This is a genomic window from Vibrio sp. 10N.286.49.E11 (assembly GCF_041469505.1).
Taxonomy (GTDB): Bacteria; Pseudomonadota; Gammaproteobacteria; order Enterobacterales; family Vibrionaceae; genus Vibrio; species Vibrio crassostreae_C.
Genome location: NZ_JBFRKQ010000025.1, coordinates 21,593 through 73,943, shown reverse-complemented (window position 1 = coordinate 73,943; position 52,351 = coordinate 21,593). Strand labels below are relative to the sequence as shown.

The 52,351-nt window shown below is 44.7% G+C and carries 49 protein-coding genes and 1 pseudogene; 23 read left to right on the top strand and 27 right to left on the bottom strand.

Annotated features, from left to right (window positions below; all coding sequences use genetic code 11):
• From AB4167_RS04325 to AB4167_RS04315, 3 genes and pseudogenes are all read right to left on the bottom strand, one after another.
• Positions 1-600 (bottom strand): patatin family protein (locus tag AB4167_RS04325; protein ID WP_372136184.1); only part of this gene is annotated, 600 nt, incomplete at its 3' end.
• Positions 601-817: 217 nt separating this feature from the next.
• Positions 818-2,269: a catalase gene (locus tag AB4167_RS04320; protein ID WP_102398420.1), complete on the bottom strand. Its 1,452-nt coding sequence runs from the start codon at positions 2,267-2,269 to the stop codon at positions 818-820.
• 286 nt (positions 2,270-2,555) lie between these two features.
• Positions 2,556-3,758: pseudogene (locus AB4167_RS04315) on the bottom strand (glycerate kinase).
• 293 nt (positions 3,759-4,051) lie between these two features.
• Here AB4167_RS04315 and AB4167_RS04310 point away from each other — a divergent pair.
• Positions 4,052-4,261, top strand: coding sequence for a hypothetical protein (locus AB4167_RS04310; protein WP_009845895.1), 210 nt, complete (start codon positions 4,052-4,054; stop codon positions 4,259-4,261).
• Between the two features lie 163 nt (positions 4,262-4,424).
• Here the strand turns inward: AB4167_RS04310 and AB4167_RS04305 are convergent, their stop codons facing one another.
• The 6 genes from AB4167_RS04305 to AB4167_RS04280 form a co-directional block, all read right to left on the bottom strand.
• Positions 4,425-5,306 carry an L-ribulose-5-phosphate 3-epimerase gene (locus tag AB4167_RS04305; RefSeq protein ID WP_017065671.1) on the bottom strand — a complete coding sequence of 294 codons (882 nt, stop codon included), beginning with the start codon at positions 5,304-5,306 and terminating at the stop codon, positions 4,425-4,427.
• Positions 5,307-5,314: 8 nt separating this feature from the next.
• Positions 5,315-5,962, bottom strand: coding sequence for a 3-keto-L-gulonate-6-phosphate decarboxylase UlaD (locus AB4167_RS04300; protein WP_017064001.1), 648 nt, complete (start codon positions 5,960-5,962; stop codon positions 5,315-5,317).
• A gap of 4 nt (positions 5,963-5,966) precedes the next feature.
• Positions 5,967-6,788 (bottom strand): pyridoxal phosphatase, encoded by an 822-nt coding sequence (locus tag AB4167_RS04295; protein WP_017065672.1) that lies wholly within the window; start codon positions 6,786-6,788, stop codon positions 5,967-5,969.
• Positions 6,789-6,896: 108 nt separating this feature from the next.
• Positions 6,897-7,595 carry an L-ribulose-5-phosphate 4-epimerase gene (locus AB4167_RS04290; RefSeq protein WP_372136183.1) on the bottom strand — a complete coding sequence of 233 codons (699 nt, stop codon included), beginning with the start codon at positions 7,593-7,595 and terminating at the stop codon, positions 6,897-6,899.
• Positions 7,596-7,605: 10 nt separating this feature from the next.
• A complete protein-coding gene (locus tag AB4167_RS04285) occupies positions 7,606-8,073 on the bottom strand; it encodes a PTS sugar transporter subunit IIA (RefSeq protein ID WP_017064004.1) in 468 nt (155 codons plus the stop codon).
• A gap of 66 nt (positions 8,074-8,139) precedes the next feature.
• Positions 8,140-9,978, bottom strand: a complete 1,839-nt coding sequence (locus AB4167_RS04280) for a PTS ascorbate-specific subunit IIBC (RefSeq protein WP_372136182.1) — start codon at positions 9,976-9,978, stop codon at positions 8,140-8,142.
• Between the two features lie 339 nt (positions 9,979-10,317).
• On the opposite strand from AB4167_RS04280, the gene ulaR reads away from it, so the two are divergent.
• From ulaR to AB4167_RS04260, 4 genes are all read left to right on the top strand, one after another.
• On the top strand, positions 10,318-11,073 hold the full coding sequence (ulaR, locus tag AB4167_RS04275) for an HTH-type transcriptional regulator UlaR (RefSeq protein ID WP_017064005.1): 756 nt from the start codon (positions 10,318-10,320) through the stop codon (positions 11,071-11,073).
• Positions 11,074-11,193: 120 nt separating this feature from the next.
• Complete coding sequence (gene ulaG, locus AB4167_RS04270) at positions 11,194-12,261, top strand: L-ascorbate 6-phosphate lactonase (RefSeq protein WP_017060922.1); 1,068 nt, start codon at positions 11,194-11,196, stop codon at positions 12,259-12,261.
• A 68-nt stretch (positions 12,262-12,329) separates the two neighbouring features.
• On the top strand, positions 12,330-12,572 hold the full coding sequence (locus tag AB4167_RS04265) for a hypothetical protein (protein ID WP_017064006.1): 243 nt from the start codon (positions 12,330-12,332) through the stop codon (positions 12,570-12,572).
• Positions 12,573-12,776: 204 nt separating this feature from the next.
• Positions 12,777-13,238 carry a hypothetical protein gene (locus tag AB4167_RS04260; protein WP_017069722.1) on the top strand — a complete coding sequence of 154 codons (462 nt, stop codon included), beginning with the start codon at positions 12,777-12,779 and terminating at the stop codon, positions 13,236-13,238.
• Positions 13,239-13,281: 43 nt separating this feature from the next.
• On the opposite strand, the gene AB4167_RS04255 is transcribed toward AB4167_RS04260, so the two are convergent.
• From AB4167_RS04255 to AB4167_RS04235, 5 genes are all read right to left on the bottom strand, one after another.
• Positions 13,282-15,513 (bottom strand): hypothetical protein, encoded by a 2,232-nt coding sequence (locus AB4167_RS04255; protein ID WP_372136181.1) that lies wholly within the window; start codon positions 15,511-15,513, stop codon positions 13,282-13,284.
• A gap of 431 nt (positions 15,514-15,944) precedes the next feature.
• The gene (locus AB4167_RS04250) at positions 15,945-16,283 is read right to left on the bottom strand and encodes a hypothetical protein (RefSeq protein WP_017060926.1); all 339 of its coding nucleotides are present in this window, start codon (positions 16,281-16,283) and stop codon (positions 15,945-15,947) included.
• 240 nt (positions 16,284-16,523) lie between these two features.
• On the bottom strand, positions 16,524-17,744 hold the full coding sequence (locus AB4167_RS04245; RefSeq protein WP_372136180.1) for a winged helix-turn-helix domain-containing protein: 1,221 nt from the start codon (positions 17,742-17,744) through the stop codon (positions 16,524-16,526).
• Between the two features lie 34 nt (positions 17,745-17,778).
• Entirely contained in the window at positions 17,779-18,426 is a 648-nt protein-coding gene (locus AB4167_RS04240) for a DsbA family oxidoreductase (protein WP_017060931.1), read from the bottom strand.
• Positions 18,427-18,606: 180 nt separating this feature from the next.
• Positions 18,607-19,404, bottom strand: a complete 798-nt coding sequence (locus AB4167_RS04235; RefSeq protein ID WP_017069716.1) for a Cof-type HAD-IIB family hydrolase — start codon at positions 19,402-19,404, stop codon at positions 18,607-18,609.
• Between the two features lie 262 nt (positions 19,405-19,666).
• Here AB4167_RS04235 and AB4167_RS04230 point away from each other — a divergent pair, with 262 nt between their 5' ends.
• The 5 genes from AB4167_RS04230 (at position 19,667) to arsB (ending at position 23,627) form a co-directional block, all read left to right on the top strand.
• Positions 19,667-20,830 carry a glycosyltransferase family 2 protein gene (locus tag AB4167_RS04230; RefSeq protein ID WP_372136179.1) on the top strand — a complete coding sequence of 388 codons (1,164 nt, stop codon included), beginning with the start codon at positions 19,667-19,669 and terminating at the stop codon, positions 20,828-20,830.
• Positions 20,827-21,489: an START domain-containing protein gene (locus AB4167_RS04225; RefSeq protein WP_065583761.1), complete on the top strand. Its 663-nt coding sequence runs from the start codon at positions 20,827-20,829 to the stop codon at positions 21,487-21,489. Before AB4167_RS04230 ends, AB4167_RS04225 begins: the two co-directional genes overlap by 4 nt.
• Before the next feature lie 31 nt (positions 21,490-21,520).
• Positions 21,521-21,928, top strand: a complete 408-nt coding sequence (locus AB4167_RS04220; RefSeq protein ID WP_029235181.1) for a glycine zipper family protein — start codon at positions 21,521-21,523, stop codon at positions 21,926-21,928.
• Between the two features lie 192 nt (positions 21,929-22,120).
• Positions 22,121-22,462: a helix-turn-helix transcriptional regulator gene (locus AB4167_RS04215; RefSeq protein ID WP_017064015.1), complete on the top strand. Its 342-nt coding sequence runs from the start codon at positions 22,121-22,123 to the stop codon at positions 22,460-22,462.
• Between the two features lie 109 nt (positions 22,463-22,571).
• Positions 22,572-23,627 (top strand): ACR3 family arsenite efflux transporter, encoded by a 1,056-nt coding sequence (gene arsB / locus AB4167_RS04210; protein WP_372136178.1) that lies wholly within the window; start codon positions 22,572-22,574, stop codon positions 23,625-23,627.
• An 89-nt stretch (positions 23,628-23,716) separates the two neighbouring features.
• Here arsB and AB4167_RS04205 read toward each other — a convergent pair whose 3' ends face one another.
• The gene (locus AB4167_RS04205) at positions 23,717-24,607 is read right to left on the bottom strand and encodes a LysR family transcriptional regulator (RefSeq protein WP_136982432.1); all 891 of its coding nucleotides are present in this window, start codon (positions 24,605-24,607) and stop codon (positions 23,717-23,719) included.
• 130 nt (positions 24,608-24,737) lie between these two features.
• On the opposite strand from AB4167_RS04205, the gene AB4167_RS04200 reads away from it, so the two are divergent.
• The 6 genes from AB4167_RS04200 (at position 24,738) to AB4167_RS04175 (ending at position 32,065) form a co-directional block, all read left to right on the top strand.
• A complete protein-coding gene (locus AB4167_RS04200; RefSeq protein WP_136982433.1) occupies positions 24,738-25,169 on the top strand; it encodes a PACE efflux transporter in 432 nt (143 codons plus the stop codon).
• 448 nt (positions 25,170-25,617) lie between these two features.
• Positions 25,618-26,472, top strand: a complete 855-nt coding sequence (locus AB4167_RS04195; protein WP_017069711.1) for an MIP/aquaporin family protein — start codon at positions 25,618-25,620, stop codon at positions 26,470-26,472.
• Between the two features lie 58 nt (positions 26,473-26,530).
• Positions 26,531-28,051, top strand: a complete 1,521-nt coding sequence (glpK, locus tag AB4167_RS04190; protein WP_008215951.1) for a glycerol kinase GlpK — start codon at positions 26,531-26,533, stop codon at positions 28,049-28,051.
• Positions 28,052-28,311: 260 nt separating this feature from the next.
• Positions 28,312-29,106, top strand: coding sequence for a DeoR/GlpR family transcriptional regulator (locus tag AB4167_RS04185; RefSeq protein ID WP_372136177.1), 795 nt, complete (start codon positions 28,312-28,314; stop codon positions 29,104-29,106).
• Between the two features lie 287 nt (positions 29,107-29,393).
• The gene (glpD, locus tag AB4167_RS04180; RefSeq protein ID WP_372136176.1) at positions 29,394-30,953 is read left to right on the top strand and encodes a glycerol-3-phosphate dehydrogenase; all 1,560 of its coding nucleotides are present in this window, start codon (positions 29,394-29,396) and stop codon (positions 30,951-30,953) included.
• Between the two features lie 302 nt (positions 30,954-31,255).
• A complete protein-coding gene (locus AB4167_RS04175; protein ID WP_372136175.1) occupies positions 31,256-32,065 on the top strand; it encodes an SDR family NAD(P)-dependent oxidoreductase in 810 nt (269 codons plus the stop codon).
• 101 nt (positions 32,066-32,166) lie between these two features.
• Here the strand turns inward: AB4167_RS04175 and AB4167_RS04170 are convergent, their stop codons facing one another.
• The 8 genes from AB4167_RS04170 to AB4167_RS04135 form a co-directional block, all read right to left on the bottom strand.
• Entirely contained in the window at positions 32,167-33,063 is an 897-nt protein-coding gene (locus AB4167_RS04170; RefSeq protein ID WP_372136174.1) for a LysR family transcriptional regulator, read from the bottom strand.
• A gap of 192 nt (positions 33,064-33,255) precedes the next feature.
• Positions 33,256-33,492, bottom strand: a complete 237-nt coding sequence (locus tag AB4167_RS04165) for a YdcH family protein (RefSeq protein WP_017067743.1) — start codon at positions 33,490-33,492, stop codon at positions 33,256-33,258.
• A 611-nt stretch (positions 33,493-34,103) separates the two neighbouring features.
• Positions 34,104-34,799, bottom strand: a complete 696-nt coding sequence (locus AB4167_RS04160; protein WP_372136173.1) for an aspartate/glutamate racemase family protein — start codon at positions 34,797-34,799, stop codon at positions 34,104-34,106.
• A 178-nt stretch (positions 34,800-34,977) separates the two neighbouring features.
• Positions 34,978-35,961 carry an HAD family hydrolase gene (locus AB4167_RS04155; RefSeq protein WP_372136172.1) on the bottom strand — a complete coding sequence of 328 codons (984 nt, stop codon included), beginning with the start codon at positions 35,959-35,961 and terminating at the stop codon, positions 34,978-34,980.
• Positions 35,962-36,139: 178 nt separating this feature from the next.
• Positions 36,140-37,405, bottom strand: coding sequence for a RidA family protein (locus tag AB4167_RS04150; RefSeq protein ID WP_372136171.1), 1,266 nt, complete (start codon positions 37,403-37,405; stop codon positions 36,140-36,142).
• A 175-nt stretch (positions 37,406-37,580) separates the two neighbouring features.
• The gene (argF, locus tag AB4167_RS04145; RefSeq protein ID WP_004732254.1) at positions 37,581-38,627 is read right to left on the bottom strand and encodes an ornithine carbamoyltransferase; all 1,047 of its coding nucleotides are present in this window, start codon (positions 38,625-38,627) and stop codon (positions 37,581-37,583) included.
• Between the two features lie 131 nt (positions 38,628-38,758).
• A complete protein-coding gene (gene aguA / locus AB4167_RS04140; protein WP_017078524.1) occupies positions 38,759-39,850 on the bottom strand; it encodes an agmatine deiminase in 1,092 nt (363 codons plus the stop codon).
• A gap of 16 nt (positions 39,851-39,866) precedes the next feature.
• Entirely contained in the window at positions 39,867-41,303 is a 1,437-nt protein-coding gene (locus AB4167_RS04135; protein WP_017078523.1) for an APC family permease, read from the bottom strand.
• Between the two features lie 396 nt (positions 41,304-41,699).
• Between AB4167_RS04135 and arcC the strand changes: the two genes are divergently transcribed.
• A complete protein-coding gene (gene arcC / locus AB4167_RS04130; protein WP_004732260.1) occupies positions 41,700-42,608 on the top strand; it encodes a carbamate kinase in 909 nt (302 codons plus the stop codon).
• A 124-nt stretch (positions 42,609-42,732) separates the two neighbouring features.
• Complete coding sequence (locus AB4167_RS04125; RefSeq protein WP_004732262.1) at positions 42,733-43,359, top strand: TetR/AcrR family transcriptional regulator; 627 nt, start codon at positions 42,733-42,735, stop codon at positions 43,357-43,359.
• Between the two features lie 127 nt (positions 43,360-43,486).
• On the opposite strand, the gene AB4167_RS04120 is transcribed toward AB4167_RS04125, so the two are convergent.
• Positions 43,487-44,731: an NADH:flavin oxidoreductase/NADH oxidase family protein gene (locus tag AB4167_RS04120; protein WP_372136170.1), complete on the bottom strand. Its 1,245-nt coding sequence runs from the start codon at positions 44,729-44,731 to the stop codon at positions 43,487-43,489.
• Positions 44,732-45,010: 279 nt separating this feature from the next.
• Between AB4167_RS04120 and nfsA the strand changes: the two genes are divergently transcribed.
• Positions 45,011-45,733, top strand: coding sequence for an oxygen-insensitive NADPH nitroreductase (nfsA, locus tag AB4167_RS04115; RefSeq protein ID WP_017060948.1), 723 nt, complete (start codon positions 45,011-45,013; stop codon positions 45,731-45,733).
• Between the two features lie 120 nt (positions 45,734-45,853).
• On the opposite strand, the gene AB4167_RS04110 is transcribed toward nfsA, so the two are convergent.
• Both AB4167_RS04110 and AB4167_RS04105 read right to left on the bottom strand, forming a co-directional pair.
• A complete protein-coding gene (locus tag AB4167_RS04110; protein WP_372136169.1) occupies positions 45,854-47,386 on the bottom strand; it encodes a phospholipase D family protein in 1,533 nt (510 codons plus the stop codon).
• Between the two features lie 161 nt (positions 47,387-47,547).
• Positions 47,548-48,111: a TetR/AcrR family transcriptional regulator gene (locus AB4167_RS04105; RefSeq protein WP_372125792.1), complete on the bottom strand. Its 564-nt coding sequence runs from the start codon at positions 48,109-48,111 to the stop codon at positions 47,548-47,550.
• 93 nt (positions 48,112-48,204) lie between these two features.
• Between AB4167_RS04105 and AB4167_RS04100 the strand changes: the two genes are divergently transcribed.
• The 3 genes from AB4167_RS04100 to AB4167_RS04090 all read left to right on the top strand — a co-directional run bounded on the left by AB4167_RS04100 (position 48,205) and on the right by AB4167_RS04090 (position 49,873).
• Positions 48,205-48,738: a dihydrofolate reductase family protein gene (locus tag AB4167_RS04100; RefSeq protein ID WP_198594800.1), complete on the top strand. Its 534-nt coding sequence runs from the start codon at positions 48,205-48,207 to the stop codon at positions 48,736-48,738.
• Between the two features lie 139 nt (positions 48,739-48,877).
• A complete protein-coding gene (locus AB4167_RS04095) occupies positions 48,878-49,375 on the top strand; it encodes a hypothetical protein (RefSeq protein ID WP_102398569.1) in 498 nt (165 codons plus the stop codon).
• Positions 49,376-49,582: 207 nt separating this feature from the next.
• Positions 49,583-49,873, top strand: coding sequence for a putative quinol monooxygenase (locus AB4167_RS04090; protein WP_104216430.1), 291 nt, complete (start codon positions 49,583-49,585; stop codon positions 49,871-49,873).
• 121 nt (positions 49,874-49,994) lie between these two features.
• On the opposite strand, the gene AB4167_RS04085 is transcribed toward AB4167_RS04090, so the two are convergent.
• On the bottom strand, positions 49,995-50,876 hold the full coding sequence (locus AB4167_RS04085) for a LysR family transcriptional regulator (protein ID WP_104216431.1): 882 nt from the start codon (positions 50,874-50,876) through the stop codon (positions 49,995-49,997).
• Between the two features lie 281 nt (positions 50,877-51,157).
• Here AB4167_RS04085 and AB4167_RS04080 point away from each other — a divergent pair, with 281 nt between their 5' ends.
• Positions 51,158-52,345 (top strand): MFS transporter, encoded by a 1,188-nt coding sequence (locus AB4167_RS04080; protein ID WP_017067575.1) that lies wholly within the window; start codon positions 51,158-51,160, stop codon positions 52,343-52,345.
• Positions 52,346-52,351: the final 6 nt, after the last annotated feature.

The window sequence follows — 52,351 nt, the reverse complement described above, 5'->3', positions numbered from 1 at the left end:
GAAATCAAGCATTATGTTGTCATTTGTTGTAACCTTTCTATAGGGAATATACGACAGAATCACGGTAATATCGCGTGCGCCACGGCGATATGCTTCACGAACCGGAATCGAATCGGCTACACCGCCATCGGTATAACAGCCACCAGAGAAACACGGAGTTTCACGGTAAGCGATAGGTAAAGCCGTTGTTGCTTCAACAACATTAGAAAGGTTTTCTGGCTTAATATGGTAGTAGTCTGCACTGCCCGTATCGACATTTGTGACAGCAGCAATGAGTGGGATACTTGAAAACAACTCACCACAATCGAGCGGATAACGTTGATTGGATTCGTTCCATAACCATTTAACATCTACCAAGTTACCGCCTTTGGCAAAGCGAGCAGGATTAAAGAAAGTTTTATCCGTCGCCATCGTGGTGATCACATCATAACTGCGTTTTGGTGCATGAGATAAGTAGCCAACCAGATTCGACACACCTGCAGATACGCCGAAGGCAAAATCATAAGGACGGAAATCGTCTTGCATGAAGGCGTCTAAAACTCCAGCAGCAAAAATACCTCTCATTGCTCCACCTTCAACGATTAATGCGCTCTTATTCATCTCAAACTCTTCTACTTTATAAACTGATAGTCGTAGAATAATCCCATCACTCTTACAAAGATAATGGGATAGATTTATCAATTCGATAGGTAAAAACTATCAATGTGGATTATTAAATTTTTCAATGATTTAGGGTTGCTTAATAAACAGCGAGATCAAAAAAGGCCGTTGAGTGATTCACTCAACGGCCTTTCAATTAACGAATCAAGATGATTGATTACGACTTAAATTCGCTCACGTCGATTTCAAGCAGTTTACCAATGCCTTCACCGTATGCAGGGTCAGCTTTGTAACAGTGTCTTAGGTGACGCAATTGAATCTCTTTTGGCACGCCGCCTAGGTTGCGAGCAGTGTTATCAAAAAGAATCGCTTGCTTCTCTGGTGTCATTAGGCGGAACAAGTCACCCGGTTGCGAGAAGTAATCTTCATCTTCGCGGTGATCCCAGTGTGCTGCTGCGCCATCTAGGTTCAGTGCTGGTTCAGCGAAATCTGGTTGCTCAGCCCATTGACCTTCGTTGTTTGGCTCATAACCTAATGTGCCACCGAAGTTACCATCGACACGCATCGCGCCATCACGGTGGTAGCTGTGTACTGGGCAACGAGGCGCATTCACTGGAATGTGCTGATGGTTTACACCCAAACGGTAACGTTGTGCATCACCGTAAGCAAACAGACGACCTTGCAGCATCTTGTCTGGCGAGAAGCTGATACCTGGAACTACGTTCGCTGGGTTGAATGCTGATTGCTCTACTTCTGCGAAGAAGTTTTGCGGGTTACGATTTAGCTCAAATTCGCCCACTTCGATCAACGGGTAATCTGCATGAGGCCAGATCTTAGTCAAATCGAACGGGTTGTATGGAACCTTCGCTGCATCCGCTTCTGGCATCACTTGTACTTTCAACGTCCATTTCGGGAAATCTTGGTTATCGATGCTGTCTAGCAAATCACGTTGGTGGCTTTCGCGATCATCACCGATCACTTGTGCCGCTTCTGCGTCAGACAAGTTCTTAATACCTTGCTGAGATTTGAAGTGGAATTTAACCCAGAAACGTTCGTTGTCAGCATTGATGAAGCTGAACGTGTGACTGCCGAAACCATGCATGTGGCGGTAAGTCGCAGGGATACCGCGATCACTCATCACGATAGTAATTTGGTGAAGTGCTTCAGGTAAAGAAGTCCAGAAATCCCAGTTGTTCTTCGCGCTGCGCATGTTAGTGCGAGGGTCACGTTTAACGGCGTGGTTTAAGTCTGGGAACTTAAGAGGATCACGAAGGAAGAATACTGGCGTGTTGTTACCCACCATATCCCAGTTGCCTTCTTCAGTATAAAACTTCAACGCGAAACCGCGAATATCACGCTCCGCGTCCGCTGCGCCACGTTCGCCAGCTACCGTTGTAAATCGTGCAAACAGATCCGTCTTTTTACCGATTTCAGAGAATAGTTTAGCTTTGGTGTATTGAGTAATATCGTGAGTCACAGTGAAAGTGCCGTAAGCCCCTGAACCTTTCGCGTGCATACGACGCTCTGGAATCACCTCACGATCAAAATGCGCCATTTTTTCTAAAAACCAAACATCTTGAAGAAGTTGAGGACCGCGTTTACCCGCAGTTTGAACATTCTGGTTATGAGCAACAGGACAACCCGCAGCTGTAGTTAATTTTTTACTCATCATCTATTCCTTATTACCTTTTAGATGCACCATCTTTGTTGCATCTTTACTTCTGAATGGTGGCTATTCATCACACAAAACCACGCAGTAATTAAGGATATAGAATACGCCTGGGCTAAAGTAAAATATAATCGTTTGTATTTATCGTTATCATGGATAAAACCTATCAAATTAATGATCTAAATCATAATCATTCAATATTGACAATAATATTTACAATATAATAATCATGAACTTACAACACGCAGAAAACCAAAGCTAGGCGCAGCCTACCTCGTAGAAGCCACTATTTTTGAGATATTTTGTGACCTAACCGTAAAGTCGCTGCGATATTTCTTGCCGTTCTTGTTAAGTTAAGCTCCGCCTCTTGTAATACTTTTTCTAAAGTTTGTGGCGATCTTACAGTTCCAAACAAGCTGCTCATTTCGCCGTAAAGCGCTTCTACTTCGGTGCCTAAAGATCCGGCAATTCCTATGGTTGGAATGCCCTGTAAGCTCGCACGTTTGGCAATGCCATAAGGTGTTTTTCCTTGCAGAGTTTGATTGTCCATCTGCCCTTCACCGGTAATCACAAGGTCGGCACCTTTCAACACATCATCGGCTTGCAAAACGTCCAGTACCATCTCGATACCGGGTTTAATTTGCATGTTGAATAGCAAACCAAGTCCCATCGGCGAGCCACCAGCCGCACCATAACCCATACGCTTTTGAACGGATTCACCGCCGTCTACACAACCTTGCGTTTCTGCGACTTGAGCAAAATTCGCAAGCGCCTTATCAAGCATTAAGACTTGTTCAGGTGTCGCTCCTTTTTGCGGACCAAATACATGGCTGGCACCGTTATCGCCACACAATGGATTATCAACATCGCATGCCACAATCAACTCGACATCTGCATAGCGCGAATCCAAACCTGTAAGATCTATTGATGCTAATTCTGCAAGTGCAGCACCACCTCGGCCAAGCTATTGTCCAGTACTATCTTGCCCTTTGCCATCTTGCCCTTTACTAACTAACAAGCGTCCACCTAACGCTTGAACAATACCTGCACCACCATCGTTGGTCGCACTGCCACCCAATCCTAAAATAATGCTCTCAGCACCTTGTTCAATGGCTTCTAAGATCAATTGCCCTGTACCAAATGAAGAAGCTATTAACGGGTTACGCTGTTCTGATTTAAGTAAATCCAAACCAGAGGCAGCGGCGATCTCAATTAAAGCCGTTTTCTTAGGATTCTGATCCGACGGTTCTAGCATTGCCCATTCTGCATTGACTGGTTGCCCTAACGGCCCTTCGACTTGGCTATGTCGCTTTTCACCAAAAAGCCCTTGGAGCAATACATCCACAGTCCCTTCACCGCCATCGGCCAAAGGCAAGGTCACATAGTCAGCGTCAGGGAAGATTTCACGAAAGCCCTTTTCGATACACGCTGCCACCGATAAGGCAGATAAAGACTCTTTAAACGAGTCTGGTGCAATAACAATTTTCATACTGAGAGATCCAAAAGATTAGTAATTTTGATGAGTGCCCGATCCAAAAATGCCCCTATTGAAGATCAGCAAGCTAATCACTTAATAGGGGCAGTATATAAAGTAAATACTAAGCACATAACGTCACCCTCACATTGAGGTTATTGATACCCGCAATTTGTGAGTTAGATCTACTACTTACATATTGGAATCATAGATTGAGAGCATCGACCGAAATTTTAGGATAGGCAGAGTAGAGTTGCATAAATTGAAGATGGTATAGTCCACGAAAATCAAACATCTTGGACATCATCATGCATTCTAGCGACATCATCAAATTGGCAAATTTAGGCGTTAATATCGAAATTTCAAAAGACTCTTCCTTGCATCCCTCTGATGCGTTAGAAGTGGTAAAGATTGTTGCTGAAATCGGTAGCCAAATCGTCATCAAAAAGAAGTACCACACAGACTACCTGATTCAGATGGCTGAAGTGGGCCGTGATCATGTGACTATTGCTGTTTAAGAACAGCCACTATTTCGAAATTGACATAACCTCAGCTTCAACAGTTTAGAGCGACATGTTGATATAAAAATGCAGCATATTGGGGGGCAATATGCTGCATTTTCTCTTTTCGTTAGGAGCACCGAGAACGCAAAGAGAAACTAGTTAATAATTCTAAGTAGAGTTAGTGGTCAAACAACATCGGAACACCCGTTTGCACACAAACATCATTCAGTCGTTTTTGTGCCGTAAGTATATTCTCTTTCCAACGTTCATCTTGAGCCCACATCTCAATCACGAGTGGTACGACGCACTCAGTCTCTTTCAACGTTTCAAAAATGGCATTAAAGTCGACTTCACCATCACCAATCACTAAGTCTCGAAATTGACCTTTGTATTCGTCAGTCACTTTATAAGTGTCTTTGAGGTGGATCTGAGTGATATGAGGCTTGCTCAACTTTAGTTCCGTCACTATGTCGTAATTCCAACCGGAGATATTACCCACATCTGGATACGCCGTGAAATACGGTGAATTGACTTCACGACTCAGCACTTCAAACTTGCTCAAAGAGTTCAAGTAGTCGGTATCCATGATCTCCACAGCGAGCATAACGCCCGACCTTTCCGCCAACTGCGCAGAAAGCTTCATGCCTTCAATGAACCTCTGGTGAGTCACCTTATCCGCAGGCTCGTAGTAAACGTCATACCCAGCCAATTGGATGGTACGAATACCCAATTTGTAAGCGAGTGAGATCGCTTTTTCCATATGGATAGCCGCTTGTTCACGAATCACCGGATCTGCAGATCCAAATGGGAACTTGCGATGCGCGCTTAAACACATGGATTGCAGCGGTACACCATGCTTTTCACACAGGCGACGTAAGACATACACTTCATCGTCATTCCAATCCAAACGGCTACGGCGCTCGTCTGATTCATCTACCGATATCTCAAGAAAATCAAAGCCGAGCTCTTTGGTTGTTGCCAGTTTGTCTTCCCAGCTGAGTTCGTTAGGTAGGGCCTTCTCATAAAGCCCTACTCGGTGGCGTAATAAGTTTTGGTACATAACGCCTCCTAATTCCAGTAACGGTCGATCTGAGCTTTTAGTGCTTCTGCTGTTTCTTTACCTTTTTCACCCGCAAGTGCGCGACCTGCAATAAAGGTTTTCGCTTTAATGCCTTCAAATAGGTAAAGGTCTTCAGGCACGATGCCACCTGTGATAGAAAGCTCGATGCCCATTTCAGACAATGCACGCATCTTCACAAGATCTTCTTCTGTCCAGCCCACACCAGCTAATTCAGCGTCACGAGAACGGTGATAGATAGCTTGAGAGATACCTAGGTCGACCCAAGATTGAGCATCGTCCATTGTCCAATTGCCGTAAATTTCGATTTGGATTTCACCGTTAAATTCGTCAGCGACTTTCTTACACGCACCAATGGTTGCGATGTGTGCAGCCGCAGAAACGGTTATCCAATCAGCACCCGCTTCGAATGCCATTCGAGCCAAAATTGCGCCGCCATCGGTGGTTTTCATATCGCACACAAGGATATGGTCTGGGTGGTTTTTACGAAGGGTAGAAACCGCTGTCATACCTTCAGCAAAAGCCAAAATAGTGCCCACTTCAATCACATCAACAAAGCTTTCAACGTTGTTTGCCACTTCAATTGCGGCAGGAAGATTTGTTTGGTCTAGGGCGATCTGAATCATTGGTTTAGTCATGTTGTTATCCTTTAATTTGTTCACGTATTAGACGGGCTAAGCCATCATGGTTGTTATCTGTTGAGCACACGCGTTGAACGTGTGATTTGACGATGTCATCAGCATTGAGCATCGCTACACCGAATCCGGCGTACTTAATCATGGATATGTCGTTGTGGTTATCACCGACGGCAATGACGTCATCGGCGTGATAACCGAGTTCTGCGATGTATTCAGCAAGGCGTAGGCCCTTACTGTTACCTTTTGCAGCAAAGTCGATTCGGTTTGACCAAGAACGCTCACCGTTGAAGTTCTCTCCTATCCATGGGTGTTGCATTAAACGGTCGACGGAATCTTGGCTCCCCTCTACCACAAACTTCCAAACGTGTTCAGCTTGTTGAGCTGTTTCTATGAATGATTCCACTTGGTAAATTTGTGGGCGATGTTGCTCTGGTGCCGTTTCAGCCCAGCTTTCCAATGTCAACATGTAGGCAAATGGGTTGTACTGTGAGTACGTCATGGCATGAGTTATATACATCACCATCTTGAGCTGAAACTCGTCAGCCATGTTAATGAAAGTAAGTGCCTTATCTTTCTCTATGGCGTTTTGAGTCAATACCGTTTCAGTTTGATAGTCATAAACATAAGTGCCGTTACAGCAGATGATTGGAGTATCTAGCCCCAATTCGTAATAGTAAGGTCGTGCTGCTGTGTGGTGTCGGCCAGTAACAATCATGACGTGACAACTTTGTTTGGCTTCTTGAATCGCCTTTTTTACTTCTGGATGAATCGTGTGATCATCCTTTAACACGGTTCCATCGAGATCTAACGCCAGCACTTTATACATAGAGTCCTCTACTTATTCCCTGAAGTCGGGCCTAATCAATATTGAAACTACTTAGAGTCGAAGCTCGTAACGGCTTACTTAAACGGCTTATTTAAACAAAAAGCCGATTTACTGTTGGCCGTAATAAGCATTTTCACCGTGCTTACGTAAGTAGTGTTTGTCGGATAGTTCTGGCTGAATTTTGATGCCGCTATTCAAGGTGCGCGTTGCCAACGCCATTGCCGACACTTCTTCTAATACCACCGCGTTATGAACGGCGTCGTTGGCATCTTTGCCCCAAGAGAACGGCGCATGTCCTGCAACAATCACACTTGGAACGGCCATTGGATCGATTCGACGTTGCTTGAACTCTTCGATAATCACCAAACCAGTATTTTTCTCGTACTCTTCAGAAATTTCAGAGTGAGACAATCGACGTGTACATGGGATGTCACCGTAGAAATAATCAGCGTGAGTGGTGCCTAAGGCTGGGATGTCGATACCCGCTTGTGCCCAAATGGTGGCACTGCGTGAATGCGTGTGAACAATGCCACTCACTTCAGGGAAAGCTTTATAGAGCTCTAAGTGCGTTGCGGTATCGCTTGAAGGATTGAGTTTCCCTTCAACAACCTTGCCTTCGAGATCGACGACCACCATGTCTTCAGCCGTCATATCACTGTATTCGACACCTGATGGTTTAATCGCTATCACTCCGTTAACACGGTCAAACTCAGAGACATTACCCCAAGTAAATGTCACCAAACCGTATTTCGGAAGTTGCAAATTGGCTTCTGAAACACGTTGTTTCAATTGGCTATATTTAGACATCGTTGCCTCCTTACGCCGCTTCCGCTTGAAGCAATGCAGCATCAATTAAACGCGCCACTTCTTCTGGGCTTTTGCACGCGCGAAGTTTTGAGAAGTCTTCATCGAATTCAATCAAGTTCGCCACTTGCATGGTGCCTTCGATGTGCTCTTCTGAGTCCTTACCCGCTAGTGTTATCAGCACATCTACAGGCTCATCAACACCTTCAAACGTAATTGGCGTTTCAAGCACGGTTAGCGCAAACCCAGTACGAATAACACCGTCTTCAGGGCGGCAATGTGGCAGTGCGAACGCATCGTGAATACAGATATAAGGGCCTTCTTCACCAATCGCTTTGGTAATCGCGTCGTAGTAACGCTCTTCTGCAATACCCGCTTTCACCAATGCATCAGTCCCAAGCTTGATCGCCGCTTTCCAGTCAGCTGCTTTTGCGTTCAGTAGGATAGAGTTATTCTTGATAAGAGATTCTTTTAAGTTCATGTTATTGCTCACTTATATAATTGTTTTTATTGGCTCAGCAGTGCGACACCACTGAGCCGTTTTTAATTATTTATGGAAGTTGTTCTCGATGATGGAAACAAGTTCGTCGCCGAAAGTTTTCACCATAATCATGTTCTTAACCGCTAACTGTTGCTTACCTTCCGGCAGACCCGTGATCTTCGCTGCAAGAGCAACCGAAGTAACGATGATGTCGAATGAACCAAGGTGTGATTTGTAATCAGTGATGGCGCTGTTAAAGGTCGAGCTTGGGATGCCTTTCTTGTCCAAATACTCTTTGATTTTCTTAGAGCACATCATTGAAGAACCTTGTCCTGAGCCACAGCACACTAAGACACGAACCGGTTTCTGGTCAGCGGCTGGTGAGATTCGAGTTTCTGATGTTGTAGAAGCTGCCGTTGTTGAAACAGATGGTGCTTCAGCGGTTGCTGTCGATTGTTGTGGAACCGCGACTTCAACCTCAATACCTTCAGGCGTTACTGCGGTCATTGTTTCAGCAGCAGCTTCTGCGTCTTCTTCAGCTCGTAGTTGCTTAGAAGCGAAGTACATGTAGATGCCAGCCAAAGCCAAAATCACAAAGAAGAACATGCTAGAGCTTGAGATACCTTGCATGATTGGTGGGAATACCAGAGCCCAGTCAGCCATGCCCATCCAGCCATTAAACTCAGTACCTGATTGAGCGAAGATATGGATTGCCCACGCAGAGCCAACCACTTCGATGATGCCCATCACGAAACAGATCTTCATCACCGCTTTCCAGCCACCAAAGTGGTTAGCAAACACACCGATAGTGGCGTTCGAGAAGAACATTGGGATAAAGCCAGGAATGATCATGATTGGTGCGTCAAACGCTAGCATTGCAAGAACAGCGGTGAATTGACCCACTGCGCCCCACATGAAACCAAATACCATTGCGTTAGGAGAGTAGGCGTAAATAGCAGCACAATCGATTGCTAAAACAGCGTTAGGAATAAGGCGTTGAGAAATACCGTTAAATGCCTCGGACAGTTCCGCAACGAACATGCGAACACCAGTAACGATGACTTGAATGGCAACAGCGAATTTCAAACCAGTTTCAAAAATGTAGATAAACCAGTGCGTTTTACCTGCCATGTCCTGAAGGTTATCAAGACCGAACGAAAGAAGAATAATGCCGAAGAAACCAGTCATTACTAACGTTGTTGCAGCGATACTGTCGTGGAAAATGTGTAACCACTTAGGCAGTTTGATGTGGTCAACACTGTCGTTCTTGTCGCCAAGCTTCGGTGCAACCTTGGTGGCTACCCATGAAGCAAACTGTTGTTGGTGACCAATCGAGAAACCCGCACCACCAGTGACTTCTTGAGTCGGCTTGAACATGATGTTTGAGGAGATACCCCAGTACAACGCCATCAATATTGCTGAATAAATAATGGCTTCCCACATACCTGCACCAAGCACGAAGTAGAAAACAGCAATGAGGCCAGCTTGCTGGAACATGATATGCCCAGTCAGCATGATGGTTCTGATACCCGTAATACGTCGGAAGGCAACAAGTAGAATGTTTAGCCCAAGAGCCAGTAATACTGCATACCCAACCCAAGAGTAGTTGTCGCCCATGGTTTCCATGGTGGACATCATGGAGGTGTACGGGTCAATTACCGATCCCGTTAATCCATGTATTTCACTCATTTTTTCAATAACCGGTTTAAAACCCGCTACCAATGTTCCTGCACCTACCTGCACTATCATGAAACCAACGATGGTTTTAATAGAGCCGGAGATAACAGTTGTTGCGTCACGTTTTAGAAGGATGTAGCCGAGACAAGTAACAAGACCGAGTAGCAACGGTGCTTTGGTCATTACCTGACTGTAAAAAATATAGAAAATATCGTATAAGAATTCCATATCTTTACCCCTGATTGATTTTTAATTTTAATGATTTGTAGGATGTGATGATTCTAGTTTTGCTCACGAACTAGACTTTACCAATCAAAAGTAATCATTCAATGCTCACTTGTGATTACTTTGATTTATATCAATTAACCACACCCAGAATGTGCTTAATTGAGCTTTAGATCACACGTAAAAATTATAAATACAATAAAATCAACCACTTATAAAACATTGTGATTAATGTCTGGTTTTTATAGCGATGTGGTTTGACAATCATGATGGTGATTATTAGAATCAAAACAAATCAAAAGTAATCATTAAATTGTCACAACGACAAAAAGAGTGATAAATATGAATGAAGTACAAAGACATAACGGCATCTTGTCGCTGTTAGAAGATATGCAGACAATCAACGTCTCTCATATTATTGATAAATTTAGCGTTTCTCCTGCTACTGCTAGGCGCGATATCGCTAAGTTAGATGAAGTTGGCCGACTTAGAAAAATTCGAAATGGTGCGGAACGAGTAGAAACTCAGAAGAGAAAGTGGTCACCACTGAATATCAACAGCACTGAGTTCTATGAAGAGAAATCAGAGATTGCTCAAGCAGCTGCAGGGCTTTGTCAGGCTGGCGATACAGTCGTGATCAACTGTGGTTCGACGGCTTTCCTACTCGGTCAGCAACTATGTGGCGATGACGTTCAAATCGTAACGAACTACTTTCCACTCGCAAGCTACTTGATCAACGAAGATCATGACGATGTCATCATCATTGGTGGTCAATACAACAAAGCGCAGAACATCTTTCTAAACCCTGCCCCTAATTCATTAGGCGGCTATGCGGGAAACTGGATGTTCACCTCAGGTAAAGGCTTAACCGATGCCGGGCTGTACAAAGCCGACATGTTAACGGCCGTAGCCGAACAACAAATGCTCGAACAGGTCGATAAGCTTGTCGTCGTGGTCGATAGCTCAAAAGTTGGACAACGTACCGGAATGCTCTTTTGCAGCACCAAGCAAATAGACATTGTCATCACCGGTAAAGACGCCAATCCCGAAGTCGTAAAACTGATTGAAGCTCAAGGGACGCAAGTCATCCTAGTTTAAATCGCAGGGCTAACTAGCCCACCAATAATAATAAATTTAGCTCAGTGCCTTAATCCAAATTAAGGCGCTCGGCTCCCTACATCCAAAATTAATCAAATTATTGAAATAAAAGGTATTATCATGAGCAATGTAAACGAAATCACTCGCGAGTCTTGGATCCTAAATACATTCCCTGAGTGGGGCACATGGTTAAATGAAGAGATTGAACAAACAGTTGTGCAACCGGGTACGTTTTCTATGTGGTGGCTGGGTTGTACAGGTATTTGGCTAAAATCAGAAGAAGGTGCAAACCTATCAATGGACTTCTGGTGTGGTACTGGTAAAAAAACACAAGCCGTTCAAAAAATGAAAAACCAGCACCAAATGATGCGTATGGGCGGTGTGGAAGCACTTCAACCAAACCTACGTACCGCGATCTTCCCATTGGACCCTTTCGCTATCAAAGAGATCGATGCAGTTATGGCATCTCATGACCACGGCGACCACATTGATATCAACGTTGCAGCGGCAGTTCTACAAAACTGCGGCGACCACGTTAAATTCATTGGCCCTAAAGCGTGTGTTGATTTATGGATGAAATGGGGTGTGCCAGAAGATCGGTGTGTTATTGCTAAAGTTGGCGACGAGATCAAAATCAAAGACGTGAACATCAAGGTTCTTGACGCATTCGACCGTACAGCTCTAGTGACACTTCCTGAAGGAACATCTTCCCTAGACAAAGAAATTCTAGACGGAATGGACGACCGTGCAGTGAACTACCTAGTAGAAACAACAGGCGGTTCAGTTTACCACTCTGGTGATTCTCACTACTCAAACTACTATGCTAAACACGGTAATGACCACAAGATCGACGTTGCACTGCTTTCTTACGGTGAGAACCCACGTGGCGTAACAGACAAAATGACATCTTCAGACATTCTTCGTGCTGCTGAGTCTTTGAACTGTGAAGTAGTTGTTCCGTTCCACCACGACATTTGGGCTAACTTCCAAAATGACCCGCGTGAAATCGAAATGCTGTGGAACATGAAGAAAGAACGTCTTCAATACGGCTTCGCACCTTTCTTCTGGCAAGTTGGTGGTAAATACACATACCCAACAGATAAAGGCCGCATGCACTACCAGCACTTCCGTGGCTTTGCAGACATCTTCACAAATGACCCAGAACTGCCATACCGCGCATTCTTGTAAACATTAAGAAAAGCACTAACTAGGGAGCAATGCGCTCCCTTTTTTTATCATCGAATAAGGATGTTGATATGGTATTACGTGAGTTCAAAAAACATTTCAGTCGTGGCGACCTGAAAGCAGCAATTGGTGTCGTGTCCCCTGGAGCTAATGGTTATTACTTAATGGTCAAAAGTCATAAGTGGGGAGTAAACAGCTTTCTTGAATCCGACAGAAAAATGCAACCCAGGGTATTCAAGACTCAACAAGCTTTGTTGAACGCCGCTAAAGCAATCGGTTTTTCCTACCACTCGATTGATATCCAACATTTATAATCAAGATGGTTAGATATTGGGTTGATTCTGTTATCGGTGTCGCTTCGTAAAATAACCAAACATTCAGAGCCTGAATACCACAACTCCAAAATCATCTATTTATCCACTCGATAAAAATAATTCTTACAATTAAGCGTGTTTATTCGTTAATAATATTGTTACTCAACGGCATAATAGTCATGAATCCATTCAAAGAGTTAGGTTATGTTCTACAAGCGTCTTTTGGTATTGGCTTTACCGCTTACTTTTGTGTTTTCCACCCATGCTGAAACGTTTGGTGAACGAATGGCGCGCATCGAACAAGAGAATGTACTGGCGAAAACCATGAGTGAAGAACAAGTTGAATTGATACAAAAAGTCGTACAGACCAACCACTGCGCTAAAGTGGCGTTAACCCATCACCAACGCATTTTGGGCCAATATAAGGTTGAGACATCTTCTTCTGAGTTATTCGTAAAATGGCGTCAACTCGGTAAGCAGTTAGACGCTCAATACGAGATGGATTACCCCGGCTACCCTAAGCACGCTTTTCAAGAATATCCTGCGGCTTCAGGCAAAGTCGATGGCTACCTTTTTGCTCTAATCGACAATGGTTTAAACGAGCAATCGTGGATCGCCAAAGAATTTAAGCAGTGTAAAAAGAATAAGCTCATATCCCGAACCTAAGCTCTAGTCTGCTCTGGTTCGAGAGTGCTCACTCGCATTAGTTCTAATAAAGTAAGAACAGCCCTTCATAACCGCCAATTTCTATTTCACTCACATAGTCACCAACGTTACCGTTAGCATCAACAGGTTTCATTGGAACATCCAGCGCGATGGTGAGTTTTGCCGCGTCATAAAAGCTCGGATTCTTACCGTGGAAATCCGTGCGATACAACACACGACCATTGCTGAACTCTCTCGCTAACACCATGTCCTCAGGGCCACCAGCAACCACCTGATTTTCAGATTGATACATAAAGTACGTGAACGTCGGTAGAACGTGAGTGATACCATTGGGCAGATCAGCATGCACCATTTCGTTCATCGAGGAATCGCCAACGATGGTGTAGTCAGCAGGCTGAGGTGTCGTTGTCGAAAGCATCAAAGGAATCGGCGCAAAGCCATGTGGGATTTGATGACTCGGCTCTCCCAAGTCAACGGCCAATAACGAACTGGGTTGGTAGGCGATGTTTTTAGGGACACCACTTTGCCAGAAAGTGTCAGCCGTCGTATTGCCACTTCCATAGACGTAACCATTGTTCCACTGATTAAAGTAGCTATGTTGAGCGTGTCGATTGAGGTGGTAGATCGCTAGGGTCGAGTATTGGTCTTGCTTCCAATTATCTTCACTATTTCCAAGATACTGAACTCGCCCATAACGCGTTGTCGCCTGAAAAATAACACTTTGCCCATTGTAGGCGAGCGCAGAATTATCCCAGAATTTTGAGATCCCCGAGTAACCACTAAACCCAGTAGACGGAAAAATGTAGTGCTCGCGTAAATACAGAGAGCCCGCCTCGCTAAGATGAGACTGTCCATTTCGACCCAGTAAGTTCGCGGTTCCGATATTCAACCCAATCGACGCATCACTTTCTAAAGCAGAAAGATTTTTGAGAAACGCTGAAAATTGTTGCTTGTAGAGATCATCCGCTTGATTCGAACCCGCAACAGCTCCTAACTCTTGAACATGCCCGCCAGAGTGAACATAGAACTGGTTCGAGCCAATGAGTTTATTTGTGTCGTCGTTGTACGCACCATTCAAACCTTGTCTTGCCCAGCTTTGCTTGTAGTAGCGATGAATAGCAGATAGATAATACGCGTTTGCGACGTTCGTTAGCGACCAAGATGAGTTAGCGCTCCACATTCGACCAAATGGCACCACTCTTGATTCCCAACGAAAACGTGCTGTCGCGTTCTTATTGGTTCGATTTCGATACTCGCTTGGCGACAAGTAGTTATCACCATCTAGGTCTGCAGACACATCAAAACCACGGATTTTTCGCCATTGGCTGATAGCATTGCCGTCCGGGGTTGAAGTCGGAGCATCGGTTAACTTGACGGTTGGAAAACTGTTTTTGAGTTTTACTTCTTTTAAACGCGGCCTGTCGTCGGCATTCTCACTTTGCCAACGAACTCTCACAACGTATAAGCGCCCACCATCTCTCAAAAAGGTTGAACCAAAATACTGGCCGCCGCCATAACTCGCACCGCTCCCATCATGAGTTGTAGCTCTTAACCAGTTATCCGGAAGGTTCCAGATCACCGATTGGTTTTTGGTCATATTGAGCGTTTTGTCTTTCTTTACATCAAGCCTTTCCCATTGTGAAACCCTACCCTGAGAATCAATAGCAGTTGGGTATTCAATCCAAAATTCACCGCTGCCAGCAAACTGTGAGAACTTAAAGGTCAGCCGTTCGAACTGTTCAGCATGATAGACATACAAAGCCCCACCCTGTTCGAAATTCTCAAACACATCGGCATCCCACGGAGGCTCTTGATACAACCAAAAACCAGCATGGTCTTCACTGGCTGTATAACCCAAGATCATAGGTTTTCGGTTTAAAAGGGTCTTTTCGCCATGAGTTTTATCAACTTCGGCAATGACAGTATCTTCAGAAAAGTGCAGGAAATAGTCTTCGAAATTGAGGCCTTCTAACTCAGCTTGGTTACGGAGATCGTTCTCCAACCAACCCGAGTTCATCGCCATGACTTGGTTGTACATATAACCAATTGTCGTGGCCCGCTCATTGTCGGCTTTGTCGGCATACGCTCCGAACACAATGTCACTGTTGGTAATTTCCCAATCAATGACGGCATTCGTAGATAGTGGAGAGCCCGAAAGATCAACACCAACTTCATGTTGCCCTGGCAGCACAACCGCTGTACCAACAGCAAAAGCGTAACCAGCGATTAAACATGACGGTATGAGTGCGAGCAGCCCAGAAATGTAGGTTTTCATGATTTAAATTTCCTAATCGATACTGTCATGCCTTAAATCACAAAACGAAAAGTCAGCCAACTTACGTGTCAATTTAGGAATCAAAATACGAAAAAAGTATCGACTACATGGCTCTATTGTTCAAGTGCTCGTCTGTCTTGTTTCATCGGTGGCAAGTAAAACGAGCAAATGCCGATTCAAAATCAATGCATTAAGGAAAATATAAGTTTTTGTGATTTTAATTTTATTTGGAAACCAAGTATCTCCGGCTAACGAGAAATCAGCTCAGATTTTCTCAAAATGAGAATAATACGGTTTGGAAGATGAGAAGTTATCAGAGCCTAGAACTCAGAATAGGACTTGGATTTGCTGTATCGAATCTCAGTTTGAGCGCCACACTATTGAAACTCAATTTGGATAGGCTGTCTAAACAAGAACGATGACAACGCTCCTTAAAGCCTCTTGTTCCACTTCCCTTGATGGTCGCGATCGCAATTTTCTTGCGTATCGTAGCTAACATGCTTATCGATATTCTTCAGTTGAATTCCAACTTGATTGAACGCTTGTTGAATAGCCCCTGAGACACTCTGTTGACCTTCGCCACTTAAGAAGTTCGTTCTATCCTGATTGGTATCGAATACACAGACAATTTTCAAACTTTGCGGAAAAGATGAGAAGTTGACCGAGTGAGTCACCCATAAAAAACCATCGAAGCCTTTCAGCGTGTCTTCACAAACGTCAGTTAACACGTCTCTGATTTGATTCTCGATTTTCTTATCTGATTTACGCATGCGGCAAAGGTCCTATTTAACACCTTAAAAAATAAGGTTTTTCGGTCAGTTTCGTACTACCTGATATTGGACACTGTGGCGGTTTCAAATGCAAAGTATTTATTGGGGAGAGTCGACTGGAAGATATAGAGGAAACGCCTCATGTTTGATAGCTTACGAGGCGATCAAACATGAGACGAGTATAGAATTTACTAAAACATTAGCTCGCCGCTTGTTCCCAATCAGTTAATAACTTCATGATTACGCGAGAGTCTTGGTGGGTTGCCATTGGCTCATCAAGCGCTTGCCAAGATCAGAGGGCGTGGTGTTATGGACGATCATCTCATCACATTGGTTGAACACCATGAAGTGTTTAAGCTCATCGCATAAGGCGTGAATTAATGATTCATGGTTTTTGATTCGATCTTCAACAACCAAGTTACGGATATTGAGCAAACCACTCTTCCTGTCGACCTTGCAATCCATTCGTGCCACCAGCTCACCTTGCCACAGAATCGGTAAGCTAAAATAACCAAACTGACGCTTGGCCTCTGGAACATAGCATTCTAGGAGGTAATCAAAGTTGAACAATGATTGCATTCGCTTTCGTTGAATCAGCAGGTTATCAAACGGAGACAGTATCTTAAGCTTGGTTCTGGAAAGAGGTTGATTCAGCAATTCAAAAGCACCTGGCAGGACATAGTAATCAGAGCCTTGAATATCTACTTTCAGAACCTGCTTATCTTCAAGCATCTGTTGGAGTGCTCTCTGAATCAAAGGCTTTGTGTTCTTGAGTAGGTAGCTCATTTCCGACGCTATTCCAACTCCGTTAGCCTCTAAATAACGCTTTATGAGATGCTCGATGTACTCTTGTTCTGTCGGCTCAGAGGTATCAATTCCGCTCGGTAAAACTCGCTCGGTTAGGTCATACACCTTATGAAAGTTAACTCGGCTTGGCACCATTAAGTCGCCTTGCATGAACAATGTTTCTAATGCTTGCTTGGCCGGTTTACCGCCCCAACCGCCGGGGTTTGGCCTATCCCCTTCAAAATCTTTCGCCATCAACGGCCCTTCATTCTCAATACGTTTGAGAACATGAGCCATCAGTGCGTCATCCTTTTTATACCAATACCTGAGCTTACCGCTCGCAAAGCCATTCTTGCGGTGTAGGCTGAATCGGAAGTCACGCATGGGTAAATACGCGGCGGCATGCGACCAATACTCAAATACTTCTCGACGCTCTAACAGCTTATCAAGATGGTTCAGTTGGTAATCTTGATTGCGATTCCAAAGCGTGTGGTGGTGAGCTCGCTGAATCACAGAGATGGTATCAATTTGCACATAGCCAAGGTTTTCAATCGCAGACAACGTGTTCGCCAAAGCGCCCCCATTGCGTTGCTTTTTAGGGGGTAATTTCTTAGGCGGAAGCTTTTGCGAAAGCAGTACCATTTTTTGCGCTTGAGCGAGTGACAGTGATTCCATGAAATTCAGACTCTAATTGATACCAATGATCCGTTTATGATTCAGCAATAAGCTCTTGAAGAATCTGCTTGTAGGTTTCTACCGTCTGCGCGCCCGTTACTGCACTCTTACGGTTGAACACCACAGTAGGAACCGCAGAGATCCCCATGCGTTGCCATTCAAACTCTTGCGCTTCAATTTGCTTCAAGTTGTCGGTGTTCTTTAGGCGCTTCAGTGCCTTCGTTGAGTCTAAGCCAACCGCTTCAAGCTCTTGTGCAATGACTTCAAGATCGGACAGGTCTTTTTGCTCTGTGAAGTGAGCAGCAAAGAAGCGTAGCTTTAACTCAGTCTGTTTGCCGTGCGCTAGTGCAAAATCGAGAAGTACATGTAGATGACGTGAATTGACCATTCTCATACTGTCATAGAAATTGAAATCGAAACCAACCGCTTGGCCGCGAGCCGAAAGCTGTTCTCGTGAACGTTGGCTCTCTTCTGCGCTAGAACCGTATTTTCTCATGATATGGGCACGCAGGTTTTCGCCCTCTTGCGGCATGTCAGGGTTAAGCTCAAACGGCTGCCATTCAAGTTCAATCTGGTCTTCTAAACCAAGTTCCGCAACGGCTAGCTCTAAGTTTTTGTAACCGACTACGCACCACGGGCACATTACGTCAGAAATAATATCAAGTTGAAGTTTCTTGCTCATAATCATTCCAAATATCGTTACTAAGGCGTATCCAATTCAAAGTGAATACCCATCTTTCTGGTTAGACTACAACAAGCTGAACACTCGTTCAAATTTAACTCAATACAACAGCAGCCAACAAAAAAGCCAACTCATTTTCATGAGTTGGCTTTGATAAAAATCGAATCTAGCTTAAGAGCGTTACGCTAGCAACTTCTCAAGTACTTGGAACACACCCGCGTCAACGTTACTTGGCGCGCCAAAACGCGCGATCTCTTTTAACTTTGGATGCGCGTTTTCCATCGCGTAAGAGTGGTAGCTCTCTTTAAGCATTTCCAAGTCATTTAGGTAATCACCAAAGCTCATGGTCTGCTCGTAAGTGAAACCTAATGTGTTCTGTAGATGTTTAATCGCCGCACCTTTTGACGCTTCAGCGTTCATCACATCTAACCAAATTTTTGCGCTTACAACCACTTGGTAGTTCTCACCGAATTTGGCATCAATAGTTGGGTTCACTTTCTCTTGTGAACCGTCGAAGTGACAGATAGCCACCTTGATGAAATCGTCTTCTACCGCCAGTAAGTCTTCTACTTGCTCACGGCGATGGTAGTACTTAGAGATCTCCGCCAGAGCACGCTCATCTTTGGTTTCGATGTATGCCGATTTCTTACCGCATAGCACCACATGCGCGCCTTCAATAGCTCGAGCTTCTTTAATGATCTCTTTAATGGCATCGGTATCAAGCAAGCAGCTGTAAAGTTCTTGGCCTTTGTGCATCACTAATGTGCCGTTTTCAGCAATAAACATCATGCGATCTTTAAGCGGGGAAAATGTTTCTAGCAAGCTGTAATACTGGCGGCCAGACGCGGCAGCAAAAATAATATCTTGCGCTTCTAAGCGCTCATAAAGATTGAAAAACTCAGGGTCGAGCTTTCCATGCTCATCGAGTAAGGTGCCATCCATATCAGTCGCGATAAATTTGATGTTTTGTTGGGGCATGTCGGGCGTACCTATTATTGGATTATGATCATTCGTTATCTTGAGTAACGGTTCTGGGTTCGATTATATCGCTAGAGTCGCTGGTGAATACAATGCTTATTTTACCGCCTGTCAGTCACTGTTTCACATCTTTCCAAGGCAAACGCTAACAGAAGCGCATTCCAGTTTGAAGGGTTAAGTCCTACATACAAGATGTGCGTTAGATCACACTCCACTATATTCTTTCCCGTCTCTCCATCACTTTATTCCGACCACAGTCATTATGATTTTAGCTATTATTACGACCTTGCTTTGCATCGTTACCGTCAAGTTTCTAATCACACTTGCGAACTTAGAGCGCCATCGTATTCACATTGAACCTAAAATATCGTTCAAAAGAACTGAGTGGCCGACTGTTTCCGTCATTATTCCTGCGCGAAATGAAGAAGACAATATTGAAATCAGCCTTGGCTCTCTATTGAAGCAGAGCTACCCAAAAGACAAGTTTGAAGTCATTGTTGTTGATGACTTTTCTACTGACTCAACCCGTGCAAAAGTAGAAGCATTGATCAGTAAGTTCGACGTTAACGCGCGCTGTATTTCAGGTAGAACGTTACCGACCGGATGGCTTGGTAAGAGCAATGCATGTATGGCTGGCGCACTCAACGCGAGCGGTGAATATGTGTATTTCATTGATGCAGATACCGATTCAGCACCCGCGATGCTACAGAGCGTTATCGACTTTGCTATCCAACAAAAAACTGATCTTTTATCGTTTAATCCAAAACAAACTTTTGCGTCTGTGGCAGAAAAAGCGACCTTGCCGGGCATCTTTCTATCGATCGCATCTTATATGAACTTTAAAAACTCGAACGACATGACTAAGGAAGAAGCGATTGCTAACGGTCAGGCGATGTTGTTTACCCGAAAATCCTACGACGCAGTCGGTGGACACGCCGCAGTAGCAAACGCGATATCGGAAGACATCGCCTTTGCAAAAGTCATGAAGGTCAATGGATTTAAGATTTTCTGGGCATTTGCAGACAAACTAATGAGTACGCACATGTATTCAGACTTCAACTCAATCTGGGCTGGCTTTTCCAAAAACATGAATCTTATTGTGAATTGTCAATCGCAAGCACAAGCTTTAAAAGTCTTCATCAAAGCCAACATCATCGCATGGGCGGGACCGCTTTTGATGCTGGTATCGGCGAACGCCTTCATCAGTGACATGTCTGCCATTCATGCTTATTCGCTCATTGTCAGCTTTGTGATGCTCTTGGTGTCGATCGTCACCTACTTCATTTTGGTTAAGGAACTGTTTGTTCCCGCAAAATTTGCGTTAACCGTACCCTTCGGTATTTGTGTTCAAAGCCTACTCGTGCTGAACAGTTACCGCTTATCTAAAACCAATAAAATCAGCTGGAAAGGGCGCTCATTAACATGATGAATAAGATTATTACTTTGCTTCTTCTTGCTTGTTCAGTTTCGGTGTTTGCATCAGACACCGATGGCTGGTCACTGGCACGCGATAAAAAAGGCATCGAGGTTTATAACCGTAAAATTGAAGGCAGTCACTTTAAAGAATTTCGAGCAGAAGGCGACATCAACGCGTCCCTCACTTCTATTATCGCACTCTTTATCGATACCTCTGTTGGCACGCAATGGGTAGAAAACATCGATGACATGGAAGAAATAGAGCATTTTAGTGCGGCGCACACGATCACCAAAACCTATACCAAGGCACCTTGGCCAGTTGCCGATCGTGAAGCTATCGTAGAGAACGTCATCACTCAAGATCCAGAGACGATGGTTGTCACCATTGATCAGCATGGTAGGCCTGATTACCTGCCAAACAATAATAAAAAAATCATCAGAGTGGCTGAATTAGAGGCGAGTTGGATCCTGACACCAATCGACGAAAACACCACCCATATCTCTTATCGAGTATTGAGTGATCCAGGTGGCGATATTCCGTATTGGCTCATTAACATGGTGGCCGTTTCTCAGCCTTACAACACGCTTCGCGGGTTATCTAAGATGTTGGATTCTGGTGAGTACACCGATCGTCGCCTTGATTTCATCGAGAACTACACGTCACTTTAACAATGCAATGAATACTCTAGAGGTCTATATTGTGAAATTTCCATTCTCTCCAATCGCAGCGATATTGCTTGTAGCATCAAGTTCAGTATTTGCTAATCAAATTATTGTCGATACTAAAGGTGTTGATGAAACACAGTATCACGCCGATCTGTATGAATGTGAGCAATACGCTCAACAAGTGAAGCCTGAAGAGGTCGATTCTCTTGGCAGCGATATTGTCGGTTCAACCGCTAAGGGTGCAGCGCTGGGTGCGGTTGGTGGAGCCGTCTCTGGCGGGAGTGGTCATGATGGTGCAAAAATTGGTGCTGGCATCGGTATTATCAGCGGCGCTTTAAAGCACGGTGCTCAAAAAAGACAATCCGCCGAGCTATCTGAGCAGCAGAAGTTTCAAGTGAATCGTAACTGTATGATCAACCGAGGCTATACCGTTCTTAACTAGCGGATAACCGAGCAAAATGGCGTTTAATCGATGTTCACGCCATTTTGCGTAGCTGAGTCAAAGCAGAGTTCAACCATAGTCCCTGAATCGCCACCTTAAAGTTCGTTCAAATAGACAGTGAGCATTGACCCCTATTTAAAATAGGCTTATCATTAATCGTCTTTTAACGATTAATGAAAGTGAGACGTCAATATGAACTCAACTTGCTCGACATCTGGTGGCTGTTCTCTGCCCATCGAACACGGTGATGCTAAAGCAGAAAAGCAAATGGCCGCACTGGCGAAAGCACTCGCTCACCCAGCAAGAATACGTATATTGAGTATCCTCTCCACGTTAGAAAAATCGGGCGGCTGCTTGAACAGTGATCTAGTGAGTGAATTGGGTTTAGCTCAATCAACGGTATCAGAGCACTTAAGAATATTGAAAGCCTCAGGTTTTATTACGGCTGAGTCGATTCCTCCGAAGATGTGTTACCGCATCGACCGCGACAATATTCAACGCTTCGAATCGATATTTAACAGCATTTTAAAATAGAAGTTCACGCTTGAATGATCGGCTTTGATAGCCTTTACTTTTAAGCGTGTTTTTTTGCCACAACCAATCGTTTTTCGACGATTTACGATGTCAACTAAGAGAGATTATCATGAAACCAAAGTTAGGTTTTCTAGATCGCTACTTAACACTGTGGATTTTTATTGCCATGGGCCTTGGTGTACTACTCGGCACCCTATTCCCACAGATCGAACAGTGGAACGATTCAATGTCTGTTGGCACCACTAACATTCCGCTTGCGGTTGGCCTTATCTTAATGATGTACCCACCTCTGGCTAAGGTTAACTACAACCTGCTAGGCACTGTGGTAAAAGATAAGAAAGCCATTAAGCTCTCTTTGATCATGAACTGGATCGTTGGTCCAATTCTGATGTTTGTATTGGCACTAACTTTCTTGGGAGACCACCCAGGTTACATGATTGGGGTGATTCTGATTGGTCTTGCTCGTTGTGTGGCGATGGTTCTGGTTTGGAACGACATCGGCGGCGGTAACAAAGAGTACGGCGCGGCATTGGTTGCTCTAAACAGTGCATTCCAAGTGGTGAGCTACAGCTTTATGGCGTGGTTGTTCATCAGCGTTCTTCCACCAGTATTTGGTTACGAAGGCATGTTGGTTGATATCTCGATGATCGACATTGCACACAGTGTACTTATCTACCTAGGTATCCCATTCCTAGCGGGCTTCCTAAGCCGTAAGATCCTTGTGTCGATGAAAGGCGAGCAGTGGTACAACGACGTATTTATTCCACGCATCTCTCCAATCACACTGATTGCACTACTGGCGACTATCGTTCTGATGTTCAGCCTGAAAGGTGAAATGATTGTTGAACTGCCAATGGACGTTCTATTAATTGCGGTTCCACTGACTATCTACTTCACTGCGATGTTCTTTATCAGTTTCTTCATTGGTAAGAAGATGGGTATTGAATACGACAAGAACGCATCAATTGCATTCACAGCGACAGGTAACAACTTCGAGCTAGCGATTGCCGTGGCTATCTCAGTATTCGGTATCAACTCAGACCAAGCGTTTGCAGGCGTTATCGGTCCACTGATTGAAGTCCCTGTGCTGATTTACCTTGTGAACGTGGCGCTTAAGATGAAAGACAAGTACTACAACGGTCAGACGGTTAAACCTAGCGTATAGCATCTACGTCTACACCTAGAACTAGAACTAACAAAAAGCAGCATCACTTTGAACAGAAAGGCTCACACGTTAAACGGTGAGCCTTTTCTTTATTCAGTTTCGTCTAATAGGCCTTTCAATGCTTGTTCAAGCCAAAGTAATGCAGGACCTTTTGAGCGTGTTTTAGACAGAACAAGATCAACCGGAGGCGACCAAGTTTTATGGTCAAATGACACATTCACCTCTACCAAGCGCTGTTTAATAAGCTCTTCTTCAACAAGGTGTTTCGGTAAGTATGCCCAACCGATATCGCTACCAAGAATCATCTCTTTAATGACGATAAAGCTGTTTGACCACCATACCTTTCCGGCAATCAGCGGAAACTGATCCATCACCTGACCTTTGTCTCCCCTCAACATTAACTGACGATGCGGGAGTAAGTCAGAGAGTTTCACCACACCTGTTTTTGCGAGCGCATGACTTGGATGACACACAGCAATAAACGGTAAGTGACCGATAAAGCAAGGCTCAGAACCGACATCAAAAGCCAAGTTAGTAAACATTAATCCAATGTCGGCCCTCTCTTCGATAATTAACGGATTGACCTCTGTCGTGGTACACGCAACCAGTTCCACTTCAGTCGCAGGGAATTGTTGACTGAACTGACTAAGGATCTTAGATAGATTCGGGACCAATAGTGAATCATCTAATGCAATTTTGATGAGCCCCTCCTCACCACTGCCCATCGCACTAACCGTCACATTCAGATCTTCAACCTGAAGCACGATCGCTTTCACCTGTTTAAATAACTGCTCGCCCGCTTTGGTTAGTGAAGGCTTTCGAGTCGAACGATCAAAAAGCTCAACATTAAAATCTATTTCAAGATTACTGATGCCTTGGCTCACCGCCGACTGCACCTTCCCCAAATGACGAGCACTGGCAGAAAATGACCCTAATTCAACGGCATACACAAACATTTTCAGTTGTTCAATGTTGTACATTCGGTGTCTCCCAAAACTTACTATCACTATATGTGATGCTAACTATCTTTATATTATCACTTAAGTAGATATTATTTAGCCAAGTCATTAGCCCATCGGCGGCTATTTAATCGTAAAGAGAGTTAGAAAAATGTCACATAAAGAACGCATGTTGCACATGGTGCTATTTGAATTGGTTGCTTTGGTTTTGATGGCAGGGCTTGGAACCTATATTACAGGAAACGGCGCAGGTGAAATGGCAGGCTTAGCGCTCGCAATATCATTGATAGCGATGGCTTGGAACTACGTTTACAACTATGGCTACGACAAAATTTACGGAGCAGACCGAAGCAAAAGAACCAAGAAAACACGTGTTCTGCACGGATTAGGTTTTGAGCTTGGCTTAATGACAGTGACTCTACCTGTCTTGATGTGGGTTCTACAACTCGATTTCCTAACCGTACTGATCATGGACATCGGCCTAGTTATTTTCTTCGTACTTTACGCGATAGCGTTCAACTGGGCGTATGACTCGGTTCGATATCAATTGGTTGCGAAAGGAAAAGTGGCAGCTCTGGTTTAGAGCGGTAAGTTCGTCTCGTATAACAAGAACATACACCCAAATGAAAACTGCCAAACTACAAAATAGTTGGCAGTTTATTCATTTATGCATATAAGCTCATTTGTTAACTCCCTTGTTACATAGCAAAAACATCACACAGCCCTCCCTAATTAAGTCTAATAATCCGCCACTCACGAAGTAGCATCACAAATCCAAACATAAACTCCTCGTACCAGTTGCGCATTCATTTACATATAGGTAGTTTGAGCGGCTTCGCAACCTATCAATTCGAGCAATGACGTTCATGCGAGCATCTTTTTCGAGCAAAAGTGTTCGGATTAACATTTCAAGTGACTTTAATTAACAATTTTATGCTCAAACGCTCACTTTTGATGTTCGTTTATTTTCGAGTTCGCAAATATATGCACAATACACGTGCTAGATAAGCAAAACTAAAAAGGACTCGAACATGACAACAAACAAACACCCTTCTTTATTTGGGCAATGCTTGGCTGAATTTATCGGCACAGGATTACTCATATTCTTCGGCGTTGGCTGTGTGGCAGCACTGGTACTAACTGGTGCGACATTCGGACAATGGGAAATCAGCATCATCTGGGGCTTCGGTGTTGCGATTGCAATTTACTGTACTGCCGGCGTTTCAGGCGCACACATCAACCCAGCCGTAACGATTGCACTGGCCATGTTCCATGGCTTTGATAAAGCGAAAGTGGTGCCTTACATCATTTCGCAACTGCTTGGCGCTTTCTGCTCTGCAGCATTGGTTTACAGCCTGTACAGCAACCTATTTACTGACTACGAAATCGCACATAACTTCGTTCGTAGCAGCCAAGACGCACTATCAACTGCTGGTATCTTCTCGACTTACCCACATGCTTCACTTTCTTTCTTCGGCGCTTTTGCTGTGGAATTCGTGATTACTGCAGTGTTGATGTTTGCCATTTTAGCGTTAGGTGATGAGAACAACGGCGCATCTCGCGGTGCAATGAACCCTCTACTGATCGGTATTCTTATCGCGGTTATCGGTGGTTCTTTAGGTCCACTAACTGGCTTTGCTATGAACCCTGCACGTGACTTCGGACCAAAACTTTTCGCTTACTTTGCAGGTTGGGATTTTGCATTGACTGGTGCTCGTGATATTCCTTACTTCATCGTTCCAATTCTTGCTCCTATCGCTGGTGCGTGTTTTGGTGGCTGGTTGTACCCACGTGTTATTGGTGCTCACCTACCAGTGGAAGGCCATGGCTGCACAATTCCAAACCAATGTGAAACAGAAGAAGAAGCTGAACAAGCTCAAGCTTAACCCCAAGCGACCTTACATTTACTAAAATATAAATAACGGAACAAAAAGGATTCTTACCATGACCGAGCAAAAATACATTGTTGCCCTAGACCAAGGCACTACAAGCTCTCGCGCTGTAATCCTCGATCACGATGCAAACATCGTAAGCTCTTCTCAACGAGAATTTACTCAAATTTATCCAAAGGCTGGCTGGGTTGAGCATGATCCAATGGAAATCTGGGCGACTCAAAGCTCTACATTGGTTGAAGCGCTGGCTAAAGCAGGCATCCGCAGCGATGAGCTAGCGGGCATTGGTATCACTAACCAACGTGAAACCACCATTGTTTGGAACAAAGAGACAGGTAAGCCGGTTTATAACGCCATCGTATGGCAATGTCGTCGTACTGCAGAAATTTGTGAAGAACTTAAAGAACGTGGCCTAGAAGACTACGTGCGTGACAATACAGGTTTAGTCCTTGACCCGTATTTCTCAGGTACAAAAGTAAAATGGATTCTAGACAACGTTGAAGGCGCTCGCGAAGACGCTGAAGCAGGTAAGCTACTGTTCGGTACGGTTGATACTTGGTTGGTTTGGAAGATGACTCAAGGCCGTGTACACGTTACGGATTACACTAACGCATCACGTACTATGTTGTTTAACATCAACGACCTATGCTGGGACAGCAAGCTACTAGACGAGATGGGTATTCCAGCATCAATGATGCCTGAAGTGAAACGCTCTTCTGAAGTTTACGGCCAAACGAACCTTGGTGGTAAAGGCGGTACTCGTATTCCAATCGCTGGTATTGCGGGTGACCAACAAGCAGCGCTTTACGGTCAAATGTGTGTTGAAGCTGGTCAAGCGAAAAACACATACGGCACGGGCTGTTTCCTACTGATGAACACAGGCCAAGAGAAAGTAACATCGAAGAACGGCCTATTAACGACATTAGCATGTGGTCCTACAGGCGAACCAGCTTATGCACTTGAAGGTGCGGTATTCATGGGTGGCGCATCTATCCAATGGTTACGTGATGAAATGAAGCTACTGGCTGGCGCAGAAGACTCTGAGTACTTCGCAACTAAAGTAGATACGTCAAACGGTGTTTACGTTGTTCCAGCCTTTACTGGTCTGGGCGCACCATACTGGGATGCTTACGCTCGCGGTACGATTGTTGGCTTAACACGTGGCGTTAACTCTAACCACATCATCCGTGCAACACTGGAAGGTATTGCTTACCAAACTCGTGACGTATTGGATGCGATGCAAGCGGACTCTGGCATCAAGCTAGCAAACCTACGTGTTGATGGTGGTGCAGTAGCGAACAACTTCCTAATGCAATTCCAATCAGACGTACTAGATACAGAAGTTCACCGTCCTGAAGTAACTGAAGTAACGGCTCTGGGTGCAGCATACCTTGCTGGTCTAGCAGTTGGTTTCTGGGACAGCATCGATGAGCTTCAAGACAAAGCAGTACTAGACCGTACGTTCTTGCCACACCACGATGAAGAAAAGCGTAACCGCCGTTACAAAGGTTGGAAGCGTGCTATCAAGTGTGCACAAGTTTGGTCTGAACTGCACGATGACGACGAAGAGTAAAATCGAGCGTTCGAATAATCACTCTCTTATCGATTGAATTGTTCGTTCCTCAGTAAACGAAACTAAAAAGAGCACTATTTTGTGCTCTTTTTTGCGTTTGGAGCCAATTTTTCATGTTTTGATCAACGTTTTTGCGGTTTGGACATAATTCCTTACCATCATTACTTCTCTCTCCTCATCAATTCGAGCACAATAGCGCGAGTTAATATTTTCGATTGTGACGCGCTAGAACCCATAGCGTGCAGGGAGTGGTAAGTTAAGTGAAGCAGATACCAAGACACCAGCAGATTGTAGACCTGGTAAAAACACAAGGATATGTGAGCACAGAAGAGCTCGTTGAAAAATTCGATGTCAGCCCACAAACCATCAGACGAGACCTCAATGAGCTGGCTGATAGCAACAAAATCCGTCGTTATCACGGTGGTGCAACCATTCCTCTTAGCTCAGAAAACACCTCTTACAACACGCGTAAAGCGCTTAACTTCAATGAAAAAGATGTGATTGCCGACGAGCTGGTAAAACACATTCCAGATGGTGCAACCTTGTTCGTTGATATCGGCACCACACCAGAATTCGTGGCACGCGCGCTGAACAAAAACCACAAACAACTCAGAGTCGTGACTAACAACATCAACGTTGCCAGTATCCTGCTACCAAACCCAGAGATAAAAGTTATCTTGGCAGGTGGCGAGGTAAGAAACCGTGATGGCGGTATCGTGGGTGAAGCAACACTCGATTTCGTGAAGCAGTTCCGCCTCGACTTCGGTATTCTAGGGATCAGCGGTATCGACTTTGACGGCTCACTGCTTGATTTTGACTACCATGAAGTTCGAGTGAAGCAAGCCATCATCGAAAACAGCCGCAGCATCTTCCTGGCAGTCGACCACAGTAAGTTTGGTCGTAACGCAATGGTTAAGCTGGGTAACATCTCTCAAGCACACATGGTGTTCACCAATAAACAGCCACCAGAAGAGATCCTGAACATCCTTAAAGATTCAGATATTCCATTAGAAGTTATCGAGACCGCGTCTCAACCACTAGCGTCGGACGAATAAAAAAACGCTCAGAAATCATGTTCATTAAAAGAGCCCATTATTGGTAGATCACTTTATCGATAATGGGCTTTTTTGTTACTTAGAAAGTCGCACTTCAACATGAACAGTATCACTTCTATGCTCGAATGAGAGTTATTTGGAACCTTCGCTGTCATAAGCGAAGGTTTTTTATGCGCAAATCACATAAAACGCGCATAAACGAAAATAACAAATGACCGCAAACGAAAGTTCATATAGGATTCAATTATGTTCTAAAATGCTCGTTCGCTCAGAAAGAGGTCAAAACCATGAGTGCTCAACAAAATAATTCAAACAACAGTACATCTTCCACTTTAGACTTGATCGTGATTGGCGGCGGCATCAATGGTGCAGGCATCGCGGCAGATGCAGCAGGTCGTGGTCTAAACGTTGGCTTATACGAAGCAAATGATTTCGCGTCTGCGACGTCTTCTACTAGCTCAAAGCTTATCCACGGTGGCCTACGCTACCTTGAACATTACGAATTTCGTTTGGTTTCGGAAGCACTCGCTGAACGTGAAGTCTTGTTAAGAAAAGCGCCTCACGTTGCTCAGCCAATGCGTTTCCGTTTACCTCATCGACCATTTTTACGCCCAGCTTGGATGATTCGCTGTGGCCTATTCCTTTACGATAACTTGGGTAAGCGCACCACTCTTCCTGGAAGTAAGACAGTCAACCTAGCGAAATCGGGCCTACTGAAACCAGAAATGAAGACAGGCTTCGAATACTCAGATTGCTGGGTTGATGATGCTCGTATGGTATTGCTCAACGTGTTGGCAGCAAAAGAAAACAACGCAGAAGTACGTAACTACTGCCGTGTTGAAAAAGCGCACCGTGAAGGCGGTATTTGGCATGTGACGATCCTTAATGTGATGACAAACCAACGCTTTGAACGCAAAGCAAAAGCGCTGGTTAACGCAGCTGGTCCTTGGGTTAAACAGTTCTTTGATGATGGATTAGAGCAGGCTTCGCCTCGTAATATTCGTCTGATCAAAGGATCACACATTGTTGTGCCACGCATTCATGACGAACCACAAGCGTACATTCTGCAAAACAAAGACAATCGCATTGTGTTCATGATCCCTTACCTAGATAAATTCTCGATCATCGGTACTACCGACCTTGAATACAAAGGCGACCCACGTAAAGTCGCAATTGATGATGTCGAAGTGGATTACTTGATTGATATCGTTAACCAGCACTTTGTTAAACAACTTGGCCGTGAAGACGTGGTTTGGACATACAGTGGCGTAAGACCGCTTTGTGACGACGAATCGGATTCACCACAAGCGATCACTCGTGACTACACATTGGAATTGGACGCAGAACTGGATCAAGCACCACTGCTTTCGATCTTCGGCGGCAAACTAACCACTTACCGTAAGCTCGGCGAAGCGGCACTTAAAAAGTTAGAACCACACCTAACCAACATGGGTGCACCATGGACAGCAAACGATACGCTTCCCGGTGGTAACTTTAGTTGCAGCAGAGAGCAACTTGCGAAGATGATCCACACTAAATACCCTTGGGCATCTGAAGCGTTGTTACTTCGCTACGTGACTCAATTTGGTACTTACACGTGGAAGCTACTGGAAGGCGCAAATAGCGAAGCTGACCTTGGCATCCAATTCTCAAGCGAAGCGCATGGCGTTTATCAAGTTGAAATCGATTACTTGATCAATGAAGAGATGGCGATGACTGACGAAGATATCTTGTGGCGCAGAACCAAACTTGGCCTGTACATGAGCGAATCCGAGCAGCAAGCGGTGACGGATTACCTGAAAGAGAAGCTACAAAGCAAGGTTGTAAGCTTTTCTCAAGTAGGCTAACCCCACTAGCCTAAACATGGTTCAAGAACATACTTAACAACGAAGCTTAGCGTCCCCCGCGCTAAGCTTTTTTATTGCCTGCTATTCCGGCCTAAGAACTCGATCAGATAAATCTCTCTATTGATCGTCTCCTTCGCACGGGCTGAGGCTTTGTTCACTCCCCCATTTTCAACAAAAACTAAATAGTGTTTTATTAATCAGCTTGATTATCAACTTTATAAAAGATTGCTATTCTTTACCTCAACGAAACGACACATTTAGAAACGCTCACTATGTCAGCGCTTTAATAAGGAATCTATTCCATGCAAAAAGTTATTCTGATCACAGGCTCTACCGATGGTATCGGCTTCGAAACGGCAAAAGTACTTGTTCAACAAGGTCACCACGTTTTATTGCATGGACGTAACCCAAGCAAGCTCAAAGACGTAGAGAAGCAACTTGTGGCTATCTCTGCTGAAGCGAAAATTCAAAGTTACGTGGCAGACTTGTCTGCTCTGGCCGATGTGGATGCGTTGGCTGACAAAGTAATTGCTGAGCACGATAAGATTGATGTACTGATTAACAACGCAGGTGTGTTCAACACTCCGAACCCAATAACTAAAGACAGTTTAGATGTTCGTTTTGTTGTGAATACTATTTCACCATACCACCTGACTAAACGTCTGCTACCTGTACTCGATGCATCTAGCCGAGTAGTGAACCTATCTTCAGCGGCGCAAGCAGCAGTGAACATCGAAGCGCTAGAAGGTAAAAAACCGCTTTCTGATGGCGACGCTTACGCACAAAGCAAGCTTGCGATCACCATGTGGACTCGCGAGATGGCAAAAGAGTTAGGTTCTACAGGGCCAATGGTGGTTGCTGTCAACCCAGCTTCGTTACTAGGCAGCAAGATGGTGAAAGACGCTTATGGCATTGCAGGCGGCGACCTAAGCATCGGTTCTGATATTCTGGTTCACGCATCATTGTCTGATGAGTTCGCACAAGCAGGCGGTCAATACTTTGATAACGACAACAACACGTTTGCTAACCCGCACCCAGATGCGATTTACGGCGATAAGTCACAACAAGTTGTCGCTAAAATTGAAGAGATCATCAAAGCAACGCTTTCTTAATGACAGCTATGCTCAAGTGATTTTCTGATTCCAAGAAAAAGCCCTACGTGACTAACGCATAACTTAGTCACGTAGGGCTTTTTCGTTAAATCTATCTGATTCTACTTTTGTTCCCAATACGGCGGATTACCATAATATTCAGAGAAGTAGTCAATGAAGGCTCTCACCTTTGGTGCAAGTAACCTTGTGCTTGGGTACACAGCCCAAATTGCAGGCTCTGATGTTAATGGGTAATCTTCTAATATTTGAACCAGCTGACCGCTTTTCAGTTGTTCATAGGCACACCAATTCGATGTCACCGTGATCCCCATACCACCTGAGGCTGCGTCACGCAGTGCTTCCCCGTTATCTGCCCTGAACGAACCAGATGCCTTAATCGTCTTAGGCCCGCTTTCAGCATTGAAGGTCCAGTTTTCTAAACCAATTAAGCTAATACATTGATGATCGTTAAGATCTCGAGGTGTGGCTGGCTTACCATATTTGATTAAGTAATCAGGCGATGCACACACAATACGCTTGTCTGTCGCAAGTTTTCGGGCAATCAGAGTCGAGTCTTTCAGCTCCGAGATACGAATCGCGATATCAAAGCCACCCTCAACAACATCCACCATCGAATCTGATAGCCTGAGATCGACTTTTAACCCAGGGTAGCGTTCTAAGAATCCAGGTAAAGCAGGAACAAGATGCAAACGTCCAAAAGACGCAGATGCGGTAACTCTCAGCGTTCCGGTTGGAGAATCACAGCCTACACCGACCGCCGACTTGGCAGCATCCACACTCGATAACACTTCTTCAGCATGAGGTAAAAATGCTTCACCCTCTTCGGTTAAAGATACCTTACGAGTGGTTCTGTGGACCAAGCGAACGCCTAAATTGTCTTCCAGTTTACTGATGTGCGAGCTGGCAACAGCAGGAGACAAACCAAGCTCTTGCCCAGCCATGCTGATGTTATGTGTGGAAGCTAAACGAACAAACAATTTGAGGTGTTCAATATTCATGAGATTACCAATAAAATCTTAAAAATCGTGTACCAGTAACCCTCATTATGCGTCATTAACATAACAATACAACGTATTAACTCAGTTGAATTGTGAAGAAGTGATTGAGCCAAAACGAAAAAAAACTCCCGAAGGAGTTTTTGTCTAAGTCTGCAATTCGCCATTTAGCTAGTCAGCAAAATTACCAACTCACTAGCCAGTTAAACGTGCATGCAGTGCATCTTTCAGTACAGAACGATCATGTTTCAGTTGGTGCATCGAGCCGTCATCAATGGGTGAATCTTTCAGCTCAAGCTTACGAATCTCTTTATCAAGGTTGTCGTACGTCTTCATGTCTGCTGCAAAGCCATCGTCAGTTTTAACAAGCTCAGCAATTTTATCTTTCATTTCAGGAAATTCGTGAACAAGAGAATGATTTTCACCTAGCATAGAAACCTCTTAAGTTGAGTAAAGTGATTGGTATTACGCATTCATTATTAACCTTAGCAAGGGAGTCAAATAACAAATGAGATCCAGTACACAGCATAGAATATAGACAATTCAGATTCACAAATTTACAACATAAATCGGCAGGGATGCGTTGTTTTACATAGAAGAAAGCCTCACGTAATCGCAAGGCTTTGTAGAAGTGAGTTCTTTATAAGAACAGTGACAGAAATGATAATAACAGCAGCTAAAAAGTATTTTCAAAAAAGGATTAGCTGCTACAACCACCAGAATGAACTCGATTCATTTGATCATGTGAAGACGTGTCAGAGCCTGTCGATTGGCATCCTGCCACGAACAATAGCGTTACAGATAAGATAAGCCATTTCATAATAAATCCTCTTTCGGTCATGACTAAAGCATAGTGCTTAAAAGCGCGGATACCTCAGTCATTAACTAAAACCTTACCTACCGATAAGGCCTTGGTTAATGAACAAAGCATCGCTTCTTTAACTAACGACCTGCTTTTGTACAAAAAACTTTCACTTCAACGAATGAAAATCGTACAAGAGCGAAAATAGGACAGCTATGGAACTAAGAATAAGAACTAGAAGTTAGTCACTCGTCGCCAAACGTACAGCCGCTTCTGCATGAATGGCTGTGGTATCAAACAAGGGAACATCAGTGTGTTGCTGCTGAATCAGGAGGGCGATTTCAGTACAGCCCAGAATAACGGCTTCTGCACCTTGTTGGCCTAGCTTCTCAATGATTTGACGGTATACATCTCGAGATTCTTCTTTTACTTCGCCTCGGCACAGCTCTTGATAAATGATGTTGTGCACTTTCTCTCGGTCGTCCTCATCAGGAATCACCACATCGATACCGAATTTGTTAGTCAGGCGTCCTTTATAGAAATCTTGTTCCATCGTGAAAGCCGTGCCGAGTAATCCGACTTTCTTTACGCCCTGTTCAAGCAGCTTCTGCGCCGTGGTATCTGCGATATGTAAGATAGGAATCGTGATTTTCTCTTCGATCTCAGGAACGACCTTATGCATGGTATTGGTACAGATCAGGACGAAGTCCGCGCCGCCCTTCTCTACCGATAAAGCCGCGTCCGATAAGATGTCAGCCGTCTCAGCCCAACGACCTTGGTGCTGTAGCTTTTCAATCTCATCGAAGTTCACGCTGTACATACAAACCTTTGCAGAATTGAGCCCGCCAAGGGTAGCTTTCACACCCTCGTTGATGGATTTGTAGTAGCTCACTGTCGACTCCCAACTCATACCACCGAGCAAACCGATCGTTTTCATATTTCTATTCCTTTAGTTTCCGACTATCCGATTAAACCGTCATGCGTTGAAAATTTATAGTACGTTCTGGCCTAAAATCAGACGAAGCCTTCGCTGTTTCACAAAAAAAGCTCGAATTTAAAATCCGAGCCTTTGAGGTTTTGAGGTTTTGAGGTTTTGACCATGGGTATACTAGGTGTTAGTACACCTTGCACCAATCTGATTTCATGTCGATCAGTGTCCAATCCTCTCTGGAATTCGCCTCATCGAGCGCTTTATCAAGCTTGCCAACATGAGACTCACGGTCGTACTGCCACTCGCGCTCAGCGTCAGTGTGATGAACAATCATAGCCATTGAGTTGGGTTGGCTCGTTGCCCATTGCATCATGGCTTGATCACCGTCGGAGTTACCGACCGCTAGAATAGGTTTTTTGCCGATAATATGCTGAATGTTAGTGACCTTTCCGGCTTTGTCATCAATGGTCAAAATGGACGAATCTTTGGTCACCGTTGGTTTGCCATCGTTGTAGCTGTAGTTGTATTTAAGCGCACTACCGATGATTTGCTCTGTAGGAATATTGTAAGCTTGTGGAGCCCACGCCCTCATGAAATCAACGCCTCCGCCCGACACAATATAAGTCTTAAAGTCATGCTCTTGCAGGTAAGTCAGCATCTCTTTCATTGGCTGATAAGTAAGGTCTGTGTAGGCTTTGTTGAAACGTTTATCTTTTGCTACCGTCAGCCATTGCTCAACGTCTTGCTGGTATTGCTCAACAGTCATACCAGAATGTGTCGCCATGATAATTTTCAATAAACCTTCTTCGCCGCTCCCTAGAACACTCTTGATGTCACCTTCAAGCACGAACTTAAACGGTGCTTCCGTTTTCCATTCAGGGTGTTCAAGCGCCATCTCTTTGATTCGATCTAACGCGAAAGCCAATTGGAAATAGTATGGCTTTTCAGACCAAAGCGTGCCGTCGTTATCAAATACAGCAATACGATCTTGGATCGCAACGAAGGTATCAGATTCAGCTTGGGTGGCTTGCCCAACAAAGTCGACGATAGCGGATTTGCTCTCACTATCCTTCCATGACGGCAGCAAATTGGGATCACAATCCTTAGCAAAAGATGAGAAAGAGAGGCTGGATAAGATCGCGACGGATAAAAGAGTTATTTTCTTCATAGCAACTACCATGTTGTTGAATTAATTGTAGGGTTTAATTCAATTCATCCTAGTTGGTCTACTCTGATTTTCCACTTATGGACACTATAACCAATACTCATGTTGGTATTGGAACAAACGTAAAACGAGGGCTAACCTCACGGCCAACCCTCGTTGTTTAAAAAGCTAAATAGAAAGCTTAAAGGCTAGGTGGAGTACCTTCACCATTGGAAGCAATCGCATCAATTTGCACCAAGGCGCCCATAGGGATATCAGACACACCAATAACTGTGCGTGCTGGTAATGGACCGTCAAAGTAGTGCGTGCAAACGTCATTAAGCACATCTAGATCTGCCATGTCTCTTAATTGGATATTCAACTTCACGATGTCATCCATGACATGACCAGCGCTCTCAATCACTTCTTTAATGTTATTCAGGCACTGCATCGCCTGCTCTTTTGCGCCATTCGCAACAATCGCTCCAACTCTTGGATCCATCGGTAATTGAGCGGAGATATTGTTGTAGTGTGAAAAGGCGACAGTTTGCGTTGAAAGCGGGCTTATTGGCGCAGCTTTGGTATTGTTCGCATTAATTACAATCCCATGTCGGTCTTCAACCGCTTGCGGCGGAGTCCCATCACCGTGTGACACGGTCGCATCCATCTGTACTAACGCTCCCATTGCAAGGCCTTCAACCACCGTCACCGAGCGCGCAGGCATGTAGCCGACAGCCCTCGCAATCGCGGAGTCCGGGAAGAAGGTGGTATACACTTCATTGACTGCTGCAAGGTCATCAAGGCTTCTCACATGGATATTCACTTTCACGATGTCATCAAGCGGAACATCTACATTTTCCAGTATCGATTTGATGTTTTTGAGGCATTGAATCGCGTGCTCTTTTGCTCCACCAGCAACGATGCTGCCCGATTGCGGGTCAATCGGTAACTGGGCTGAAATGTGATTATAGTGAGAGAAAGCCACCGTTTGAGTTGATAGAGAACTGACTGGTACGTGTTGGGTGTTTCTTGCAATTTTAACTAACTCACAAGCCGCTTGAGGGTAGGTTCCTTCACCATTAGAGATCACCGCATCCATTTGCAAGTAAGCACCTTCGAGCGGCAAATCGGCTACAGCGAGTGTCGTGCATGTGGGAACATAGTGTTGGAAAAACGACGCATAGATTTCGTTAACCGCATCGATATCCGCAATGTTCTTCAAGTATATATTTACCCTCACAACGTCGTGCATGCGGTGTCCAATGCTCTCCACAATCGCTTGAATGTTTAGTAAGCACTGCTTGGTTTGATCTTCCAAAGAGCCTGAGATCAAGCTGCCTGTTTTAGGGTCAATCGGTAGTTGAGCAGAAAGGTTATTGTAGTGTGAGAATGCCACCGATTGTGTTGAGAAAGGGCTCAGCGGTGCATCTTCAGTGTTTCTTGAAACTTTAATAATATCGGCACTCATGTCGATACATCTCCTATTCGAGTATTGATGTCAGATATAGCCAATTAGCTGCGTGTTTACCGACATTTCAAAATAAAAGGTACAAAAATAGCCGAACCAATAAATCGTGATGAATACTGGTTCAGCTTAATTCGAGCAACACAGTGGAGGTTCTTACGCCCCCACAAATAAACCTCTACAGAGTACTTAGGAAGCTGCTGATTTTTTCTTCATGATGCTTAACGGTTTCTTGTGTTGGGATAACCGCATCTTTATGTGTGAAGTACACTAAAATCGCCATCTGAGCAGTGAGTCGATTTTCTGCTTCATCGAACGCCACTGAGTATTCGCTTTCTAGTGCGCCGCGAGTCACTTCTTCTTTGTCATTCGCAGGTAGGCAATGCAGCAACATTGCGCCCGGACGAGCCTTAGCCATTAGCTCTTCTGTGATAACATAGTTAGGCATGAATGCCGCAAGGCGCTCTTCCTTCTCATCCATTTGCGTCACCCAGTAGAAGCTATCGCCGTACACAACATCACAATCACTGATGCGTTCTACATCATCAGTAATTTCAATCGTGCCACCAGACTCTTCACAGAAGTTGAGTGCCATGTCGATCCACTCTTGCTCCATGTGGTATTTCTTAGGACCAATTTGTTTGAAGCCCATACCGTACTTAGCACACGTCAGCATCAAAGAGCGGCACACATCTGTCGCATCACCCATGAATGCTAAAGTTAGGTCTGATAGCTTACGCCCATCAGTAATGTGCTCTCTGATCGTGTAGAGATCCGCTAGCATTTGAGTTGGGTGGAAACGAGTATCAAGTCCGTTGATTACAGGCACTGTCGACATTTCAAGTAGGCCGTCTAGTGTTTCAGGGCTATTAGTACGAGCCATAATGATGTCGCACATACGAGACAGCACACGAGACGTATCATCAATCGACTCTTTACCACCTAAGTGAATGTCTTTTGGTGATAGGAATAGTGCATGACCACCCAATAATGTTGCTGCCACCTCGAAAGAAACACGTGTACGAGTAGAACCCGCCTCAAAGATCATCCCTACTGATTTGCCCTTAAACAGTGGTGGGATCGCGTTGTCTTTGCGCGCCTGTTTCAGATGAGTCATCAGCTCCATCATGTTGTCCATCTCTTCTACAGAGAAATCTTTCATGGAAACCATGTGCTCTAGGTTTGCTTTGTTTAGTTCAGTTGCGCTAGAAGACGGTAATTTCATAATAAGTTCCTATTTTTCATAATATTGTGCGCGGCTCTTTCAGTTCACTTTGATGGCAATTTAATTTTGAATACCTGCCATCACTTTCAAGAACCGCTACGTTTTGGATTAAATTGGTTTTTCTGTTGTAACTAAACTCTTGGTACTTGTTGGGTGATGCAGTGGATATTGCCGCCACCTAGCAAAATTTCTCGAGCCGGAACGCCATTCACTTCGTAGCCTGGATAAATGCCTTCCAAGATCCCGATAACATCGTTGTCGTAGCGTTGATCGAGCAACGGCAACACAATTTGGTTATTGGTAATCAGGTAATTGGCATACGACGCCGCTAAACGCTCACCCGCTTCTCGCTCCATTCCGTCTGCGATATCGATACCTGCCGCTTCTTCCTCGGTCATGAAAAGAGGGCCTGGCATCGGCAGCTTGTGTACCTTGATTTGACGGCCTTTGGCATCGGTTTGACTGGTGATGTAGTCATAGGCTTCTTTGCTGATCTCATATTGAGGATCATTCTTGTCATCGCACCACGTCAGAACGACTTCACCCGGCTTCACGACGTGAAGGATGTTGTCCACGTGGCCATTGGTTTCATCGTTGTACAAGCCACGAGGCAGCCAGATCACTTTCTCAACATTGAGGTGTTCACAAAGTACTTCTGTCAGCTCTTCTTTGCTCATATCTGGGTTGCGGCTTTCGTGTAATAAGCACTCTTCTGTTGTGTAGAGCGTGCCTTCGCCATCGACGTGAATTGAGCCGCCTTCTAGTACGATTGGAGCGCGGTATCGAGAGTCACGAATGGTTTCACACATCTTTTGAGCAACTTGGTTGTCGCGATTCCAAGGTGAATACAAACCATCAACAAATCCGCCCCATGCATTGAATTCCCAATCCACACCTCGGCGTTCACCGCTGTCATCAACAACATAAGTCGCACCGATATCACGCATCCAAGAGTCATCAGTCGAGATTTCCAACACTCGAATGTCCTCTGGTAAGCGAGATACTGCGTTATCGTATTGGTCTGAACTCGCAAGCATGGTGACTGGTGTTGTATGGCTGATCTTGGTAGCAACGTCTGCAAACACCGCTTGCGCTGGTTTTGCCCCATTGCGCCAGTTGTCAGTACGTTCTGGCCAAGCCATCCAAATTTCGCTGTGTGGCTCGTGTTCCCCTGGCATTCTGAAGCCATCATGTTTTGGAGTAGTCTCAATCAGTTTTTTCATCGTTATGTCCCCTAAATTATGCTTGAGCTTCTTTTTTATCTTGTGTCTCGGTCGTGTCGTCATCGCCTGAACCTTGCTGCTTCTTGCGTTTTAGAGCACCTAGAAGAATCCATTCACCAGCAAGGATGGTGGCAATCACGCCAATCAAAACAGGTCCTGTGTATCCCCAATCAGCAACAGTTAGATCAAGGGCCTCAGGGAAAATGAATAAGATCACGGCTTGAAGGACGACCAAGAAACAAACAATCGACATGACCCATTGAGCCGCCATGCCACCCGGAACTTTGAATGGGCGTTCACGTTGACCATCAACCACTCGAAGCTTTAGGTATGCAGGGAACATGAACAGGTAAGGAAGTAAGAAAATGCAGCTAGAGAAGGCAAATATCGACCAGAACAGATCATCATTACCCTGAGCAAACAGCGCGTAAGACAGGATAACGACCGTTGATACTGTGCCTGTGATGTTGTTTGCGCCAACTGGAGAGCCTTTCTCAGACACTTTCGCGACTGGGGCTGGAAGCTCACCTTCTTGAGCGGCTTCAGCAGCAGCTCGGCTAGCGCCCATTGTCCAACTCACCATGTTGCCGATAAGCGTTAACAAAGCGAAAGTACCGAAGATGTACACCATCGCTGTACCAACCACACCAGTGCCGAAAAGTGTTCTAAATGTGTCGATAAGGCCAGACACCAAGCCAATGCTTTCGACAGGTAGCGCCATCAAAATGCCTACCGTACCGAAGATGTATAAGAAAGCGGTGATACCGATAGAGAGGAAGACAGCCTTAGGCATATCACGAACGTCTTTCATTTCTTTAGTCATGGTCGCAACCAGTTCAAAACCCATTAGGTTGAACACAATCGCGGGTAAGAAAGAGACCGCAGAATCCAATGAAGGCATCATTGCGGGCAACGTAAATTCGTTGGCAACGCCGTTTTTCATTGCATAGATAAAGCCGCCCACACCCAATGTACTGATCACGACAATTTTTAATATTGCGCCAATATTGGTGACCCACACACCGATGTCGGCAGACACATTACAAATCAAAACCGTTAGCCACGTCAGTAATATACAAATGGCGATTTGTCCCCATAAAGACAGATCTGGCATGAAGAGTTCGGCAAACATCCCTGCAAACATGATATATACCGCAGGCATCCATAAACCAACGTTAATCCAGTAAAACCACGTTGTTCTGACTGCCCATTTAAAATTGAAGGCTTGTTTTACCCAATCGTAAATCCCACCTTCACCTGGGTAGGTGGTACTCAGTTCGGAAGTAATTAAGCCATATGGAATGACAAAGAAGACCAGCATTAACACCCACCAACCAATGGCACTGACACCAATACTGGCTGACGCGGTTAATGTGTCGACCACCAAAACTGCACACAGTGTAAAGAGTGCAATTCCCGTAACCCCCATTTTTCCTTGCGTTTCGTTACTCATCTCTTAGCTCCTTAATCTCTAATTCGGGATTAATTAAACGGCAAAGCGATGAAGTGAACTGGGATGAGAATTGAATATCGGTTTTACATAAACGAGTTCGGGGTAAAAATAAAATAAACCCAACAAATATTAGATTTATAATGCTAAAAGTCGGAATACTTGATTTTGGTCAATAACCATTCGATTAATAAATACATTTTCCATTTCAAAACCAAGATCACATATCTAGTTAATCTAGGGGGAATTAAGGCTTTCTGTGACATATAGGCGACTAAAAACATCAAATATTGATCACAAATCGAATTGTGATTTCTATCCCCACGACACCTGCATTATTTAAATACAATTCAAACTAACTTATTTGCCCTGAGCAAAATATTATTTGGAGAGTTAAACATGTCGAAGCCTATTATTGTTGTTGCTGTCGGTGGGAATGCTTTACTACAGCGTGGTGAAGTAATGAGTTGCGAAAACCAAAAAAAGAGCATCGCGCAAACCGCCAGCTCTTTGGCTGAACTCAGCAAAGACTACCGTTTAGTGGTTGTGCACGGAAATGGCCCTCAAGTCGGCCTACTCTCATTACAGAACAATGCTTATAAAGATTGCCCTCCTTATCCGTTTGATGTGCTTGGTGCCGAGACTCAAGGGATGATTGGTTACCTTATCCAGCAGGGGCTAAATGCTGCAATTAAAGACCGCTTTACGACCACGATTCTAACTCGCATTGTTATCGACGAGAATGATCCTGCGATTGCCGACCCAGCCAAATTTATTGGCCCTATCTATACAGAAGAACAAGCCAAACAACTCGCAGAAGCCAACCAATGGGTTGTGAAACCTGACGGTGCACACTGGCGTCGCGTGGTGCCATCACCTTCACCAAAAGAAGTGCTAGAAATAAAAGCCATCAAAGACTTGCTAGAGAAAGAGCACCTAATTATTTGTGGCGGTGGCGGTGGCGCTCCAGTCGTCGAAAAAGATGGCGCTTATGTGGGTTTTGAAGCGGTAATCGACAAAGACATGACAGCTGCTCTTATCGCAGAAGAAATCGGCGCAGAACATTTACTGATCCTCACTGACGGCTCTCATGTTTGTTTAGATTGGGGAACCCCAAAGGAAGAGAAGCTTGAGAACGTGTCAGTTGAACAAATGAAAAAGTACACTTTCCCAGCCGGTTCTATGGGGCCGAAGGTCGACGCATGTTGTCAATTTGTAGAAAAAACAAAACAGCATGGATACATTGGTGACCTGTCTAGTGCATTAGAGATCATAGAAGGAAAAACGGGGACACATATTAATGCTTAATATTGGGTTATAATGCTTTATATAAATAAAGGGTAATAAAGTCTAAGTTTCGATATTCCGATTGGAACTTTTCTTGAAAGCCCTTTATGTTTTTTGTGTTCCAAATAAAAATGAGGATCATTAGATGCGCAAAGTAACAACCGAAGAAAAGTTAATTCGAATTCATGATGCTGTTGTGCAACTAATGGAACGCCGTGAAGCTACTGATATTTCAATGTACGATGTTGCCAAAGAGTGTGGAATGGCAACATCTACGGTTTATCACCACTATCCAAACATAGAGAACTTATTTCATAATCTATTAGATGACGTTTTTACTGATTTCGACTCTCTGCTCGGTAAATGTATAGATTACGAGCATGTTAATCATTGGACTGACATCAATCGCATGATTGAAACAGCGTATGTTAATTATTACAACAATCACCCGATTGCTAAAAAGTTAATTCTAGGTCGTCATACATTCACTGAGCTAGGACATGCAGACACCGAGAATGACTTAATTCTTGGTAAAGAAGTAGAAACGATTTATCGACAATTTTTTGATGTTCCTCAGTTACCACAATCCATCAATGTCTTCGCTATCTCATTGCAAGTCGCAGATAAAATATACTCGTTATCTTATCGACAACATGGCTGCATCACACCAGAACTTGCCAACGAAGCAATCCGACTGACCGAGTCTTACCTTAAGCTGTATATTCCTCATATCTGTCAAAAAACAGAGCCTAGCATGATGCATACGCATTAAGAGAACCTGTAATCCCGATAACGTCTTACCTTTCTATTTGCGCTCGATGACCAGGCTAAACTCGCTGACCAAACAAAAAAGCAGAACTTCAATTCCTCAAAGTTCTGCTTTAACAATCCATGACTGCTTACGCTCTGCGCTTTTTGAAAGCGTGCCAACCAGCGCTGAAAATTGTTTTTAACACCACACCGAGTGCGCTTAGTTTTGGGTCGGCGTTCTTGCCAGAGGCAATGCGCCACATCTGATGTTCATACCAAACCAGCCCGACCATCGCCACTTTGTCTAATGCGGGTTTTCCTGTGGTTGGCACCGTTAGCGGCATGCCGTGGCTAGGGTTTTCAATTAACTTGTTTGGGAAATCAGGATCAACCGCCATTGTGCGCGCAATACCAATAAAATCGGTCGCCGAGGTGTTTAATGCTTCATTCATTGCTTGCGCGGTTCGAAAACCACCCGTGACCACCAGCGGAGTGCTGACGAGTTTTCTCGCCTTAACCATGTAATCCATAAAATACGCTTCACGTTTTACTGTGCTGGACTTGATTGATTCAGCTTTGCTCTTTGAACCCATCATTGATGGGCTTTCATAGGTGCCGCCGGAGATCTCAATCAGGTCGATACCGTTATCACTCAGTGTTTGCACAACCTGCATCGACTCTTCTTCAGTGAAGCCACCTTTCATAAAGTCGGCGCTGTTGAGCTTAATTCCGACAGGGAAATCGTCACCGACCTCTTTTCGAATCGCGCGATAAACCTCAAGCACGAAACGAAGTCTGTTTTCGAGTGAGCCACCCCATTTGTCTCGGCGTTGATTGTGTCTCGAAGACAAAAACTGACTCACGAGATAACCATGAGCACCGTGAATCTGCACGCCAGTAAAGCCTGCTTGTTTTGCAAGCTTTGCACTCAGCGAAAATTTATCAATGATTGCGATTATTTCCGTCTCAGTCAGAGCTCGTGGCGTATTGAAACCTTTTTCTAATCCACGCTCTAAAGAGATAGCCGAAGGAGCAACCGGGCTATCACATAAGAATTTAGGGATTTGCTTTCCTGGGTGGTTCAATTGCATCCATATCTGCGAACCATTTTGTGTTCCAGCCTTCGCCCACTCACGAAATACGCTTAAGTCACTTTGCTCATCCAACACAACGTTTTTAGGTTCACCAAGCGCACCTCTATCGACCATCACGTTGCCCGTCATGGATAGGCCAATTCCTCCTTGAGCCCAACGCTGGTAAAGCGTGACTAAACCTTGCTTAGGGTTATGATGTTTATCACCTAGCTGTTCACTCATTGCCGATTTGAACAGGCGATTTTTGATCACTTGGCCATTAGGAAGAGAAAAAGGGTCGTTGAGGCAGATCGGATTCATGCGCGTGGTTACTTTCTTTGGTTTATATATTCAGTCCAGTATGCCCTATTTTATCCGACAGTTCTGAGCATTTAACGCCTATTTCGAAGCAAGTTTCACTCAATAATAAAATGCCAGCGGCATAGCAGCTGACATTAATCGATTATAAATAGAATCTCAAAAACTGGGCTGGCGCTGCTGAAATATGTCAACCAGAAAGGCTCAAACACTCTTTACGCTCATGGTAATTGTCGTTATTGTGATTCTCTACGCCATCATCACAAGGACTGTCTGAGAGTTATGAACAGCACGATTGAAACTATTCTGGGGCACCGCTCCATTCGTCAATATACAAATCAACCGATTGAAAAAGCACAACTTGATGTGATTATTCAGGCTGGTCTCGCGGCTTCATCATCGAGCTTACTGCAGGCTGTTTCTATCGTGAGAGTGACAGACACAGAGAAGCGCAAGTTGCTAGCTGAATACGCAGGCAATCAAGCTTACGTGGAGAACGCGGCTGAGTTTTTGGTGTTCTGTATCGACTATCAACGCCACGCTCAAATTAACCCTGAAGTGAAAACCGACTTTACTGAACTGACCCTGATTGGCGCGGTCGATTCTGGCATCATGGCGCAAAACTGCATGCTGGCTGCTGAGTCTCTAGGTTTGGGTGGCGTTTACATTGGCGGGTTGCGTAACAGCGCACAACAAGTCGATGAACTGTTAGAACTGCCACAGCACACCGCCGTGTTGTTCGGGATGTGCTTAGGTCACCCGGCACAACAACCAGAGGTGAAACCTCGCCTCCCTGCTCACGTAGTAATGCACGAAAACCAATACCAACCGCTGAGCCTAGATGAAATTGCCAGCTACGATGATTCGATGCAAAGCTACTACGCAAGCCGTTCAAGCAACCAAAAGCAGAGCAGTTGGTCACAGCAGATCACACAGAAACTCTCTGGTGAATCTCGCCCACATATCCTGCCTTACTTAAACAGCAAGCAGCTGACCAAGCGTTAAGCCGTTAAGCCGTTAAGCCGTTAAGCCGTTAAGCGATTAGAGCTAGCAGCAAACAGCAGTACAAACAAAAATGTCAGCGTAATATACGCTGACATTTTTATTTATCCGGAGGCGGCTAGCTTACAGATATTTCTCAATCGGTAACAATTGTAGGAAGCCAGACTGCATTCGTTCCCATTGACCAGTGTCAGGTTCGCTGTCCCAACGTTGATCGCCTGAATACCAATACACATCACCGTCTTCCAGTTCCAAGCGCCAGCTATTATCTTCACTCATCGCTTGCTCAATGGTGTCAGCTAACATTTCAGCAATCTCTTTGTTCTCGATGATCAAAACCGATTCCGTATTGAGGTAGGTAGAACGCAAGTTGAAGTTAAATGAGCCAATGCTTGCGATGCTGCGGTCGAATACAACTGATTTAGCGTGCAAACCATAGGCCGTCTCAGGCGCACATTTAGACACGTCTTGAGTCGATGCTTCACACAGCTTAGATTCTGGTTTTAGCTCAAACAGGTCGATGCCATGCTCCAACATGTCGTAACGTCTGCCTGCATAAGCGGAGTGATTAGTCACCAGATCATTAGACGCCATAGAGTTAGTTAGCGCTTTTATCTCAACGCCCTTGTTGTTCAATACCTGCCACTCTTCAAGCTGACCATCATCGAATACAAGGTAAGCGGATTCCAGCAAGATCTCTTGTTTCGATTCGCTCGCTAATTTCCCTAGAAGAATCGCGGTCGCTTTCGGTTCATCGGTATTGTCTGAATCATCAGGAACAGGCTGATCGTAAACAAAACGCGCATTCACCCATGCCATCTCACCAATCACCTCTTTCAGCAAACTATCAGCAGCCTTACGATCTAGTGGCAATTCCGGGTAATTTTGATAATGCGGAACGACAATATTATCTATCTTCGAGAGATCAGGTTGCTCGTCATCACCCAGCATATCGACAGGGTAAGACCAACGGCTGTTCCAGTATTCAACAAAACTGGTTTGGATGGTGTTAACTACCGAGCCCATGACTAATACATCGCGGTCTCGGAAATTGATTTCATCAGAAAGGTCGAAGTATTCATCACCAATATTACGTCCACCCACCACAGACAAAGTACCATCGACGGTAAACGACTTATTGTGCATACGGCGATTTAAACGAGAAAAGTCGCCGACAAAGCTCAGCCATTTACTGAAACCGCGGCGTGTTGGGGTTGGATTGAAGATACGAATCTCGACATTAGGGTGCGCATCCAGTGCCGACAACAAACCTTCACGTTCGTTGAGGTTGATATCATCCAGCATTACACGAACCTTCACACCACGCTCGGCCGCGGCTAACAAACGGCTGGCTAGGTAGCTGCCCGATTCGTCAGAGTTCCAGATGTAGTATTGAATGTCGATGGTGTGCTCGGCACTTTCGACCAGCGCTAATCGCTGTGCCAAGGCATCCCAACCAGACTCTTGCAGACGAACCGCAGTGGTGCCTTGCTCTAAAGCTTCAGGCTGAAATTCATTGGTTAGAACCGATAAAGAACTAGGTGCAGGAGAGGTTGGCGGTTCTGTTGGATGATCGATGCCTTCAGGAAGTGAAGAACACCCACCTAAAACGGCGATTAAGATTAACGTTAAACTGATGCGTTGGAGCACAGGCATGTATCTGACTTCCTTTTCACGATGACGTCTTTAGAAACTTTCCGTACAGCTTTTCAATGAACAAGCTATTCCGATCTATTCATTGATTATTACTGCTAAATCCTGAAATTTATAGGTAATTATCCAGTATAAATTTAAAGGTCGTTAAATTGGCCTACAGATCACTTAAGTTGATTGAGCGCCAAACAGTATAAACTCAGCGGCTTTTCGACCATTTCAATGGTGAGCTCAGTTCGGTCTGGGTTACAGTTCAACGCCAAAGCGTAGCCGTGTAAATAATCCACCAGCAAGTCCAACGCATTTTTGGTTTGCTCTTTGGTTAACGCTAACGGGCTCAACACCGCTGTAAAACGTTCACTAAACACCTCCATCGGCCCGAGGGATTTCATGGTCAATAAGGTCTCTAACAAGCCTCTATATTCGTTTAGCATCGACAAGTAACTCACACTGAGCCGATATAGGTTATCTCGCCAATCTTGATTCAATTCTGGCTGCGCGACTTCTTCAATCAAGGAAACCGTGATTGCCTCAAGCAGATCATTTTTGTTTTTGAAGTAATGGTATATAGCCATCGCATCAACCCCGAGTTCTGTCGCCAACCCTCGAACACTTGGCACTTTGCCACTCTCTCGCATCATGCTTTTAGCAATAGTGAGAATTCTCTCGGCGCTGAGTTGGCTTGATCCACTCTTTGGTCGACCTCGTTTCTGATCCTTGACAGTCATACCGTCACCTCTTAAACTTTATTTCTACACTGTAGAATATTTTAATTTATTACCGTGTAGATGCCAAGTTTCTCATTGATATCGGAGTTAAAAATGTCAAATATTGTATTCATCGCAACCAGCCTTGACGGTTACATTGCAGACAAGCAAGGCGGCTTAGATTGGCTGCAAGCGATTCCAAATCCAGACGGTGACGACATGGGTTACAACGCCCACACCGATCGTATCGATGCGCTGGTCATGGGACGTAATACAATGGACATGGTGCTGAGCTTTGGTATCGATTGGCCTTACAGCAAGCCAGTCTATGTACTGAGCAACACTTTAAGTAAAGTACCTCAAGAGCTTGAAGGTAAGGTGTTTTTAATGAAGGGCGAGCTTAAACAGATTGTCGCGGATTTGAATAACAAAGGCCTAAACAACTTGTACATTGATGGCGGCATCACCATTCAAAACTTCATGAAAGAAGACATGATTGATGAGCTGATCATCTCGACCATTCCTATCGTGCTTGGTGGTGGGTCCCCGTTATTTGGTGACTTAGTATCTCCCGTCGATTTTACGTTGAAAGGCGTCACGACGTACCTTGATGAGATCGTGCAAACTCATTACTTACGTAAGCGCTAAAGCTGTTGTTGAACTAAGGGCATGAAAGGATCAACACCGAAAACATTGTTCACGCTACATAACCTTTATCGTCCCTACACAAGCCTTCCCTATAGTAGTACCCTTTATCGTCTCTCATTCTTGATGGTAGCTGGATATTATGAAGCTTTTGGTCGATCGCACTGGTGAACAGTTTTTAGAAATTCTGCAAGAATCGGGAGACACGCTGACGGTTCAATTCATTACCAATGAAGGCAATCGAAAGGGTAAGCCGTTCCAAGATAACTTGAGTGGATTGCTCCTCACAGGGTGGAAGCCGCGCACTACTTCAACCGCCATCGGATTAGAACGCTTTAAGCAAGGCAAACTTGAAGATCCCAAAGTGAGTTTCGCATTGCACCAACTCTATCCACTAGGTCGAGACGTAAAGTTACCTTCTGGTGATATCGCAACTATCGCGAGTTACGCCAATACCCATGCCGACGGCTACTATATGTTTGTGCGCCTCAACGATGAATTAACCCGACTCAAGATTACACCCGATTGGGAACTGCAACCTTCCACTCAAAGATTGGCTCTGCCTTATTACCCAGCCCCAAGAACTAAAGAAGAGCTCGACAACATTGACGATTTTGATGCGTGGGCGGGCGGCTTCTAAATACTCCTCACCTACGCCTAGTAGCACATAATTCCCAAGTTATTATCAATTATTTTTTGACAATAATTCAAATGTAGCACTGTTTATCGTTTCAAATATTCCCACTATTATTTATCCATCGACACAGACTGCAGCTCAATGAACAAAGAGTGGCACTGTAAACACAGACAAATCACCATTTCGGTGAAAAATAATATAGGTACCAACATGACTCAACTAACTATCGTCGCAAACATCGTCGCTAACGAAGGCAAAATTGAATTGGTTAAAGCAGAGCTGCTAAAGCTGATTGATATTACTCGCGCTGAAGAAGGCTGCATCAACTACGACCTTCACCAAGACAATGAAAACCCAGCACATTTCACTTTCTACGAAAACTGGACGTCGCGTGAACTTTGGCAAACACACATGGGTAATACCCACCTTGCTGAATACATGGCAGCAACCGAAGGTAGTGTTACGTCATTTACACTTAACGAGATGACTAAGATCGCTTAAGTACAGTTTCAGTAGTCTGTTACTAGAAAGCACACTGACAAGCTATCGAGTTCGATTTGAAAGCCCCGCTGCACGTCAGCGGGGCTTTTTTCATTTATGCGGATATCGTCAACTGCCTTAGTTAGAGCTTCAAACGGGGCTGAATAAAATCGATAAACGCCGAGATACGTTTAGAGACCGATGACGACTTGTAGTAAACCGCATTCACTCGCTCTCGGTCTGTGTTGGCAAGTTTGTCTTGTTCCAGAATAGGGATTAGGCGACCTGCTGCCATATCTTCCTGCACCATAAACCCCGATAAACAAGCTATCCCATTTCCAGCTAATACCAGTTGACGCACCGTTTCACCATTACTGGCTGTCACAGTAGGCGCGACATAACTTTGGTTTGGCAAAGGCCAATGGTTAAGCACTTTGTTACCCGAAAATCCCACAATTTGATGCGAACTCAAATCTTCAGGTTTGGTGGGTAGCCCACGCTTAGCGAGATAATCAGGTGACGCCACAATATGGAGTAAACTTTTTCCTAACGGGCGAGCGTGCAATGTTGAATCGGACAACTTACCGATTCGAATCGCAACATCGGTTCTCTTTTCGAGAAGATCAACGAAGCCTTCGTTGGAAGTGAGTTCCAACTCAATGTCTGGGTAAGCCTCTTTGAATGACTGCACCAACGGCACTAGCTGATGGAATACGAATGGACTGGCGGCATCGACTCTTAAACGACCTTTTGGCAACTCTCCGCGCGACACGATTTCTTCTTCCGCGCTCTGAATCATCTGTAATCCCACCCTGACTGAATCGACAAACTGCCTTCCTTCCTCCGTCAATTCCACGCGTCTTGTTGTTCGGTTGAATATTGAGACGCCGAGTTGCGACTCAACCTTACTCACCGAACGAGACACCTTGGCGACCTGCACATCCAGCGCCTCTGCCGCCGCAGAAAAACCACCAGCATCGACAACGGTGAGTACCATTTCTAAATCATCTGAACGGGTTAACATGAGGCTCCTTCGCTATCTTCATTTTGTTTAATGTCATCTCGCTTGTGCTCATCACAGCTCAAATCATCTGAGTCTTTTCGATCTCATCAGCTTAATCCAATGATCGGCTAACTCTCCAATTATTGCAAATAACACAAAGGTTATTTGTTAATGATGGCATTTATCACAAATATATATTGCTAGATAATCCTCGCCATCAAACGAAGCGCTCCTATTGCAGTCACAAGCTGCCCCATTTTATCGCGCTCGGTATTTAACAAAGAACAGTAAGAGAGATGATTATGCCATTAGCATTACTTGCATTGACGCTCAGCGCCTTTGCCATCGGAACCACAGAATTTGTCATCGTAGGCTTGATTCCTACCATGGCGAGCGACTTGAATGTATCTCTGCCATCGGCAGGCCTATTAGTCAGTTTATACGCGCTTGGCGTTGCTATTGGCGCACCAGTATTAACGGCATTAACCGGAAAGTGGAATCGTAAAGCGGTATTGCTAACCGTGATGGCATTGTTTGTCATTGGTAACTTATTGGCGTGGCAAGCTCCGGGTTATAACACGCTGATCGCCGCACGAATTTTGACTGGCCTTGCCCATGGCGTGTTCTTCTCGATTGGATCGACCATCGCGACAGGTTTGGTTTCAAAAGATAAAGCAGCCAGTGCCATTGCGATCATGTTTACAGGTTTAACGGTTGCATTGGTAACCGGCGTACCACTGGGCACTTATATCGGGCAAACCTTTGGCTGGCAAGCGACCTTCTTGATCGTTGCTCTGCTTGGCCTTATTGCTCTTATCGGTAGTGCTATCTTGGTTCCAAACAACCTTAAGCAACCACCAGCGGCGAAGATTTCAGCACAACTAAAGGTTCTAACTCAACCACGCTTACTGTTGGTTTACGCTATCACAGCACTGGGTTATGGCGGCACATTCACAGCGTTTACGTTCCTTGCTCCAATACTGGAAAATGTATCAGGATTTGATTCGAGCTCAATCAGCTTAATCATGTTGGTTTACGGTGTTTCAGTCGCGGTAGGTAACATCTGGGGTGGTAAGATGGCTGACAAGATGGGCCCAATTAAAGCGCTGACCGTTATCTTCTCTGGTTTAGCCGCAGTATTGGTGGTATTCAACTTTACCGCTGTAAACCCTTATGCAGCCGTTGCGACTATTTTGGTTTGGGGTGCATTTGCATTCGGTAACGTTCCGGGGCTACAAGTGTATGTTGTGAAACTGGCTGAGAAATACACACCTGACGCCGTCGATGTCGCTTCTGGGTTGAACATTGCAGCCTTCAACGTCGGTATTGCATTGGGATCATGGGGTGGTGGTTTGATTGTCGCGAAATCTGGATTAATGAACACCCCTTGGGTAGGTGCTGTGATCGTTTTGATCGCTCTTGTTCTGACTCGATTCAGTGGTGCGTTAGATAAGAAGCAAGCACAACAAGCTGTTCCATCTAGCATCTAGCATCTA

Bases quoted from the DNA above. Each gene is read 5' to 3' on its own strand.
- AB4167_RS04225 (WP_065583761.1), top strand. From the start codon at position 20,827: ATGATGAATAAGATTATTACTTTGCTTCTTCTTGCTTGTTCAGTTTCG.
- AB4167_RS04255 (WP_372136181.1), bottom strand. From the start codon at position 15,513: ATGAAAACCTACATTTCTGGGCTGCTCGCACTCATACCGTCATGTTTA.
- AB4167_RS04175 (WP_372136175.1), top strand. From the start codon at position 31,256: ATGCAAAAAGTTATTCTGATCACAGGCTCTACCGATGGTATCGGCTTC.
- ulaG (WP_017060922.1), top strand. From the start codon at position 11,194: ATGAGCAATGTAAACGAAATCACTCGCGAGTCTTGGATCCTAAATACA.
- AB4167_RS04200 (WP_136982433.1), top strand. From the start codon at position 24,738: ATGTCACATAAAGAACGCATGTTGCACATGGTGCTATTTGAATTGGTT.
- AB4167_RS04260 (WP_017069722.1), top strand. From the start codon at position 12,777: ATGTTCTACAAGCGTCTTTTGGTATTGGCTTTACCGCTTACTTTTGTG.
- nfsA (WP_017060948.1), top strand. From the start codon at position 45,011: ATGAACAGCACGATTGAAACTATTCTGGGGCACCGCTCCATTCGTCAA.
- AB4167_RS04235 (WP_017069716.1), bottom strand. From the start codon at position 19,404: ATGCCCCAACAAAACATCAAATTTATCGCGACTGATATGGATGGCACC.
- AB4167_RS04230 (WP_372136179.1), top strand. From the start codon at position 19,667: ATGATTTTAGCTATTATTACGACCTTGCTTTGCATCGTTACCGTCAAG.
- ulaR (WP_017064005.1), top strand. From the start codon at position 10,318: ATGAATGAAGTACAAAGACATAACGGCATCTTGTCGCTGTTAGAAGAT.
- AB4167_RS04125 (WP_004732262.1), top strand. From the start codon at position 42,733: ATGCGCAAAGTAACAACCGAAGAAAAGTTAATTCGAATTCATGATGCT.
- AB4167_RS04320 (WP_102398420.1), bottom strand. From the start codon at position 2,269: ATGAGTAAAAAATTAACTACAGCTGCGGGTTGTCCTGTTGCTCATAAC.
- AB4167_RS04265 (WP_017064006.1), top strand. From the start codon at position 12,330: ATGGTATTACGTGAGTTCAAAAAACATTTCAGTCGTGGCGACCTGAAA.
- glpK (WP_008215951.1), top strand. From the start codon at position 26,531: ATGACCGAGCAAAAATACATTGTTGCCCTAGACCAAGGCACTACAAGC.
- argF (WP_004732254.1), bottom strand. From the start codon at position 38,627: ATGAAATTACCGTCTTCTAGCGCAACTGAACTAAACAAAGCAAACCTA.
- AB4167_RS04195 (WP_017069711.1), top strand. From the start codon at position 25,618: ATGACAACAAACAAACACCCTTCTTTATTTGGGCAATGCTTGGCTGAA.
- AB4167_RS04170 (WP_372136174.1), bottom strand. From the start codon at position 33,063: ATGAATATTGAACACCTCAAATTGTTTGTTCGTTTAGCTTCCACACAT.
- AB4167_RS04095 (WP_102398569.1), top strand. From the start codon at position 48,878: ATGAAGCTTTTGGTCGATCGCACTGGTGAACAGTTTTTAGAAATTCTG.
- AB4167_RS04155 (WP_372136172.1), bottom strand. From the start codon at position 35,961: ATGAAGAAAATAACTCTTTTATCCGTCGCGATCTTATCCAGCCTCTCT.
- AB4167_RS04160 (WP_372136173.1), bottom strand. From the start codon at position 34,799: ATGAAAACGATCGGTTTGCTCGGTGGTATGAGTTGGGAGTCGACAGTG.
- AB4167_RS04290 (WP_372136183.1), bottom strand. From the start codon at position 7,595: ATGTCTAAATATAGCCAATTGAAACAACGTGTTTCAGAAGCCAATTTG.
- AB4167_RS04295 (WP_017065672.1), bottom strand. From the start codon at position 6,788: ATGTATAAAGTGCTGGCGTTAGATCTCGATGGAACCGTGTTAAAGGAT.
- AB4167_RS04150 (WP_372136171.1), bottom strand. From the start codon at position 37,405: ATGAGTGCCGATATTATTAAAGTTTCAAGAAACACTGAAGATGCACCG.
- AB4167_RS04110 (WP_372136169.1), bottom strand. From the start codon at position 47,386: ATGCCTGTGCTCCAACGCATCAGTTTAACGTTAATCTTAATCGCCGTT.
- AB4167_RS04285 (WP_017064004.1), bottom strand. From the start codon at position 8,073: ATGAACTTAAAAGAATCTCTTATCAAGAATAACTCTATCCTACTGAAC.
- AB4167_RS04280 (WP_372136182.1), bottom strand. From the start codon at position 9,978: ATGGAATTCTTATACGATATTTTCTATATTTTTTACAGTCAGGTAATG.
- AB4167_RS04240 (WP_017060931.1), bottom strand. From the start codon at position 18,426: ATGAGCAAGAAACTTCAACTTGATATTATTTCTGACGTAATGTGCCCG.
- AB4167_RS04300 (WP_017064001.1), bottom strand. From the start codon at position 5,962: ATGACTAAACCAATGATTCAGATCGCCCTAGACCAAACAAATCTTCCT.
- AB4167_RS04250 (WP_017060926.1), bottom strand. From the start codon at position 16,283: ATGCGTAAATCAGATAAGAAAATCGAGAATCAAATCAGAGACGTGTTA.
- AB4167_RS04215 (WP_017064015.1), top strand. From the start codon at position 22,121: ATGAACTCAACTTGCTCGACATCTGGTGGCTGTTCTCTGCCCATCGAA.
- AB4167_RS04310 (WP_009845895.1), top strand. From the start codon at position 4,052: ATGCATTCTAGCGACATCATCAAATTGGCAAATTTAGGCGTTAATATC.
- AB4167_RS04205 (WP_136982432.1), bottom strand. From the start codon at position 24,607: ATGTACAACATTGAACAACTGAAAATGTTTGTGTATGCCGTTGAATTA.
- AB4167_RS04085 (WP_104216431.1), bottom strand. From the start codon at position 50,876: ATGTTAACCCGTTCAGATGATTTAGAAATGGTACTCACCGTTGTCGAT.
- AB4167_RS04245 (WP_372136180.1), bottom strand. From the start codon at position 17,744: ATGGAATCACTGTCACTCGCTCAAGCGCAAAAAATGGTACTGCTTTCG.
- AB4167_RS04080 (WP_017067575.1), top strand. From the start codon at position 51,158: ATGCCATTAGCATTACTTGCATTGACGCTCAGCGCCTTTGCCATCGGA.
- AB4167_RS04305 (WP_017065671.1), bottom strand. From the start codon at position 5,306: ATGTACCAAAACTTATTACGCCACCGAGTAGGGCTTTATGAGAAGGCC.
- aguA (WP_017078524.1), bottom strand. From the start codon at position 39,850: ATGAAAAAACTGATTGAGACTACTCCAAAACATGATGGCTTCAGAATG.
- AB4167_RS04100 (WP_198594800.1), top strand. From the start codon at position 48,205: ATGTCAAATATTGTATTCATCGCAACCAGCCTTGACGGTTACATTGCA.
- AB4167_RS04090 (WP_104216430.1), top strand. From the start codon at position 49,583: ATGACTCAACTAACTATCGTCGCAAACATCGTCGCTAACGAAGGCAAA.
- AB4167_RS04135 (WP_017078523.1), bottom strand. From the start codon at position 41,303: ATGAGTAACGAAACGCAAGGAAAAATGGGGGTTACGGGAATTGCACTC.
- glpD (WP_372136176.1), top strand. From the start codon at position 29,394: ATGAGTGCTCAACAAAATAATTCAAACAACAGTACATCTTCCACTTTA.
- arcC (WP_004732260.1), top strand. From the start codon at position 41,700: ATGTCGAAGCCTATTATTGTTGTTGCTGTCGGTGGGAATGCTTTACTA.
- AB4167_RS04120 (WP_372136170.1), bottom strand. From the start codon at position 44,731: ATGAATCCGATCTGCCTCAACGACCCTTTTTCTCTTCCTAATGGCCAA.
- AB4167_RS04105 (WP_372125792.1), bottom strand. From the start codon at position 48,111: ATGACTGTCAAGGATCAGAAACGAGGTCGACCAAAGAGTGGATCAAGC.
- AB4167_RS04165 (WP_017067743.1), bottom strand. From the start codon at position 33,492: ATGCTAGGTGAAAATCATTCTCTTGTTCACGAATTTCCTGAAATGAAA.
- arsB (WP_372136178.1), top strand. From the start codon at position 22,572: ATGAAACCAAAGTTAGGTTTTCTAGATCGCTACTTAACACTGTGGATT.